The following is a 54,707-nucleotide window of genomic DNA, read 5'->3' on the forward strand; positions in this document are numbered from 1 at the left end:
GCGATGGACTCAAGAGCGCCGCGTTTAGTCAGTAAACACGCGGCATCGTTAACGACCATCGCGAGCAAGCTCGCTCCCACAATGGAACATTCACTCGTTGATGGGCCGTGCAGACTCGGCGATATCGAGGTGATCTCAGTGTAGCTATTGCTTCGAATGCGCCATCACTGGAAGCTGTTCACCTAAAGGATTTGGAAGCCGACATGAAATTCGACCTCGCCTACTGCCTCAGCCTCAACGACAAGTTGTCGATCTACGACGTTCGGGATCTGAATTTCGACGAGACGATGGATTTCGACTCCGCCCGGGAACACTTCCAGTGCCCCAACGATGCCTGTCGTCTGGCGTTCGATGCGGCCAATGAGCTGGGCACGTTCAACGCCAAGAATGTGAATTACGTGCGTACGCCGCACTTCAAGAACTTGCCGAGTACGCGGCATGTCGAGGGTTGCCCTTATGTCAGCTTGAAGACGCCGGCGCCGGGTGTGGATGAGGCGGAAACGGATGACAGCCGCGAGGAAAACTTCCCGTCGGAATTGTTACTGACTCGGCGTGAGTATGTGCGTAAGCCGTCCAGCCCGAAGGTTGCGGCGGACGGGGTGCGGGGTGAGTCGCCAACGCCTTTGGTGGCAAGCAACGTCGAGCAGCCGGGCAGGGAATCGGCCCCGGACAAGACCAGCGTCTTCGCCCATCCGGTGGAGTGTTTCGTATCGAACTTCGACGACAAGGATTTGCTCAAGCGCGTGCCGCTGAAGATTGGTGAGCACACCGCGCCTTATGGCTCGTTTTTCAAGAAGATTGAATACCTGCAGGACAACAAGGGGCTGATTTACTGGGGCAAGGTCAAGGAGATCAAGGACTACACCCAGAGCTTTCGCATCGATTTCGAGAAGAAGGTCTGGTTCGAAAAGAGGCCTTACTCGGTCAATGTCTACCTGAGCAAAAAGCTCATCGACAGCTACCGCAAGCGCAAGGCGTTCCTGGAGGAGATCAAGCATGCCATCGAGAGCGGGCGGGAATTGTACTGCTTCTTTTATGGCGTGACGCCTGAGCTGAAGCAGGTCCCGAGCAAGAAAAACCCCGAGCAGACGTTCGGGGTGTTCAGTGCCAACATCGAGAATCTGGATCACTTTATTGTGCGGGAAGCGCCGGGGTTGGCGGACAAGTGATTCGAACCAGTGGGTTGTTTTAGTCTGCGTCCAACTGCCGTTGTATCGCCCATATTTCCCGTTTCACTTCCATACGTCGATCGAGCGCGGTCTGGATAGTGGATTCTCCGAGGCTGCAGTACTGGCGTAGCCAGTGAGCCAACATTTCCTCATCCGGGTAGTAATAGTCTTTATGGCCTTTGCTGTTTCTTGGGCAGTCATTCATGTCGCCGTCGAATCGCTCTGCCGAAAACTCATCCGGTGGTAAAGAGCCCCGTTCAGCCGCGACATCCTGAAAAATCCAGGCGATTTCATCGATGTGTTTTTGCGCACTGCGATGGCTGCGCCGGTACAGGACGAACTGACCACAGCTTTCTTGAAAGCGCTCCATCATCGGCTCGGCATCGACCCACTGAAGGATGTCGAACTGCCCTGCATGGCGTATCAGCCCGCTAATCCAGCGATCAGCAAAACGTTGAACAAACCCCTCGGCGTCGGCCTTTTTGGCATCGGCGAAAATCATGCAGTAACGGGTTGGAATGTGAATGGCGAACAGCACGTGTTTGCGTTGAACCGTGATGGCATGAACCAGCCACTGTTCGGCTGACTCATTCGACTCATCGTCTTCAATGATGGGCGATGGTGGATTCTCCACCGTGGTAATTTTCTTGCCCTTGTGCACACGACTGAAGAATTTACTGGCCGCTTCGGTGCAGTTGAAAATCAGCATCCCTGGTTCTCTGATAAAGGTTGGTCAGCCCTGCGGGACTCCCCCCTATTCTTGCGAAAAAAACCACCTTTACCAACCCTCAAATCGAGATGTGATTCCCTGGCGACTTCGACGGTGTTTCCCCTCGTACCGGGACAGCCACCGTTCGTCCGGCCAAAAAGACACATCAAAAATTGCAATTGATCTCGGCTCAAAACAACTGTACAAAAACACAGTATATTTTGACCAACACTCTCGAGCCCGGAGAACACCATGGCCTCTCAAGCGATGAAAATCACCCTGGAACGTATCGCCCTCTTCCAATTCACCCCGGCCCACTGCGCCCAGGCCCGAGCGATGCTGGGCTGGAGTGTGGAAGAGCTGTCGCGCGAATCCCGAGTCTCGGTGGAGGCCATTCAACGCTTCGAGGCACGCCAGGAGGTACTGGATGTCACGCGCCTGGCATTGGCCTATCGGTTCGAATCGGAAGGGCTGGTGTTCTTCCCCGGGTTTGCGCCGGGGCAGGGGATGAATGTGAAAGGGTCGACGCCGAATCCGGTTGGGCGGGCGGATTTTGCGATGGTGGAGTGAGCCAATTCATCGATTGACGATTATTCCTATATTGGTATATTTCGCATAAATCAAAAGGCGGTGCACGCATCGTTTTTTGTAGGAGCGAGCTTGCTCGCGATGGACGTTAACGATAACGCGCAAATCCTGGATAAACGCGGTGTCCTTGAGTCCATCGCGAGCAAGCTCGCTCCTACAGGAGGGCCCGTTTATGCGAAAAGAATTGAAATGATTGAAATCGAAGAAAGCAGTGGCAACGTCTACGAAGATCTCGGGACACCCCACGCCAATGAAATGCGAGTCAAATCCCAGTTGGCTGCAAAAATTGGCGAAATCATCAAGGCCCGCCATTTGACCCAGGTTCAGGCGTCCGAAATTTTAGGCCTGTCACAGCCCAAGCTATCTGAAATGTTGCGCGGAAAATTTCGTGGGATCAGTGAGGCCAAGATGATGGAATGCCTGTTACTTCTCGGACGGGATGTGCAAATCGTGGTCAAGTCGGCCCCGCGCTCACGCAAAGAGGGCCGAATTGAAGTGTTTTTTAGCTGAGGCCTACAACTCAACCAATCACTCTACGCGTTCTGCACCACCACCCGCTCACTCTCCCCTTCCACCGCCAGCCACCACGCACCACCACGCTGAGGATGCATCAAGTTGAACGCTTCACCCATCTGCGGTGTGGTGATCGATACGTTGCGTTCCCAGGCCAGGGCCAGGATGCGGTCGAAGGGTTCGTACCAGGCGTGCATCGACAGGTCGAAGGTGCCGTTGTGGATCGGCAGTAGCCAGCGGCCCTTGAGGTCGAGGTGGGCTTGCAGGGTTTGTTCGGGTTGCATGTGCACGTGCGGCCAGTCGACGTTGTAGGCACCGGTTTCCATCAGGGTCAGGTCGAATGGGCCGTACTGTTCGCCGATGCGTTTGAAGCCGTCGAAGTAGCCGCTGTCGCCGCTGAAGAAAATGCGCGTGTCACCGTCGATCATCACCCACGAGGCCCAGAGGGTGCTGTTGCTGTCGAACAGGCCACGGCCGGAGAAATGTTGCGATGGTGTGGCGATGAACTGGATGCCCTCGACTTCCGTGCCTTGCCACCAGTCCAGTTGGCGGACTTTGCTGGGGTCGATGCCCCACTTGATCAGGGTGTCGCCTACGCCGAGCGGTGTAAGGAAGTATTTGGTCTTGTCCGCGAGCTTGCGCACGGCCTGATGGTCCAGGTGATCGTAGTGGTCGTGGGACAGGATCACCGCTTCGATCGGCGGCAATGCTTCCAGGCTGATCGGTGGTTGGTGGAACCGCTTGGGGCCGGCCCATTGCACGGGCGAAGCGCGCTCGGCGAAGACCGGGTCGGTGATCCAGAATTTGTCGCGCAACTTGAGCAGAACCGTGGAGTGGCCCAGGCGATAGACGCTGTGATTGGGCGCGGCGATCAGCGCGGCTTGCGTCAGGGTTTGCACCGGGACGGGGGCGCTCGGGCGGGTGTTTTGCGGTTTGTGAAACAGCGCGTTCCACAGGATGCCCATGGTTTTGCCAAAGCTTAAACGTTGAACCGGTGTGAAGTTCTGATACTGGCCTTGAGCCTGTCGGGACGCTTCAGGGGTGGAGGCGTTGTCCACCGGGGAGTTTGAATTGGCCATGACTGAATGACTCCAGAAAAACCGCGTTTGACGCGATTCTCCGTTTTGGGACGATAAATGGCCAAGGCACGCACGCATCAGCCGGACTTTCTATTTTTACCGGGCAGGATTAACAAAACATTACACTGCACAGTGTAGTTTCTAGGTTGCATCAAAGTCGGCGACAAGTAAACTGCTGAGTGTAATTTCCCATTTCTTCCTGCCGAAGCGTACTTATGACAGCTCCACAGCGCCTCACCGACCGAAAACGCCAAGCGATCATTCAAGCCGCGATCAACGAGTTCCGTGACAACGGTTTCGAGATCACCAGCATGGACAGGATTGCGGCCACTGCCGGTGTGTCGAAGCGCACGGTGTACAACCACTTTCCCAGCAAGGAAGAGTTGTTCGCCGAGACCCTCAATCAGTTATGGATCCGGGTGATGGCAGAACAGGAAACGGCCTACCGTCCCGACCTGCCGTTGCGCGACCAATTGCGTGTATTGCTGATGGCCAAGCTGCAAATGTTGGGCGATGACAACTTTCTCGATCTGGCCCGGGTGGCGATAGCGGCGACGATTCATTCCCCGGAGCGGGCGCAGGATATGGTGGCGCGAATGGGCGAACGCGAAGAAGGGCTGACGGTATGGATTCGGGCCGCACAGGCCGACGGTCGATTGAAAGCCATTGCCCCTGATTTTGCCGCACAGCAGGTGCAAGGGCTGCTCAAGTCGTTTGCCTTCTGGCCGCAGATTTCCATGGGCAAGCCTGGCTTGTCGCCCGAAGAACAACACCAGGTGGCCGAGTCCGCGCTGGACATGTTTCTGGCCTGCTATCAGTTGCAATAAATGACAAGGTCAACGGCGATGTCGAAGGATGGATGGCTCTGATTGGAATGGCACATGTGTTTCAGAATGAAACTGGCGCTGAGGCTATAGTGAGCTTCAGTCCCAGCGCCAGACAGAGAGCATCATGACCACCAGCCACGAAACCGCCGCCCCCGTCGATCACCTGCGTTTCCATCGCCATCACGCCCATCTGGCGCCGACCTTTGGCAATGACAAGTTTGCCCTGCGCGCGGAAGCCTTTGCGCGGTTCTTCGGCACCCCGACCTTTCTTGGCGCCCAAACGCTGATCGTGGTGGTCTGGGTATGCCTCAACCTGTCCGGTGTCACCCACTTCGATGCGTACCCGTTCATCCTGCTCAACCTGGCGTTCAGCCTGCAATCGGCCTATGCCGCGCCTTTGATTCTGTTGGCCCAGACGCGTCAGGCTGCGCGGGACAAGGCCCAATCCGATGCCGATGCGCAGCACCGCGAAGCGCTGGCGACCGCCAACAGTGAGCGGCAGGCAGAAGCCGCGAAAAACACCGCGCAACTGCTGGAGCTGCTTGAGCAGAACACCCGCCTCACGGAGATGACCAAGGCCCTTACCGAGCGCATCGAAAACCTTACGACGCAAATGCATGAGCAGTTCGTGCCCAAGGATAAGCCACAGGCCTGAACGGTTTCACGGCAGTTTCAGCGCCCGCCCCAGCTCATCGAACAAGGTGACCACCGAGCGCAAGGCCCGGCAGTCGGGACGGGTCAGCAGCCACAGCGCGGTGTCGTATCCGTGCAAGGGCTCGCCCAATGGACGCAATCCCTCGCCGATCAAGAAGTCCGGCAACGCTGCGACACCCAGCCCCGCCCTGACCAGCTCGGTCACCGACAGCATGCTGTTGCAACGGTAACCCGGCGTTACGCCCGGCAAGGCCTGGCGACGCCAGGTCACGGTCGGGTGATCCGGCAGGAAGTCATCCGGGGCGATCCAGGTCAATGAGGCCAGGTCTGTGGTGTTGACCGATTGCAGGTATCGCTCACTGGCGCAGACGCGGTAGGCAATATCCCCCAGTCGCCGTCCCACTAGATGCTCCGGTGGCGTGCGGGTCAGGCGCAGGGCGATATCGGCATCCCGGCGGCTGAGGTTGGCAAAATCATTGGACGTGCTGAGTTCGAGCGTAAGCGCCGGATAGTTCGGCATGAACTGCGCCAGCGCCGGCAACAGCAAACCTTGCAGGACCGAATCGGTACAGGTCAGGCGCACGATGCCGCTGATCACTTCACCCCCCTGCTCCACACCGATGCGCGCCGCCTCCAGCGCCTGTTCAGCGCGCTCGGCCTGCTCGGCCAGTGACTGCGCCAGGGTGGTGGGCAGGTAACCGGTGCGGCTTTTTTCGAACAATTGCTGACCCAGCGCAGCCTCCAGCCGGCGCACTGCTCGAAACACCGTCGAAACGTCCACCTTCAACAGCTGCGCGGCGCGAGACAGAGAGCCGCCGCGTACCAATGCGAGGATCAAGGCCAGGTCCGGGTAGTCCAGTCGATAGTGCGTCGCTGCATTGATCACTTGGGAAAACGCCAATATTGAGTGCGTGAACGCCAATCTATAGTGGGCCTCAGGAATCAACAAGTGCAGAGGCCCCCTCATGGAAAATCCTCCGATTCGCATCGCCCTGATCGGCGACTACGACCCGCAAGTCACCGCCCACCAGGCCATTCCCGTGGCCCTTGAAATGGCCGCTGAACACAGCGACCTGAACGTGCAATGGCAATGGCTGGCCACCGATGAAATCCACGCCGAGACACCGCTGCACCCGTTCGATGGCTTCTGGTGTGTGCCGGCCAGTCCGTATCGCAACATGGACGGTGCATTGCTGGCGATCCGTTTTGCCCGCGAACAACGGCGACCTTTCCTCGGCACCTGCGGCGGCTTTCAGCACGCGGCGCTGGAATATGCACGCAATGTGCTGGGCTGGTCGGATGCCGAACACGGCGAGACGGCGCCCGATGCAGCACGGGCGCTGCTGACGCCACTGTCGTGTGCGCTGGTCGAGGCCGTCGATTCCATTCATCTGGCTGAAGGCTCGTTGATCGCACAGGCGTACGAAAGCGCCGAGATTCATGAAGGCTATCGCTGTCGCTATGGGGTGAATCCGCAGTTCGAAGGGGAGTTGCTCAAGCGCGAGCTGCATGCCGTCGGCCACGATTCGCAACAGGGACTGCGCGCGGTCGAACTCAGCGGCCATCCGTTCTTTGTCGCGACCTTGTTTCAGCCCGAGCGGGCGGCACTCGCAGGTGTCTTGCCGCCGCTGGTTGGCGCCTTTGTCGAAGCCTGTGCGGGGCGCTCGTCATGATCGCCGATACGCCAGCGGCACCTTATTACGCGGTGATCTTCACCTCGCTGCGCACCGAGGGTGATCAGGGTTACGCCGAAGCGGCTGCAAGGATGCTGGAGCTCGCCCGTGAACAGCCGGGGTTTCTCGGCGTGGAATCGGCTCGGGGTGAGGATGGGCTGGGAATCACCGTGTCGTATTGGGCCAGTGAGGCGGCGATTCTGGCGTGGAAGCATCATCCTGAGCATACGGCGATTCGCGAGCGTGGGCGTTCGACCTGGTATGCGCGGTGTTATACGCGGGTGTGTCGGGTTGAGCGGGCCTACGGGTTTAATCAGTAAATGATGCGGTGTTGTTGAGGCCGTCTTCGCGAGCAAGCCCGCTCCCACAAGGATTGATGGCAACCTGTGGGAGCTGGCTTGCTCGCGAAGAGGCCAGAACAGTCACCACAAAAAACTCAACCCTGAACCCGACTGCGAACCGCCGATATCTCCGGCACTTCCCCCCGGTTCATGTACACCCGCAACGGCTCGGTGATGTTGATCCGGTCATCGATGTTCTGGTCCAGCAACAACTGGATCAATTCGCGCTTGAGTGTCATGGCCTGCCCGGGCCCCGCGCCCCAGACGAATTCGCTGGTCGGGATGATGCCGTCGTCCGCCACGTCCATGCCGAACGAGTCTTCGCTGAAGCGCACGAGGTAGTGGCCGGTCTTGCGGTTGAGGCCGACGAAGCCTTTGAGTTGGTCGGCCGCCTGGCAGATGAGCTGGGAAGTGATGCGCATGGTAAACCCCGCAATGGTGATCGTTGGTTTACACGCAGGGCCTGCGTTTCCCTCTGCCGGGGAAATTGCAGGGCGCCAGCGTACTGCAAACGGGCGCACAAAAACGCTGACGAAAATCAGCTTCAGGCAGATTTATGTCGGTCTCGCGATAGCGTCTGCAAAGATGAGTTGTTAAAAGGGACCGCTCACTCATTGCGAAAGGACCTCGACCATGCCCGCAACCTTCACTAAAAGCGCCCTGTTGTTGAGCCTGTTGCTAGGCCTCGGCCAGGCACAGGCCGCCAGCGAACCCGGTCCCACGGAACTGGCGACTCGCCTGGGCATTCCGCACCCGGCGGTGATCGCCCACCGTGGCGCGTCTTTCGATGCGCCGGAATCCACCGCCGCGGCCTACAAGACGGCCCGCGACCTGGGTGCCGATTACCTGGAACTGGATCTGCAGCGCAGCAAGGACGGCGTGCTGTTCGCCCTGCACGACAACAACCTGCAACGCACGACCGACGTCGCCAGCAAATTCCCCGAGCGCAAGGACAGCCCGGCCAATGCATTCACCATGGCCGAGTTGAAAACCCTGGATGCGGGCAGCTGGTTCAATGCCGCCTACCCGGATCGCGCGCGTCCTGCTTTCGCCGGCCTGAAGATTCTGACCCTGGATGAAATCATCGACATCGCCGAGGGCAGCGCCCAGCACAAGCCCGGGCTGTACATCGAGACCAAGGAGCCCAAGCAGTTTCCCGGCATCGAACACGACCTCAAGGAAAAACTCCAGGCCCGTGGCTGGCTGAACCCGAGCGAATCGAAACCGGCCAACAGCGCGCTGGCGGTAGGCCAGGGCAACGGCAAGGTGGTCCTGCAGACCTTCGAGAAGAGCAGTCTCGAACTGCTGCAAAAGGAAATGCCGAAGGTGCCGAAGATCCTGTTGCTGTGGGTCGGTGAAGGCAGTATCGAGCCCAAGTCCAAGGTGACCTTTGCCGAGTCCGGCGAAAAAGATAAAGCCGCTTACTACGCCAAACAACAACCGAAGGATAAAGCCGAATTCCAGCGCTGGGTCGACTACGCCAAGGCCCAGGGCGCCATCGGTACCGGCCCGTCCGCTGCACTGACCCAGGGTGGCGACCAGAGCTACTCGGATCTGGTGCAACCCTGGATGAACCAGTACACCCACGATCAGGGCCTGCTGGTGCACGTCTACACCATCGACGATGCAGTGGACTACCAGAAAGTCATGGACGCCGGCGTCGACGGGATCTTCACCAACCGCGCCAGTGAGTTGTTGAAGTTCTATAAACGTCCGGCAGCGGCGAGTGTCGCGCAGTTGCTACAGAACAACGGCTACTGATCCAGAGTCGCGTAAAACCCTGTGGGAGCGGGCTTGCTCGCGAAAGGGCCATCAGCTTCAACATCCACGTTGACTGACACTCCGCATTCGCGAGCAAGCCCGCTCCCACAGGTTATGTATTTGTGTTTGTATGTTCGGGCACAGTCCCACAGGAATTGATGCAGGACATGTAGAGGGTTTTAAGGGTGGCTTAAGTTACACAAGCTAACCTGATCTCACTTAAACAGATCACCCAAGGAAAGAAGCCCATGAAGACCCTGACTGCTTTGTTCACCGCTGCGACCCTGATGCTCACCGCGGGTTTGGCCCAGGCAAAAGATGTGCCTGTCGACCAGATCCCTCAATTGGTCAAGGAAGGCAAGATCAAGCCGCTGGAAGAGTTGAACCAGATCGTGTTGAAGCTGCACCCGGGCGCCACCATCACCGACAGCGACCTGGACAAACACTCCACTATCTACGAGTACGAAGTCGAACTGCGTGACGCCAGCAATGTTGAATGGGACGTGGATTTGAACGCCGCCACCGGCGAAGTCCTGAAGAACAAACAAGACGACTGATGCCCCCCAGCAAAAGCCGCACGATTTGAAAGTCGTGCGGCTTTTTTGCGTCTGGATGATTGATCAGGCGGACGTGCTGCCGCCCTCATCCTGCAAGGCCTGCAACAGTGATTGCGTGGCAGTTGCCGCCACTACTGGCGTCACAAAAAAGTCATCCGCGCTTGCGATGATGCCGCTCAAGTGAACCTGTAAAACACGCAACAGGCGCCTCCCCCTTGCGAGTCCTCATGAACCACAGCCTCGATCAAAGCCATCGCGACACGGATCTGTTCGGCCTGCTCTACGGTTTCAGTTTTCGCCCCGGTGAGGCCGGTCGGGAAATCAATTCCGCCGAGGCTTTGCAGTTCCTGCAACAACCGGAAAGCGACGAACAGTTTCTCTGGCTGCACCTGAACCTCGCCCATGCCGCGTGCGAGCGCTGGATGAAAAGCCACCTGGAATTGCCCGAGGAATTTTTCGAGGCGCTGCACGAAGGCTCGCGCTCGACGCGCATCGAGCATGTCGACTCCGCGCTGCTGGCGGTGGTCAACGACGTGGTGTTCAACCTCAGCAACCTGATCTCGTCGGATGTCTCGACCTTGTGGGTGTGCGCCCGCAGTCGGCTGATCATCAGCGCTCGCCTGCAGCCGCTGCACTCGGTGGACAAGTTGCGCTCGTCGGTGAAGGCCCGGGAATGCTTTCGCTCCCCGCTGGAGCTGCTGGTGCATCTGCTGCGTGACCAGGGTGAAGTGCTGACCCAGATCGTGCGCAAGACCAGCCAGAGCGTGGACCAGATCGAAGACGAGTTGCTCTCCTCGCGCCTGTCGACCAACCGCGCCGAGCTGGGCGCCAATCGCCGGGTGCTGGTGCGTTTGCAACGGCTGCTGGCGCTGGAGCCAGGCTCGTTGCTGCGCCTGCTCAACCGGCCGCCGCAATGGCTGCAAAAGGAAGACGTGAAGGAACTGCGCAAATCCACCGAGGAGTTTGCGCTGATCATCAACGACCTCACGGCGCTGGGTGAGCGGATCAAGCTGTTGCAGGAAGAGATCGCCGCCAACATCAACGAACAGACCAACCGCACGCTGTTCACCCTGACAGTGGTGACGGTGCTGGCGCTGCCGATCAACATCATTGCCGGTTTCTTCGGCATGAACGTCGGCGGCATTCCGCTGGCCGATGACCCGGAAGGTTTCTGGATCCTGGTGGCACTGGTCGCGACCTTTACCGTGATTGCCGGACGCTGGGCGTTTCGCAAGCAGCAGGATTATTAAGATCAAAAGATCGCAGCCAATGGCACCCCCTACATCTGTAGGAGCTGCCGAAGGCTGCGATCTTTTGACTTTGCTTTTTAAAAACAAGATCAAAAGATCGCAGCCTTCGGCAGCTCCTACAAGGCGCACAACCTCATCCCGACCAGTGTCTGAGCCGGGATGCAAACGCATTTCGTCGCAAATTCAGGGGTTTGCGCGGTTATTGATCCGGCACCCGCCAGATTGCACTTCAGTTTGCTAACGTGTGGCCGACTCTTAAGAGACTCGATGTATTCAGGAGTGGAATCGTGAATCTGTACATCAATCAGCTTCAACACAAAGCTGACTTCAAAGAAGCCATCTACGCCGGCGATATCTTCCTGAACACTCAGTTGCGCGCCGCCAAAGAGCTGTGTGGCTTTGCCCAGGAAAGCATCACGGCGGCCTTCGATGGCGAAACCAACCACCAGGCGCTGCACACGCTGATGCCGGTGGAAGAGTTCGTGGTACTGGTGACTCGTCTCAAGGGTCAGTTCACCAACAGCCTGCGGGCCAAGGAGCTGATCCGCAGTTTCACCGACGAAATCGGTGCCGCTCCCGAGGAGTTCATTTTCGACGTACCGCGCATTCGTGTCGTGCCCAACTACGACTACCTGCACGCCGGCGTCAGCTATGCCTACAAGCCCCATCGCGATACCTGGTACGGCGGAGTCGACTGCCAGATCAATACCTGGATGCCGGTCTACACGATCCAGCCTGACCAGACCATGATGATCAACCCGGCCTACTTCGACGCCCCGGTGCAAAACACCTCGGCGCAGTGGAGCCTGGCCGACTGGATCGGCGTGCAACGCCAACGCGCCCAGGACAACATCAAGGAAGAGGCACGCCAACACCCGGTGCCCACCGAAGCCATCAACACGGCCTCCGAACTGCGCGTCGCCGGCAACACGGGCGAGATGCTGGTGTTTTCAGGCTCGCACCTGCACGGCACCGTGCCCAATTACACACAACAGACCCGCTTCAGCGTGGACTTTCGCCTGATGCACCTCGACGACGTCAGGCACAAGCGCGGCGCAATCAACGTCGACAATGCCTGCCCGGATGTCGGTGCCGGTTTCAAAGACTTTTTCCACGTCCACGACTTTTCGAACTTCCAGGGAATCCAGCAATGACCAAGCGTCGCATCACGCCCGCCGAGGCCCAATACAACGAAACCCGCGCCAACGTCCTGAAACGGGTCGATGCCGAATACGTGGCCGACGCTCCGTTCGTCTTCGCCAACCGCATTGGCGTGACCGCCGCGCTGTCGCGTATGGAGCTGTTCAAGAAGGTCGCGGAAGTACCGGGCGCGATCATTGAATGCGGCGTGTACAAGGGCAACTCGTTGATGCTCTACATGCACCTGTCGATGATTCTCGAGCCCTATGCGATCAACCGTTCGATCATCGGCTTCGACACCTTCGAAGGTTTCCAGAGCATCGACAAGAAAGAAGACCCGGCCGACGTCAACGAGACCATGTTCTCCGACACCGACCAGTCGCTGATCCAGGACATGATCGACGCCAACGACCTGTTGCGCCCGGTCAACCGCATCCCGCGTTGCGAGCTGGTCAAGGGCGACATCGTCAAGACCGTGCCGGAGTGGGTCAAGACCCGTCCGGACCTGGTCGTGGCCATGCTGATCCTCGACACCGACCTGTACGAATCGACCAAAGTCGCGCTGGAAACCTTCCTGCCGTACATGCCCAAAGGCGCGATCGTGGTGCTCGACGAAGTCGCCTACCGCAACTTCCCGGGCGAAACCAAGGCCCTGCGTGAAGTGCTCGACCTGAACAAGATCGAACTCAAGCGCCTGCCGTTCGATTCGTGCGTGGGTTACTTCCACGTCTGATCCAAAGTGGCGCAATACCTGTGGGAGCGGGCTTGCTCGCGAAGACGGAGTGTCAGTCACCATCATTGCTGAATGACAAACCGCCTTCGCGAGCAAGCCCGCTCCCACAAAAAGCACGGTTTCAGACTTCTGAGCGGATCACCTCCCCCAGCCAATCCATGAACACCCTCACCCGCACCGGCAAATGCCGCTGCCGGGCATAGAGCAGCGACGCCTCCATGGACGGCGCATTGAACGGCGACAACACCTCGACCAGTTCACCGCTCTGCAGGTATTGCTGCATGCCCATTCTCGGCGCCTGAATCAGGCCGAAACCACCCAGGCAGGCGGCCTCATAGGCATCGGTGCTGTTGACCGTGACACTGCCGGCCATCGGCAGTCGCTGCACCTGCCCCTTGTCAACGTACACAAAGCCTTCCGAACGCGAACCCAAAACGCCGACGTAGTGCACCAGCCGATGCCGCGCCAGATCCTCCAGCCGCTCGGGCACGCCATAGCGCTGCAAATACGCAGGGCTGGCACAATTGACCATGGTGAAGTCACACAGGTGTCGCGCCACCACCGATTGGTCCGGCTGGGCGCCAATGCGCAGCACGCAATCGAACCCTTCGGCGAGCAGATCGACCCGACGGTCGGTGCTGCTGATTTCCAGCTCAAGCAGCGGGTGCTGCGCCATGAACGCCGGCAGGCGCGGCATGATCACGCGACGGGCGAGAATGTTCGGCAGGTCGATGCGAATGCGCCCCACCAGCGACGCCTCGTCCTGGCGAAACAAGCCCTCGATCTCGTCCATGTGCGACAACAGGTCCTTGCTGCGCTCATACAACACCAGGCCATCCTGGGTCGCCTGGACCTTGCGCGTGGTGCGTTGCAACAACCGGGTGCCGAGCAATGCCTCCAGCGCCTGCACATGCTCGGACACCGTGGATCTGGGCAGCCCAAGACTTTCTCCGGCGAGGGTAAAACTCGACATCTCGCTGACACGGACAAAGGTGCGCAACAGTTCCAGTTTGTTCATCAGCCTGCTCTTGTATTGTTCGGTTTATCCGACCAGTGATTCCGATTTCACTCTGTTTATCACCCCTGCACGGATAAATAAACTTCCTCACATCAACCGCCCACTGCACCTGAGGAAGTCCCATGAACCGTAAAATCGCACTGATCACCGGCGCCAGCCGCGGCCTCGGCAAAAACGCAGCCCTGCATCTGGTTGCCCAAGGCATCGACATCATCGGCACCTACAACAGCCGCGCCGATGAGGCCCAGGCACTGGTGGCCGAGATCGAAAGCCTGGGCGGTCGCGCCGTCATGCTGCAACTGGACGTTGCCCGCAGTGAAAGCTTCAGTGCCTTCGCCAGCGAAGTCGCGAAGGTCCTGCACAGCCACTTCGAGCGCGAAAGTTTCGATTTTCTGATCAACAACGCCGGGATCGGCCTGCACGCCAACTTCGTCGACACCACCGTCGAGCAGTTCGACCTGTTGGTGAACATCCAACTCAAGGGGCCGTTTTTCCTCACGCAAAGCTTGTTGCCGTTGCTCAATGACGGCGGGCGCATCATCAACATTTCCAGTGGCCTGACCCGCTTCAGCTTGCCGGGCCACAGTGCCTATGCGGCGATGAAAGGCGCGATGGAAGTGTTGACCCGCTACCAGGCCAAGGAACTCGGTGCGCGCAAGATCGCGGTGAATATCCTCGCACCCGGCGCGATTGAAACCGATTTCGGCGGTGGCGCCGTGCGCGACAACCCCGGGTTGAACACCCTGGTGGCGAACAACACCGCCCTGGGTCGCGCCGGCTTGCCGGATGACATCGGCGCCGCGATTGCGCTGCTGCTGGCGCCGGGCAGCCAGTGGATCAATGGCCAGCGCATCGAGGCGTCGGGGGGGATGTTTTTGTAAAACGAGTAAAGACGGCTGTTGGAAAACCCTGTGGCGAGGGAGCTTGCTCCCGCTGGGCTGCGAAGCGGCCCCTAACATCGACGACTGCTGCGCAGCCGAGCGGGAGCAAGCTCCCTCGCCACAAAAACGCTACTTAGCAAGCCTCGCGAGTTATCAACACCCGCTCCCGAACCACGTCATACCCCCAGTGGTACACGTAGGTGTATGGCAGGAAGAACAGCAACACGCCGATATCCAGCAGGAACGCCTGCCACAGGCTGACATCCATCCACCAGGCAATCAGCGGCACGCCAAGCGCGACCAGACCGCCTTCGAACAACAGCGCATGCACCACGCGGACCCAGGCGTTGTGGGCGATGGCGAGGCGCTTGAGCACCCGGTCGAACATACCGTTGAAGACCACGTTCCAGGCCAGGGCCAGGGCGGCGATGAGGACGGTGACCATGCCCATTTCCAGCATCGGCTTCTTCATGATCCAGGCCAGCAGCGGGGTACAGATCAGAATGGCCAGCAGTTCGAAACCGATGGCTTGGAAAATACGTTCAGTAATGGATTTGTTGGCGCTCATGGCCGTACTCCGTTGAGTGACTGTGGTTGCCATGATCCGTCATCACACCGATACTTCATAACCAATAACCATCGATCAAGGCGATAGTTCATGGCTTCTCACGAAGTGTTGCTGGCGTTTGTCGAAGCCGCGACCCAAGGCTCGTTTTCCGCCGCGGCGCGCAAGCTGGGCCGCAGTCAGTCGACCATCAGCGCGGCAGTGGCCAGCCTGGAAATCGACCTCAACCTGACGCTGTTCGACCGCAGCAGCCGCAAGCCCGGGCTGACCCCGGCCGGACGCGTCATGCTGCAACGGGCCGAAGACATCCTGGCCGCCAGCAGTCGTCTGGAAATGACCGCCCGCCAACTGTCCCAAGGGGTGGAAGCGAAGCTGACGGTGGCGCTGTCCGATACCTATCAGTCGGACCGTTTCGAGGCGTCACTCAGTGCCTTCGAGCAGCGTTACCCGGACCTGGAACTCGAATGCCTGATCGCCGAATGCGATGACCTGGTGTCGCTGGTGCAAAGCGGCCGGGCGCAGATTGCCTTCGCCGAAATGCAGGACAGCTACCCGCCGGACCTGGTCAGTTCGACGGTGGACGAGCGCACGGAAATCGCCCTGTTCGTGTCCCCTACCCACCCGCTGACAAGGCTGGACTACGTCGATCAGGATGTACTGCAACAACACCGTGAACTGCGCCTGGCCACCATCATCAATCCCTATGAAAGTCGGGCGAAGGGCCGCGTCTGGTCGGCGCCGAGTTATCTGATGCTGCTGGAAATGGCCCAGGGCGGATTCGGCTGGGCGCCGTTACCCCGCTGGCTGGTGGAGCGCTTCGGGCCCGGGACCTTGCAGGAACTGGTGGTGCGCGGCTGGCCGAAAACGGTGTCGGTGGATGCGTTGTGGTCGCGGCTGAATCCGCCGGGGCCGGCGGGGAGCTGGTTGCTGGGCAAGATGCTGGAATGAAGGTCCTTCGGCCCTTATCGCGAGCAAGCTCGCTCCCACAGGTTATTGTGTCTGGTCACAAAATTTGTGTACACCTCTGCCCCTGTGGGAGCGAGCTTGCTCGCGATGAGGCCAGTACAGCCGCATCAATCCAGTGCCTTGAGCCGCGCCTCGATAAACCGCCGCTCCGGCTCTTGCCGGGTCAACGCCAGTGCCCGCTCCCACGCCGCCCGCGCCTCTGGCATACGACCCAGTTGCCGACAAAACTCCGCCCGCGCCGAATGCGCCAGGTGGTAATCCAGCAGTTCGCCCCGCGCCAGAATGGCATCGACCAGCGTCAGCCCCGCCTGCGGTCCATCGCGTTGGGAAATCGCCGCCGCACGATTCAACTCGATCACCGGCGACGGCACCGCCCGCAGCAGCACGTCATACAGGCCGACAATCTGCGGCCAATCGGTTTCCCCCGCCGTCGAGGCTTCGGCATGCACCGCCGCGATGGCCGCTTGCAGGCAATAGGGCCCGAATCGCCCCAAGCCCAGCGCGTGCTCGATCAGCGCACAGCCTTCAGCAATCAACCCGGCGTCCCACAGCGAACGGTCCTGCTCGTCCAGCACAATCAGCTCGCCGCTCGCCGAAGTCCTGGCCGGGCGCCGCGACTCGTGCAGCAGCATCAACGCCAGCAAGCCCATCACCTCCGGCTCCGGCAACAGCTCCACCAGTAACCGGCCGAGACGGATCGCCTCGCGGGTCAATTCCTCGCGGACCAGTTCGGCGCCGATGGACGCCGAGTAGCCCTCGTTGAACACCAGGTAGATCACCCGTAATACGCTGTCCAGGCGCTCGGGCAACTCCGCCAGCGTCGGCACTTGATAAGGGATTTTCGCGTCGCGGATCTTCGCCTTGGCGCGCACGATGCGCTGGGCGATGGTGGCCGGGGCCGAGAGAAAGGCCCGGGCGATTTCTTCCGTGGTCAGGTCGCAGACTTCCCGCAGCGTCAGCGGCACTTGCGCGTCCGCCGCCAGGGCCGGGTGGCAGCAAGTGAAGATCAGCCGCAGGCGATCGTCTTCCACGTCTTCATCACTCCAGTCTGCCTGTTCCAGCTCCTCCAGCTGCGCAATCAGCAAGGGCTGCGACGCGGCAAAACGGGCGCGCCGGCGCAAGGCATCGATGGCCTTGAAGCGCCCGGCGGACACCAGCCAGGCCCGCGGATTGTTCGGTACACCGTCACGCTGCCAGCGTTCGACCGCGATGAAAAACGCCTCGTGCAAGGCCTCTTCGGCGAGGTCGAAATCACCGAGCAAACGAATCAGGGTCGCCAGAATGCGCCGCGACTCTTCGCGATAGACCCGCTCGACCTGCGCCTGAACCGGCAGCCCAGGCATCTTAAGGATTCAACTGCCGAACGGGGCGCACTTCGACACTGCCGACCCGGGCCGCCGGAATGTTCCCGGCGACCTGGAGGGCTTCGTTGAGGTCCTTGGCATCGATCAGGTAAAAGCCGGCCAGTTGCTCCTTGGTTTCAGCGAATGGACCATCGGTGATCGACATCTTGCCGTTGCGCATGCGCACGGTGGTGGCGGTCTGCACCGACTCCAGCGCCTCGGCGGCGACCATCCGGCCACTGCCCTGGATCGACTCGGCATAGGCCATGCACTCTTCGTCCTTCGGGCTTTCCGGCAGTGAATGCAGCAGTTGCTCATCGCTGTAGACCAGGCATAGGTACTTCATCACGCTCTCCTTATCGAACGATCAACTATGGTCGCTGACTGGCATTCTGGCTCGGTTTCCCGACGATCAGGGCTTGAGGTCGAACAGCGTCGCGCCGCTGGTCATGTCGAACGGCGCCGACCAATGTTCGTGGACGATCTGCCACAGCCCCGCCTCCTGTCGATAGCACTGCGAGACACGCATCCAGCAGGCCTGGGTTTCGCCCTTGTCGTTGGTGCCACCGCAATGGGCCAGCCAGTGAGCGAACGCAATTTCCTGGGACGGCTCGATGGTGATTTCGTCGAATTCGAAAATGTGCGGACCGGGGCACATTTCCATGCAGGCCTGCCAATGCGCGCGGTACGCCGGCTTGCCTTTGAATTGCAGGGCCTTGACCGCGTCGAAGGAGACGATGTCATCGGCATACAGGGCCATGACTTTTTCAATGTCCTTGGCCATGACCGCCTGACGATAGTTCTCGATGAGGTTCTGGATCTGGGTTTGCGAGTTCATGGTGGTTCTCCGTGGTTTTTATTGGAAGACACCCTTAGTCGTCTGGCGATCCGGCGAATCGACAGAAGAAATAAAAATAATCCAAACGGCCAGAATCGCTAGAATCCGAGGTTCTATTCATGTTGGAAAAAGGACACTCCCGTGACAGCTCGACTTGTGCCTTACGAAAGCCTGAATGCGCAGCAGCGCCAGCAGATCGAGGCCATTGAAGTTCATCCGGAGCAAATTAAGTTCTCCGGTGATATCCACGGTGCATTGCACACCTTATTGTCCAGGCCCGGCCCGGGGGTCAAAGGATTTGCCCTGCTGGCCGAAGACATTCCCGTGGCCTTCCTGCTGCTCAAACGCCCCCCCGTATTGCCTGCGTGGGCCGATGAACACAGCGCCACCCTGCATGCCCTGCAAGTCGATCAACGCGCCCAGGGCAAAGGCTACGGCAAGGCCTGCCTGCAAGCGCTGCCCGAAGCGGCGCGCCTGGCCTGGCCGGAAATCCGCGGGCTGGAGCTGTCGGTGGATGCCGATAACGAAGCTGCCATCGCCCTGTACGCCAGGTTCGGCTTTGTCGACAGCGGCGAGGCGTACAAGGGCCGGATCGGTTATGAGCGGCGGATGGGGTTGGTGTTTTGAACACGGCCCCCACCAACACCACAAAAACACTGTGGGAGCGAGCTTGCTCGCGATAGCGGATGATCAGTCGACATCTTTGTTGAATGTTACACCGCCATCGCGAGCAAGCTCGCTCCCACAGAGGATCTATGTCGGGTCAGAGTTCCAGCACCATCTCATGCCACGCCATGCCGCCATGGTCCGACGCCGACGGCTTGACGTAGGCAAAGCCGAACCCGGCATACAACGGAATATGTCGCTCCTTGCACATCAGGTTGATGCTGACCTTGCCCATTGCACGCATACGCTCGATGAATTCGCCCATCAAAAGCTTGGCCAGGCCCTGCCCCTGATAATCCGGGTGCACCACCACCGACATGATCACCACGTGCGGCCCGGCCGGGTCGTGGCCGATCAGTTCCTTGAACGCCTCGTCTGACATTTCCACCTGAAACGCCGCACCGGAGTTGATGAAACCGGCGACGACGCCGTCCACTTCAGCAACGATAAACCCCTCGGGCCAGGTGGCGATGCGGGTGGCGATCTTCTCGCGGGTCGCGGCTTCATCACCTTCATAGGCAAGGGTTTCGATGGCAAAGCAGCGGTCCAGATCGGCGGGGGTGACGTTGCGGATGACGGTGTTCATGGCGGCTCGGGATCAGCATGGGAAAGGCTGGGGATGATAAATCAGCCGCCGTGGGACATCGAGAGACGAATCGGCTGATCCGCCTCTCGCGGCAGGTGTCATGCCTTGATTGGCAGCCAGAGTTCCAGCTTGCCGGTGTTGAGCTTGGGGTTGAAGTCTTCGCTGTAACGCTCGAACTCCGGCGCCGCCAATAGCTCGTGGCCGGACTGCGGCAGCCACGTGCCATGGATGTACTGGAAGGTTTGCGGCAGGGTGTCCAGCGGCCCCTTGTGTTCGAACACCGCGTACAGCTGCGGCTGAACTTCCACCCAGCGGTAGGTTTCCGGCAAATCGTCGAGCTTGCTGATCTCGACCCCGGCGATGTAATCGAAGCCGCCCTTGCCGTCGAAATTGCAGCAGACGCCGTAGGTGACTTCGCCTTTCTGGCCCGGGATATGGCCCATATGCGGGATGAATTTCTCCCAGAGCTCGGGAATACCCTGGGTGGTTTGCTGGGTGAATGGTCCGCCCAGCCCTGCAATCAGCAGGAAGTGCCCGTGTTCGAAGCGCGGTTGCGTCAGTTCGACGCGTGCTAACTCATCCATGACTCGACTCCTGACGCATAAAAATGGGTTCGGCTGGGAGTATAGAAGCCAAACCCGATTCGCCCAGTTACAGGGCGTGCAACGGCTCGACCGCACCGGCGCCAACGAACTCGTTGTAACCCGATAGGATCACGTAGACCGCGAAATAGCAGAAGATCGCCGCCGATGCCATGTAGGAATAACGCAGCAACTTGTCGCCGAGCAACTTGCCGCCGTGGCTCGCGGCAAAGCACAGCCCGACACACCAGAGAATCCCCGCGCAGAGAAAACCGCCGAGAAACAGCGCGGAGCTGAGGGCGCCACCGCCACCTGAACGGGCGATCAGCGTGCCACCCACGGCGGCGAACCAGAGAATGGCGCTAGGCGACGACATGGCCAGGAAGATCCCGCGGAAAAATTCTTTGCGATGGGAGTTGTGCCCCACCTCGGCCGATTGCGCCAGCACCGCTTCGTGGTGAATCGCCGAATAAATCATCTTCGCCGCGAAATACACCAGCAGCGCCGAGCCACCGATCCACAACACCCAGCGCACGGTTTCGTACTGCAACAACACGGTCATGCCGGCCAGCGCCAGTACCGCGTAGATCAGATCGCCGACGCAGGTCCCGAGGCCCAGGGCAAAGCCCTGGAAATAGCCGCGCTGCATGGCCAGGGTGATCATCGCGATGTTGGCCACGCCGATATCCAGGCACAGCGAAAGGCTCAGCAAGAAGCCGCTGGTAAATTCCATCGAACCCTATCCTTCGGAAAAATTTGTTTACTTTGAGGCTGGACAGTCTGCCACAGCTGCCCTTACATTCCGCCACAGGTCACCGCAGTGACCAGCGTCGCTCGGACGGTTCCGGGCGCTTACGTTATCCGAGGCAACAATGGCCGAACAAGGTTCGCCGCGCCGCTTTGCGCGCATCGATCGACTCCCCCCTTACGTTTTCAACATCACCGCCGAGCTGAAGATGGCCGCCCGTCGTCGTGGCGAAGACATCATCGACTTGAGCATGGGCAACCCCGACGGCGCCACGCCGCCGCACATCGTCGAAAAACTCGTCACGGTGGCCCAGCGCGAAGACACCCACGGCTACTCCACCTCCAAGGGCATTCCGCGCCTGCGCCGGGCGATTTCCAACTGGTACAAGGACCGCTACGAGGTCGACATCGACCCGGAAAGCGAAGCCATCGTCACCATCGGCTCCAAGGAAGGCCTGGCGCACCTGATGCTGGCCACCCTGGATCAGGGCGACACCGTACTGGTGCCCAACCCGAGCTACCCGATTCACATCTACGGTGCCGTGATTGCCGGCGCCCAGGTGCGGTCGGTGCCGCTGGTACCGGGCGTGGATTTCTTCGCGGAGCTGGAGCGGGCGATTCGCGGCTCGATTCCGAAACCGAAGATGATGATCCTCGGTTTCCCGTCCAACCCGACCGCCCAGTGCGTGGAGCTGGACTTCTTCGAGCGCGTCATCGCCCTCGCCAAGCAGTACGACGTGCTGGTGGTGCACGACCTGGCCTACGCCGACATCGTCTACGACGGCTGGAAAGCCCCGTCGATCATGCAGGTGCCGGGGGCCAAGGACATTGCGGTGGAGTTCTTCACCCTGTCCAAGAGCTACAACATGGCCGGCTGGCGCATCGGTTTCATGGTCGGCAACCCGGAACTGGTCAACGCCCTGGCACGGATCAAGAGCTACCACGACTACGGCACCTTTACCCCGCTGCAAGTGGCGGCTATTGCCGCCCTGGAAGGCGATCAGCAATGCGTGCGCGACATCGCCGAGCAGTATCGGCAGCGCCGCAACGTACTGGTCAAGGGCCTGCATGAACTGGGCTGGATGGTGGAAAACCCGAAAGCGTCGATGTACGTCTGGGCCAAAATCCCTGAGGCTTACGCGCACCTGGGTTCGCTGGAGTTCGCCAAGAAACTGCTGGCCGAAGCCAAGGTCTGTGTCTCGCCGGGCGTCGGGTTTGGCGAGTACGGCGATGATCACGTGCGCTTTGCCCTGATCGAAAACCAGGACCGGATTCGCCAGGCCGTACGCGGGATTCGCGGAATGTTCCGCGCGGATGGGCTAGTCACCAAATCCAACACCTGACCCATATCTCCTGTGGGAGCGAGCTTGCTCGCGATGGCGTCGTATCAGTCAATAATAATGGCGACTGATACACCGCTATCGCGAGCAAGCTCGCTCCCACAGGGTCTTGTATAGTCCTTGAAGTCGAGCACCCATAAAAAAACCGCATCGCTGCGGTTTTTTTGAGTCTGTCGAATCGCTTAGACGAACAGCGACAACAACAGGATAAAGCCCAGGCCCACCACCGACAGGATGGTTTCCATCGCGGTCCAGGTCTTGAAGGTTTCAGCCACGGTCATGTTGAAGTACTGCTTCACCAGCCAGAAACCGGCGTCGTTGACGTGCGACAGGATCAGGGAACCAGCACCGGTGGCCAGCACCAGCAGTTCACGGTTCACGCCCGGAATCATCCCCACCACCGGCACCACGATGCCCGCGCCAGTGATGGTCGCCACAGTCGCCGAACCGGTGGCGATACGAATCACCGCCGCCACCAGCCAGGCCAGCAGGATCGGCGAGATCTGTGCGTTCACCGCCATGTGGCCGATCACGTCACCCACACCGCTGGTCACCAGCATCTGCTTGAAGCCACCACCGGCACCGATGATCAGGATGATCGCGGCGGTCGGCGCGAGGCTGGCATCGAGCCATTTCATCATCTGGCTGGAACCGATGCCCTGCTTGTAGCCGAAGGTATACAGCGACAGCAGCAATGCCAGCAGCAACGCCGAGATCGGGTGGCCGATCAGGTCCATGAAGGCGCGGAAGATGTTGCCATCAGGCAGCACCACGTCGGCAAAGGTCTTGAGCAGCATCAGGAACACCGGCAGCAGCACGGTCACCAGTGTGATGCCGAAGCTTGGCAGATCGGCAGAATCCGATTCGCGGGCCAGTTGATCCACCAGCTCCTGGTTCGGATGACCAGGGATGTGCTTGGCAATGAACGTACCGAAGATCGGGCCGGCGATGATGGCGGTTGGCAGCGCAACGATCAGGCCGTAAAGAATGGTCTTGCCGATGTCGGCACCAAACACACCGATGGCCAGCAGCGGACCCGGGTGCGGCGGCACCAGGCCGTGTACCGCGGACAGACCCGCCAGCAGCGGGATACCGATCTTGATGATCGACACGCCCGTGCGGCGAGCGACGATGAACACCAGCGGGATCAGCAGCACGAAGCCGATTTCGAAGAACAGCGGAATACCGACCAGGAACGCCGCGAACATCATCGCCCACTGCACCTTGTCCTTGCCGAAGGCGCGGATCAACGTCTGCGCAATCTGATCCGCACCACCCGATTCGGCCATCATTTTGCCGAGCATCGTGCCCAGCGCGAGGATGATGCCGACAAAACCAAGCACGCCACCGAAGCCATCCTGGAACGCCTTGATGATGGTGCCGATCGGCATGCCGGAGGTCAGCCCGAGGAAGGCTGCGGCGATGATCAGGGCGAGGAAGGGGTGCAATTTGAACTTGGTGATCAGGACGATAAGCCCGATCACCGTGACCACTGCATCGAGCAGCAGGAACGTCTCGTGGGACATGCCAAACATTAGGGGTGTCTCCTGGTTGTTGTTGTTATTAAAGCGGGTTAATCAGAAGCCGCGAGGACAGCGCTGTCTTTGCAAGCACAGTCATACCGCCTGCTTCAGGCCGTTCGCCTGCCACCAGACATGAGCCTGCGCAGCCAGTTGCTCGACGCTATGGGTCGAAGCATCCAGCGCCAGGGTCAACGGCTCGCCGACAGGCGATTCGAGGGTGGCGAACTGGCTGTCGATCAGGGTCGAAGGCATGAAGTGGCCCGGCCGATGGGACACGCGGTCGGCGGCCACCTCGGGGGTCAACTCAAGGAACACGAAGCCCAGGCCCGGCAAGGCGCTGCGCAGACGTTCGCGATAGAGGTGTTTGAGCGCCGAACAGGTCAGCACCGGGCGCTCGCCCTTGGCGTCGACACGGCGCAGTTCATCGCACAGGCTGTCGAGCCAGCCGGCGCGGTCTTCATCGTTCAGGGGGATCCCCGCGCTCATCTTTTCGATGTTGGCGGCAGGGTGGAAAGAGTCGCCTTCAATGGCCGTAGCGCCGCTCAGTTGGCACAGGGCCTCGCTGACGCACGTCTTGCCGCAACCGGCAACGCCCATGATGACCAGGGCGGTGATGGGATGGTTCATGTAACACCTCAGCGCGCAGACAGCGCTACCTTTGCCAGTTATGACACTAGATCAAAAGCAGAAGTTGCCGACGCCTTTCTTGTCATTTTGTGGGTTGCAGCAGGTTAGGTCCCAACACCAAAAAGCGAGGATCAGGCGAACCCTCGCTCACGCATTTGCAGCTGCATCGAGACAGCGCTACCTTAGTGCCTTGAATTTTGTTTGGCAAGCCGTCGATGAACACAACCAAGAACGATAAAAATACCCGCACCACTGGCCGCCCTACCCTGAACGAAGTTGCCCGACTGGCCGGCGTCAGCCCGATCACCGCCTCCCGCGCCCTGCGTGGCGTCAGCACCGTGGCCACCGAACTGGTGGAAAAAGTGCAGAAAGCGGCGCTGGAACTCAACTATGTCGTCAACCCTGCCGCCCGCGCCCTGGCCTCGGCCCAGAGCCATTCAGTCGTGGTGTTGGTGCCGTCGCTGTCCAACCTGCTGTTCATCGACACCCTGGAAGCCATTCATCAGGTTTTGCGCCCCAAGGGCTTCGAAGTGCTGATCGGCAACTTCCACTACTCACGTGATGAAGAAGAAAACCTGCTGCGCAACTACATGGCCTATCAGCCACGCGGCTTGCTGCTGACCGGGTTCGACCGCACCGAAAGTTCGCGGCGGATGATCGAAGCCAGCAACATTCCCTGCGTGTACATGATGGAGCTGGACAGTGCGGCCGGGCTCAATTGCGTGGGTTTCTCGCAACTGGCGGCCGGCGAAACGGCGGCCGAACACTTGCTGTCCCGCGGTCGCAAGCGCCTGGCCTACATTGGCGCGCAACTGGACCAGCGCACCTTGCTGCGCGGCGAGGGGTTCCGCAAAGCCCTGCAAAAGGCCGGTTTGTACGACCCGGCGCTGGAAGTGCTGACGCCCCGCCCGTCTTCGGTCGGCCTGGGGGGCGAATTGTTCTTGCAGATGATCGCCAGCCGCCCGGATGTCGATGCGATCTTCTTCGGCAACGACGACCTGGCCCAGGGCGCGCTGCTCGAAGCGATGCGACACGGGATCAAGATCCCCGAGCAAGTGGCGATCCTCGGCTTCAACGACCTGCCCATGTCCGAGCACATGGTCCCGCGCCTGAGCAGCATCAACACCCCACGCGAAGCCATCGGCCGCCGCGCGGCGGAGCAGATGCTGACGCTGATGGCCGGCAACACCGTGGCCAGGCCTGTGCAGGACATGGGGTTTGAGTTGAAGGTGCGGGAGAGCACTTAAGCCCCTGCATCAATGTGGTCAGGCAAGGGACATTGTGGCGAGGGGGCTCGCCCCCGTTCGGCTGCGGAGCAGTCGTAATCCAGTTCACTTGGTTTAACTGTATGACCGCAGTGTCTGTTTTTGGGGTCGCTTCGCAACCCAACGGGGGCAAGCCCCCTCGCCACAGAAAAGCCCCCTCACCTTCGCTCAGTGTTCAATCCTGCGGATCAAGGTTATCCAGCACCCGATTCACTGCCAGTTCCGCCAGCATGATGATCTGTGCGATCGCCAGTGCCGTGTTGCGCTGGCTGCCTTCCAGATACGTTGCAAAGTCATTGGTCATCACACTCGCCGAGGCCAGTGACTCGCAGGCGTGCGCCAACAGCGTTTCGTTATTGATGCCGGGGGAGATGGAGAACATCGGGCTGGGATTGCGTGGGGGGTTGGGCGTGGGTTTGAACATGGCAATGCTCCTAGAGTGATGGAGCTGCCACGTCTCGCTGCGATACGAAGGGTGGCAGCTGTACGCGGGTCGCAGACCGGGACTCTAGAACCCGGTAGACCCGAAGGTCTCCCACGCACAGCCGCCATAAAGTGAAGTGATCACGAATGGTGGACGCTATGCGTCTAGAGATACCCGGGCTGCGAAACCCGATCGCTGAATTTGCAGCGACACGGAACGATAGAGTCCGGATACCAGGCGCACAAGTCGGCGGATTCTGGCTTAGTTGTAGGCAAGGGTGCAAGAAAGCGTAACCTGCACAATTCATCTGAAGCCGCTCTCCTACAGCGCCTTCCTACATGCCACCACCTACAATTGCCTGTACGTCATTCTCGCTGGAGCAGAACATGGAACATGCACTGAAGATTCTCGGCAAGGCGTCGTCCATTAACGTCAGAAAAGTCCTGTGGACCTGCGAGGAACTGGGCATCACCTACGAACGCGAGGACTGGGGCAGCGGCTTTGCTTCCACCCACAGCCCGGAGTTCCTCCGGTTCAATCCCAACGCGCAGGTGCCGGTGATCATCGATGAGGCCGGGGTGTTATGGGAGTCCAATACCATCTGCCGCTACCTGGTGGGCAAACATCATCACCATCATACCGAGCTGCTGCCTACCGAACCGGCCGCCCGCGCTCGGGTGGAGCAGTGGATGGATTGGCAAGCCACCGAACTCAATCCGTCCTGGAGATACCCGTTCATGGCGCTGGTGCGCAAGGACCCGGAGTTCCAGGACCCGCATAGCCTTGAAGTCGGCATTCGCGGCTGGAACCAGAAAATGGCCATCCTCGAGCATCAACTCGCGACCACCAAGGCCTATGTCGCCGGACCGCGATTTACCCTGGCCGACATCGTCATCGGCCTGTCCGTCAATCGCTGGCTGATGACCCCGATCGAGCGTCCGGACTACCCCGCCGTCGATGAGTATTTCAAACGCCTGGCGCAACACCCCGGTTTCCTGAAGCATTGCTGCAACGGCTTGCCTTGAATGGCCGCAGGTTGCCGCCTGGCGGCAACCGCTGACCGAAACCCTGCTAGCACTATCACGCCAACCATTTGATTTTGTTGCCTTTAATCCACGAGGCACGCTATTTGCTGAGACCACGCACCGCCATTAGCCACAAGGTCTCTTCATCATGTTGGTCAGTGCAAAACAATCGTTGGTGACCCCACTTCCCAAGCGTCCCGGTGACGAGCCCTCCGCCGATGCCGCCGCCGGTCTTCAGGGCGGCATGCAGGCGGTCAACGCCCAGTCCATGCAAAACAATCTGCAGGCGCAAACCACAGCCACCCGACAGGTGCAGGACTCCGCCACCCGGATCGCCACGCAGCACGTCAGCGAGGCGAGCAAGATCAGCGACAACGTCGACGAAGCGTTCGCCAAGACCCGCGTGAACCTGCAAGCGACAGACGCCACCCGGCTCAGCGAAGGCTCGGCCACCGCCGAATTCAAGGACTACATGAGCAAAACGCCAGAAGAGCGTCTGCGCGACAGTATCCTGAAAGAGATGGGCATTACCGAGGAAGACCTGAAAGCCATGCCGCCGGAGAAACAACAGGCGGTGGCGCAAGAAATTGCCGATCGCATGAAGGACAAAATGCAATTGGCGCAAGCAGAGAAAGACAACGGTAGCAGTCCGGTGGTCGACAAGCTCCTCGCCTCGCTCTAACCACTGCGCGATAAAAAAGGTCCCAAGCCCGGGACACTGTGGGAGCGAGCTTGCTCGCGATGGCGGACTGTCAGGCACCCCTTGTGGGACGGTCCAATCGCTATCGCGAGCAAGCTCGCTCCCACAAGGTTTGTAGTGCGACTAGTTCAGTTGCAACGTCGAGTTGAACTGACTGATCGCATCCACCACATGCCGTGAGCCCTGCTGGATTTCCAGGATCACCTCCCCCGCCTCGTTCGCCAGTTCCACACCCAGGCCGGTTCGGCTCAGACTCGATTGCATGCTCGACACCGCGCTCAGCGACAAGTCGTGGTTCTTGCGCACCACCTCGACGATCTCCAGCGTCGCCTGACTGGTACGCGCCGCGAGGCTGCGCACTTCATCGGCCACTACCGCAAACCCGCGCCCGTGCTCACCGGCCCGCGCCGCTTCAATCGCCGCGTTGAGTGCCAGCAAGTTGGTCTGATCGGCAATGCCGCGGATGGTCTGCACGATGGTGCCGATGATGTCGGACTGTTTGCTCACGGCATCGATACTCACTGCCGCTTCGTTCAGGTCGCGGGAAATGTCCTGGATGATCTGCACCGTCTGCTGCACCACTTCGGAACCCTTGCGCGCGCAGACGTCGTTTTGCACCGAGGTGCTGTGGGCCGATTCCGCGGCAGTTTGCAGGGTGGTCATCTGGTGAGTGATGTCGCTGGCAAACTTGACCACTTTGTACAAACGCCCCTTGGCGTCGAACAACGGGTTGTAGGACGCTTCGAGGAATACCGTCTGACCTTGCTTGTTCCTGCGCTCGAAACGATGGGAGTGATATTCGCCGCGGTTGAGCGAAGCCCAGAAATTGCGGTATCCCTGGGACTCGGCTTCGGCACGGTGGCAGAACAGGCTGTGATGCTGCCCCACCACTTCGTTGAGCGAGTACTGCATGGTTTTCAGGAAGTTGTCGTTGGCGCTGATGACCTTGCCTTCGGGCGTGAATTCGATCACGGCCATGGAGCGGCCGATCGCGGCGAGTCGGCTTTCGTTTTCGTGTTCCTTGTTGACCCGGGCAGTGATGTCGGTAGCGACCTTGATCACGCTCCTGACCTGCCGGTCGGGGCCCAGCACCGGCATGTAGCTGGCTTCGAGCCAGATTTCACGGCCGCTTTTGTGCAAGCGCAAAAAGGTCCCGCTCAGCGGCTCGCCCCGCGCCAGGTCGCGCCACAGTTTGGTGTAGTCGTCGCTGCGGTAGTACTGCTCTTCACAAAAGATCCGGTGATGCTTGCCGCGCACTTCTTCGGCGCTGTAACCCATGGCACTGCAAAAGTTTTCGTTGGCATCGATGACGATGCCGTCCGGGGTGAATTCAATCATCGCCATCGAACGACTCACCGCCGCGAGCTTGGCGTTGGCCTCGGTCAGCGCACAGCTGAAGCGTTCGATTTCCAGCAGGTCAGCCTTGTGATGTAGGTTGAACATTGTTGTTTCACCTTCCGCGCGATTTTTTGATTGATGAAAGTTGCAGGTCTTTCACATCCACCACTACGTTCCGTGGAGCAGGCACACGCATCCCTCCAAAAAGAAGGACTAGTCAGGTGATAAACGATGATCAATCGGAGGGTCCTTACAGCGACACGCTCATCAAGACATCCTTTTCTTGATAGCCCGCATGCGGGCCAGCCCTAACAGATTCGAATCAAATTCCATTTAGCGGACAGCTCCCTGTGTTCAAGTGTCGGTGCCTTTGATTGCGCACTCTGGCGGCCAGTCGACCGCCTCATCACGGTCGACATAACCAGTTACAGCTGATCATAGACAGCAACCTTGGGCTTGCAAGGCCACTAGTCGGCCAGCATTGAGGACAAAAACGATTCAGCGACCGACGGTGAAAGCGGCGTTGGCTGCCGAATTGGCGTAAGACTTCAAATCGCATCGCGAGCAAGCTCGCTCCCACAGGGGATCTCTGCTGACCACGGGTTGTGTGGGCACAACAGATCCAATGTGGGAGCGAGCTTGCTCGCGATGGCTACTTTCCAGGCACTACAAAACTACAAGCTCGCACTCACCTTGCTAGCCACCTCCCCCGGCACCCAGCCCTTCCACACCTGCGGTTGCTCACGCAAAAACGCTTCGGCGACTTCGCGGGGTTTCTGCCGTTTTTCACTCATCTGGCCCAGGGTCTGGTTCAACAGATCAATCGGCAGGTCGACCTTTTCGAAGAACGTCACCAGGTCCGGGTATTGCGCCTTGAACGGTGCCGACACGCCGATGGCCAGGCTCGCCGGCATCGAGCGCGTGCCTTTGGGGTTCGGGTTGTTGGCGTCGGCCAGGGTTTTCCAGGCTTCGGCGTCGAACGGCGGTTCGTCGAGCTTCACCAGTTTGAATCGCCCCAACAGCGGTGTCGGCGACCAGTAGTAGAACAGCACCGGTTTGCCACGGCGGATCGACGATGCCACTTCTGCGTCCAGCGCCGCGCCGGAACCGGTGCGGAAGTTGACGTAGCTGGCGGTCAGGTCATAAGCCTTGAGTTTCTGGCTGTTGACGATTTCCGAGGTCCAGCCGGTGGGGCTGTTGAGGAAGCGTCCGCGACTCGGGTCTTCAGGGTCGCGGAATACATCCTTGTACTTCGCCAGGTCGGCTACGGACTTGAGCTCCGGGGCCAAGGGCTTGATGCCGCGCTCGGGATCGCCCTTGATCACGTACTCCGGCACCCACCAACCCTCGGTGGCGCCTTTGACCGTATCGCCGAGGCCGAAGACCTTGCCCTCGGCGGCGGCCTTGACCCAGGCAGGGCTGCGTCCGGCCCACTCTTCACCGATGACCTGGATATCGTTTTTGGCCAGCGCCGCTTCCAGGCTGACGGTGCTGCCCGGCAGCGTGTCGGTCGGGTAGCCGTAACCTTTCTCAACGATCAGGCGCAGGATTTCGGTGATGAGGCTGCCGCTTTCCCACGTGATGTCGCCGAAATGGATAGGCGCCGCTTTTTCCGTGGCCGATGCCGGGTGGGACAACAGGCTCAGGGCCAGCAGCGAACTGCCGAGCAGGGTTTTGATCGATCTCATGCGGACCTCTTGTTCTTGAGTGGGCGGTTCAGGGATTGGTTGGCGCTGTGCCGGTCGCACAGGGCCTGGGAACGGGTCATGTAGTCGCTGACCGAACGCAGCGAGATACCCAACGCTGCGGCAATTTGCGGGTAGGTCAGGCCGTCGATCCGCGACAGCAGGAAGGTCGAGCGCACTTTGCCGGGCAGCCGCTGAAGGCTGCGCTCCACACGGGTCAGGGTCTGGGACAGTTGAGCCAGGTCCTCCGGTGATTCGGCGTGGATCGGCTCGGCCTGTTGCAGTTGCTGAAGGTACTGGCGCTCCAGGTCACCTCGACGCCAACGCTGAAAGAGCAGACGCCGGGCGACGGTGGTGAGCAAGGCGCGGGGTTCACGAATTGCCGTCAGGCTTGGCGCCTGGAGCAGTTGCAGGAAGGTTTCGCAGGCAATGTCTTCGACAGCGGCGGCATCGTTCAGGGACTGACGCAGGCGTGTGCAGAGCCAGTGGTAATGAGCGCGGAACAGTCCGTCCACGTGTTTGCGGTGAAGAATATCGGCGCCGGACATAGGGGCTCCTGGGTTAGGGGTCGCTGAATGTCCGGTGGTCCGGTGAGGCGAATCCTAGCAAGGAGCCTTATTCATTAATAATACTTAAAACTTATTTTTATATTCTCTTATGGAATTAAACCACAGGCACACCGAAACCCTGTGGGAGCGTGGCTTGCCCGCGAAAAATGGACCTGTCGACCCGACATTTGCGCCCTATCGCAAATCCCCATACCCCAGCCCTTCAGCTTCACGCTGATAATCGAGCACAACCTGATAGTCACTTTCGCTAGCCGGCAGCACCTGCGGCAACCCGAGGATGTCGGCAACGTCCGGCAATTCGTGCAACGCCTGATTCATCGCCTGCAACAGCCCTTCAGCCTGCTGATCGCTGACGCTGGCTGCCGTAATGTAGGGCAACGTCGGGCTCAATGCACTGCGGGCAATCACGCGCAAACCGGTCACTTCTTCCTCGGCGTATCGGGCCAGATTGGCAAATGTCACGCTGTCGATGGCCGCCAGATCAGCAAGGCCTTCGCGTAACCAGCGCAGGCTTTCACGATGACTGCCGCTGATGCCGACCTCGGCAAAAAAACGCCCGTCACGCTGCAACGGCGCCAACCGGTGGCGCAGCAAGTTCATGCCGCTGTTGGAGTCATGGCCATTGATCACGCCTCGACTGCCGCGAAAATCCGCCAGGGTCTGGCGCGGATCATCGACGCGCCCCAGGATCAGACTGCAGTGATCGCCGCCGCTGCTGTCCGGCAGCTCGTAACGCGGCCGCCCCAGCACCCGGACCTTGCCGCGCAAGGCCGTCATCAGCGGATAGCCGCAGGTTTGGGTGAGCAGCAAATGCGGCGACAACCACATCTCCATCAGTGACAGGCCTTGGGCATCGCCGCGGGTTTCGCCCAGGTGCTCGAGGATTCGCGCCAGCCAGCGTTCGTTGGCCTGGTGGATGGGGTCGGGGGCGGTGTACATCAGCAGTTCGGTGATGTGTTGGGTCATCGAGATAGTCCCATGCAACGAAAATCCCCTGTGGGAGCGAGCCTGCTCGCGATGGCGTCGTGTCAGTCAATATCCATGCAATCTGTCACACCGCTTTCGCGAGCAGGCTCGCTCCCACAGGAGGTCAGTGGCGATTGAAAAATCAGTGAAACGGATGCCTCGGGCTGTCGATGGCCTTTACGCCGTATTCACGCCATAGCTGCCCATACCCCTGCACCAGGAATCCACCGCTACGCGCCAGCCATTGCTCGCGGCGGGCCCAATAGGCGCGGGGCAAGTCGTACCAGGACAACCCCGGCAACTCGTGATGCACCAGGTGGAAATTGAGGTTCAGGAACAGCCAGCGCCACGGCCACGCCGCTTCATTGAGCACGGTACGTTGCTCCGGCGCCGCATGAGGTCGATGTTCATAGTAGGAGCGAATCATCGCGATCGACAGCGCCGGCACGCTGACCAGCAACAGGTAATGCCACACCGGCAACAGGCTGTAGCGCGCGATGAACAGCAGCATCAACAGGGTCAAGGCGCCATGGCTGAGCCACATCAACCAGGCCTGGCGCTCGCCGCTTTTCAGGCGTTGCAGTTCTTCCCGGGCCAGCGTCAGCAAGGCGATTGGCGCACCGAGCAGAAAGCGCCCGAGTACGGTTTTGTTCAACCAGTGCAGGCCTTGTTCGAACAATGAACTGCCCTGCCACTGCTCGGCATTCAGGTAACGGCTTTCCGGATCGCGACCGGGGATGGTCAGGTCCTCGTCGCGGTGATGCAGCAAATGGCTGTCGCGATACAAGGTGTAGGGATACCAGACGGCAAACGGTGCGTAGCCGAGGATTTTGTTCAACAGTGGCCAGCGGGTCGGATGACCGTGCAGCAGTTCGTGCTGCACCGACAGCCACAACACCACCACGGGAATCAGCAACAACGTGCTCAACCACAGGCCCAATGAATCACTGGCCAGAACAAGGGCGAACCACGCGCTGTACACGCCAGTCAACAGCAACCAGGTCGGCCACTCGGTGCGGGCGGTGAGGCGTTGGCGCAGGGTTTCGATTTCTTCTCGGTGGGCTGCATCGAAATAATGAGGCATGGCATTGCTCGGATCGGGGACCAATCCTCTTCTGTGCAACGACGCCCGGATTTCCTGCAGATTATTTTCAATGTGATCGCTCCCGCATTGCGCGGGAGCGATCGGTCAGCGCAGGCTCAATGCCCGAACACATTGACCTTCTTGGCTTTCTTGTCGGCGCGCTTTTCGATAGCGGTTTTCGCCGGCTTTTTCTTGTCTGCTTTCTTTGAATCCATACCTTTGGACATGATGCGTACTCCACTCGGGGGGATGTGAGATCAGGTATACACCTATCCCGGCGCGCGTGTTCTTTTATAATCGCCGCTTTGCCCACCGACAGTCCGAGACCATGCCCGACACCCACTACACCCTGCTCGACGAGCCGTTATGGCCATTGATGAACAAGTTCTATCGCGCTCACCAATCGTCGATGAAAGCCGTGCGCGACGCGCAGCTCTGGGTGGCCCGGCGTGACCAGATAGTTGCCGCACTGTGTTTACGTCCGGTGTCCGGTGGGCATTGGCTGACCGGATTGTTTGTCGATCCGCAGTGCCGGGAACAAGGGATAGCCGCCGGGTTGATTGCGGCAGCGGTGAAGGATTGCGAGCTGCCGGTGTGGTTGTTCTGTCATCCGGACTTGCGCGGGTTTTATGAGCGACGAGGGTTTACGTTCGATCCGCCGATGCCTTATGCGATGGTTGAACGGTTGAGCCGGTATGCGCGCAGCAAGCCGATGATTGCGATGGGGTTGGCGCCTTCTCAAGCCTGATGAAGATCGAACGTGGGAGCGGGCTTGCTCGCGAAGGCGGTGTGTCAGTCACCATCAGTTTTGACTGTTAAACCGCCTTCGCGAGCAAGCCCGCTCCCACAGGGTTTTGCGGCGATTTAATCGTCGGCGTTGGGATCCAGATCCGGGAACATCACTTCGGTGAAGCCGAACTTGCTGAAGTCGGTGATGCGCGACGGGTACAGGCGGCCGATCAGGTGGTCGCATTCATGCTGCACCACCCGTGCGTGAAACCCCGAAGCAACGCGCACGATGGGCTCGCCCTTGGGGTCGACGCCTTCGTAGCGAATCTGCTGGTAACGCTGCACCGCGCCGCGCAGGCCGGGCACGGACAAACAACCTTCGAAGCCCTCCTCCATGATCGGGCTCAGCGGTGTGATCAAGGGGTTGATCAGGATCGTCTGCGGCACGGCTTCGGCATCCGGATAACGCTCGCTGTGCTCGAAACCGAAGATCACCAGTTGCAGGTCGACGCCGATCTGCGGAGCCGCCAGGCCAACGCCCCCCACACTTTCCATGGTCTGGAACATGTCATCGATCAGTTGCCACAGCTCGGGGCTGTCGAACATCTCGGCCGGCACTGGCGGGGCAATGCGCAGCAGGCGCTCGTCGCCCATTTTCAGAATTTCACGAATCATGATCGGGTTTCATCAATGGTCGGTTTGATTGAGTGATCGCGGCCCAAGCCCGAGACGTGGTGTTTTTCCTCATGGACGGGACCATGCTCGCCAGCCACTTTTTCCCCAGGGTCCTTGCCCTCTCGCGACATGTGTTCGATCACCGCGTTCATCTCCGCGCCCAGCAGCAACACCGCGGCGGAAATGTAGAAGTACAGCAACAGCACGATGATCGCACCGATACTGCCATACATGGCGTTGTAGTTGGCGAACTCCTTGACGTACAAACCGAAGCCCAGGGAGGCGATGATCCACACCACCACCGCCAGCACCGAGCCCGGTGTGATGAAGCGGAATTCCTGTTTAACGTCGGGCATGACGAAGTAGATCAACGCCACCGCGACCATCAGCAGAATCACGATCACCGGCCAGCGGGCGATGGTCCAGAGCGTGACGATAAAGTACTCGAGGCCGACTTGCGCAGCGATCCAGCCCATCACCTGCGGCCCGAGCACCATCAGCGCAGCGGCGATCAGCAGCATGCCGGCAATGCCGACGGTGTAGATGATCGACAACGGAAAGCGTTTCCACAGCGGGCGCCCTTCAACCACGTCGTAGGCTGCGTTCATCGCGCTCATCATCAGCCGCACACCGGCAGATGCGGTATACAGCGCAATCACGATACCCACCGAGAGCAAACCACCCTTGGACTGCTGAAGCTGGTCGATCACCGGGTTGACCTGCTCCAGCGCCTGGGGCGGCAGCACCAGCTCCGATTGCAGGCGCAGCCAGGAGAAGAAGTCCGGCAGATGCAGGAAGCCGATCAGGGCGATCAGGAACAGGATGAACGGAAACAGCGAAAACAGCATTTGATAGGCCAGCGCCGAGGCATAGGTCGACATCTCGTCGGCGACGAACTCGGTGACCGTGCGCATCATCACACGGTGCAGGGGCAGGCCTCTCATGTCCGGAAAAATCATTCGCGTCTCCATTCGCCGCATACGGATTTGGGTTGGAGTCGTGGCGACTCAGGGGCCGTTTTCTATCATCAAGGTAGCCCAGTTGGCGACTTTGAAACAATTTCAGGATGCAAGTTCAGGCTGACACAAAAACGGCCATCCGAGATGGCCGCTTCGTGTTTTCATTAAACGGCCGGATCAGGCGTCGTCGATACCTTTTTTAAGCGCATCCTTGGCCTTGCCCACTGCTTGCTGGGCCTCGCCTTTCTTTTCCTGCATCACGCCCTCGGCACGCAACTTGTCGTTGCCGGTGGCCTTGCCGACGCCCTGCTTGACGTTGCCGGCGGCTTCATTGGCCATGCCTTTGACTTTATCGCTTGTGCTGCCCATGGTGATTCTCCTGTGAACAGTTCAGTGGGAAGAAAAGTCGTTACACAAGGTTGACCGGGGGCTTTTGCAGGGAGTTTCATTTATTTTCACCACGACATTTCATCGTTCAGTGCAGGTTGCGCTTTATGTTTGCGGGCCAACCCCCGAGAATGCGCAACACGTTCAGGCCATGGCGCTGAAGATCCAATCCCGTAGGAATGTTATGAAACTCGATAAAAAGCAGGCCATTGCCCGCAGAAACCAGGAACTCGGCGGTGCTGTGCTTGGCGTCAACAACTGCCACTTCGCCGAATTGAACCGTAATCGCAACATCTGGTGGTTCGACCTCCCGGTGACGCGCCTGGCAATCGGTCAGTACGAGTGGATCCACCTGCTGATGCACACGCCGGCCACCGACGAACTGCTGCACCTGAAAGTGCCGACCGTGTTCCTGCGCGAGAAGCTCGAGGGGCTGGTGGTACGCAATGAAGGCAAGCGCAAGGCCGCATTGAGCCTGGAACTGAGCGCCGACAAGGACTCCTTCCTGCAAGACATGCGCCCGGCGGGCACCAACGTCAACTTCGCGCCGTTTCGCCAATAAAAGCAAAAGCTTCGCGAGCAAGCCCGCTCCCACATTTAACCGGGTTCCTCCAGGAGGAATGCGATCAAATGTGGGAGCGGGCTTGCTCGCGAAAGCGGTCTGACAGACACCACTGAGCTTTCAGACAAACAAAAAAAGCCCCGCATCTGCGGGGCTTTTTGTTGATTACGCGGTGGCTTTCTTCGCGTTGATCTTCTTCAGCTCTTCATCGCGCAATTCACGACGCAGGATCTTGCCGACGTTGGTGGTCGGCAGTGCATCGCGGAACTCCACGGAGCGCGGGACCTTGTAGCCGGTGACGTTGGCGCGCATGTGCTCCATCACCTGTTCCTTGGTCAGGGTCACGCCTGGCTTGGCGACGATGAAAATCTTGATCGCTTCGCCCGACTTCTCGTCCGGCACACCGATGGCCGCGCATTGCAGCACGCCCGGCAGGGTCGCCAGCACGTCTTCGAGCTCGTTCGGGTACACGTTGAAACCGGACACCAGGATCATGTCTTTCTTGCGATCGACAATGCGCATGTAGCCATCAGGCTGGATCAGCGCGATGTCACCGGTTTTCAACCAGCCTTCGCTGTCGAGGATCTCATCGGTGGCTTCCTGGCGCTGCCAGTAACCCTTCATGACCTGCGGACCCTTCACGCACAGTTCACCGATTTCGCCCATCGGTTGTTCGACACCGGCATCGTTGACGATTTTGCACAGGGTCGACGGCACCGGAATGCCGATGGTGCCGATCTGGATGTTCTGGATCGGGTTGACCGTGGCCACCGGGCTGGTTTCGGTCATGCCGTAGCCCTCGCAGATGGCGCAACCGGTGACCGCCTTCCAGCGTTCGGCCGCGGCCAGTTGCAGGGCCATGCCACCCGACAAGGTGACTTTCAGCGCGGAGAAGTCCAGCTTGCGGAAGCCTTCGTTGTTGCACAGGGCCACGAACAGGGTGTTCAAACCGACGAAGCCGCTGAACTTCCACTTCGACAGTTCCTTGACCATCGCCGGCAGGTCACGCGGGTTACTGATCAGGATGTTGTGGTTGCCAATCAGCATCATCGCCATGCAGTGAAAAGTGAAGGCATAGATGTGGTACAGCGGCAGCGGTGTGATCAGGATCTCGCAACCTTCATTGAGGTTGGACCCCATCAGCGCCTTGCACTGCAGCATGTTCGCCACCAGGTTGCGGTGGGTCAGCATCGCGCCCTTGGCCACACCGGTGGTGCCGCCGGTGTATTGCAGCACCGCGACATCGCTGCTGGCCGGATTGGCTTCCGCCACTGGCTGGCCCTGGCCTTTGCTCAGCACGTCGTTGAACTTGACGGCTTTTGGCAAGTGATAGGCCGGCACCATCTTCTTCACGTACTTGATGACACTGTTGACCAGCAGGCGCTTGAGCGGCGGCAGCAGGTCGGCGACTTCGGTGACGATCACGTGCTTGACGCCGGTTTTCGGCACCACGGTTTCCGCCAGGTGCGCCATGTTGGCCAGGCAGACCAGGGCCTTGGCACCGGAGTCGTTGAATTGGTGTTCCATCTCCCGCGCGGTGTACAGCGGGTTGGTGTTGACCACGATCAGCCCGGCGCGGATGGCGCCGAAGACGGCAACCGGGTACTGCAACACGTTGGGCAGTTGCACGGCGATTCGATCGCCAGGCTGCAAATCGGTATGCTGTTGCAGATAAGCGGCAAACGCACCGGACAATTCGTACAGTTCACCGTAGGTGAGTGTCTTGCCCAGGTTGCTGAATGCCGGCTTGTTGGCGAAGCGTTGGCAGGATTGCTTCAACACTGCCTGAATATTCGGATACTCGTCTGGATTGATGTCGGCAGCAATTCCAGCTGGGTACTTATCCTTCCAAAAGTCTTCGATCATGGAAGCCCACTCCTCAGCAACGCGAATTCAGCACCGCATTTGATGCGATTATTATTGGTGTTTGGTCATTGGTGAATCTGGCTGATAGAAGGCCGAGAAGTCACAAAGCGCGCCGAGAGTAGCAGCTTTGCCAAGGGTCGACTAGAGCCAAAAGCGGCCTCTACGGTCACATTTGTGACTCAAGACTTGCAAGCAGTCATTTTAGAGCAAAAAACCTATAAAGCCCTGAAAGCCACGGAATTCGGGGCTCTAGCGTACGCCGAAAAGCATCGCGGGCAAGCCCGCTCCCACAAGGTTCGCGCCGTACACAAAGTGTGTGCACAACAATGAACCTGTGGGAGCGTGGCTTGCCCGCGATCCGCGCGAAGCGCGGCCATTCACCGATCAGGCGATATCACGCAACTCCCGCCGCAGGATCTTGCCCACCGGCGTCATCGGCAACGACTCACGCAGCACGATGTGCTTCGGTACTTTGTACGCCGTGAAGTTCTCCTTGCAGTAAGCCTTCAGCTCTTCAAGGCTGACGCCCGCTTCACGGGCCACCACGAACAGCTTCACCGCCTCCCCCGACCGTTCGTCAGGCACACCGATGACCGCACAGTTGGCGACGTTCGGGTGAGCCATCACCACGTCTTCGATTTCGTTCGGGTACACGTTGAAACCCGAGACAATGATCATGTCCTTCTTGCGGTCAACGATGCGCACGAAACCGTCCGGGTCGATCACCGCAATGTCACCGGACTTGAACCAGCCCTCGGCATCCAGCACTTCGGCCGTGGCTTCAGGTTTTTGCCAGTAGCCCTTCATGATCTGCGGGCCCTTGATGCACAACTCGCCGCGTTCACCCAAAGGTTGTTCGACGCCGTCATCGCTGATGACTTTCAGCGTGGTGCCCGGCACCGGCAGGCCGACCGTGCCGATCCGGGACTGCTCGCCATACGGGTTGGTACAGGCCACCGGTGAGGTTTCGGTCAGGCCGTAACCTTCGGTGATGCGACAACCGGTCAGTTGTTCCCAGCGCTCGGCGGTGGCCTTGACCAGCGCAGTGCCGCCGGAGTTGGTGAGCTTGAGGCTGGAGAAGTCCAGGGTCTTGAAATCCGGGTGATCCATCAGCGCAACGAACAGTGTGTTGAGCCCCAGCAGCGCCGAGAACCGCCAGTTCTTCAGTTCCTTGATGAAGCCGGCGATGTCCCGTGGGTTGGTGATCAGCACGTTGTGGTTGCCCGTCACCATCATGCACATGCAGTTCGCTGTGAAGGCATAGATGTGGTACAGCGGCAGCGGCGCGATCATCACCTCCTGGCCTTCACGCAGCAGCGGCTGACCGTCGCTGGCCGACTGGCTGAGGCAGGCCCGTGCCTGCTGCATGTTCGCCACCAGGTTGCCGTGGGTCAGCATCGCGCCCTTGGCCAGGCCCGTGGTGCCGCCGGTGTATTGCAGCACGGCGATGTCGTCGAGGCCGACCTTCAGCGGCTTGATGCCCAGGCCACGGCCCATGCGCAATGCGCTCTTGAAAGAAACGGCCTGGGGCAAGGAATAGTCCGGGACCATCTTCTTGACCTTGCTCACCACGGTGTTGACCAGCCAACCCTTGGCGGTGGGCATCAGGTCGCCCATCTTCGCTTCGATCAGGTACTGGATGTCGGTGTCGGGGAGCACCTCCTGGACTTTCTGGCCGAACACGTTCAGGTACACCAGCGCCCGGGCACCGGAATCCTTGAACTGGTGACGCATTTCCCGCGCGGTGTACAACGGGTTGGTGTTGACCACGATCAACCCGGCGCGCAAGGCGCCGAACACGGCAATGGGGTAATGCAGGACGTTGGGCATCTGCACGGCGATGCGGTCACCCGGCACCAGGTCGGTGTGGGCTTGCAGGTAGCCGGCGAAAGCAGCGCTCTGGCGTTCCAGTTCGGCGTAGGTCAGGGTCACGCCCATGTTGCTGAACGCAGGGCGGTCAGCAAACTTCTTGCAGGAACGCTCGAACACCTCGATCACCGACTTGTAGGCACCCAGATCGATATCCAGGGGGACGCCGGCCGGGCGTTTGTCATTCCAGAAATCAGGTTGCATTGTTCTTGTCCTCTTTACCTGAATCTATCCGGGGACCGCCTTTCTGTCATTTCTCCCTGATCCCTCAAAGGCAGAAAGCGAAAAGCGGAGCTTCACGGACACTAGCAGCTATGGCGATTCAGGCAAATATGCCCAACGCCGTCATTGACCGTGTGAATCTTCCTGCCTTGCTGTGGGCTGATCAGACGCATGCAACGGGATGCGCTATACAATGCAACGACTCAGTGCAAAGGAACCGCCATGATCCATGACACTTTCTGGCTGACCACGAGCGACCACAGCCGCCTCTTCGTCAACCAGTGGCTACCCGACGGCAGCCTCAAGGCAATGATTCTGCTGGCCCATGGCATGGCCGAACACAGCGGCCGTTATGGAGCCCTTGCGGAAAAACTCTGTGATCAGGGCTACGGTGTGTGTGCGCCGGACCTGCGTGGACATGGCAAAACTGCCGAAAACGGGACCCTGGGGCATTTCGCCGATGACGACGGCTGGTGCAAGGTCGTCAGCGACCTGGCGTGCCTCAACCAGCACATCGGCCAGCAGCACCCAGGCATACCGATCGTGCTGCTCGGTCACAGCATGGGCAGTTACATCGCCCAGGCCTATCTGCTGCACCACAGTGCCAGTCTGCACGGGGCCATCCTCAGCGGTTCGAACTTCCAGCCCGTGGCGCTTTATCGCGCGGCACGGCAAATCGCCCGTTTCGAACGCCTGCGCCAGGGCGGCAAAGGACGCAGCGCATTGATCGAATGGCTGTCGTTCGGTTCGTTCAACAACAAATTCAAACCGGCACGCACGCCGTTCGACTGGCTCAGCCGTGATCCGGCGCAGGTCGACCTGTACGTCAACGACCCGCTCTGCGGTTTCCGCTGCACCAATCAACTGTGGATCGATTTGCTCGGTGGCTTGCAGCAAATCAGCAAAGCGTCCAATCTCGCCCAGATCGACCCGGGCCTGCCGCTGCTGGTGATTGGCGGTGAATGTGATCCGGTGAGCGAAGGCAAACGTCTCAAGGATCTGGCCGACGCGTTGCGGGCGGCCGGCAGCCAGCACCTGCAACTGACCGTTTACCCGCAGGCCCGGCATGAACTGTTCAACGAGAGCAACCGCGATGAAATCGTCGCCGATGTGCTGAACTGGATCGCCCAGGTCTTGAGCACCCCTCGACCGCACCGGTCCGAATAGTTTTTTTGTGGATTTTTTAATTCGTCACAGGAATTGAGACAGATGACCCAGGTTACCAACACCCCTTACGAAGCCCTCGAAGTGGGCCAGACCGCCAGCTTCAGCAAGACGGTCGAAGAGCGTGACATCCAGTTGTTCGCCGCGATGTCCGGCGATCACAACCCGGTGCACCTGGATGCCGAATACGCCGCCAGCACCATGTTCAAGGAGCGCATCGCCCACGGCATGTTCAGCGGTGCGTTGATCAGCGCGGCGGTCGCCTGCGAATTGCCTGGACCGGGGACCATCTACATCGGCCAGACCATGAGCTTTCAGAAACCGGTGAAGATCGGCGACACCCTGACCGTGCGCCTGGAAATTCTGGAAAAGCTGCCGAAGTTTCGCGTACGCATCGCCACTCGCGTGTTCAATCAGCGGGATGAACTGGTGGTGGATGGCGAAGCGGAAATCCTCGCGCCGCGCAAGCAACAGAGCGTGACGCTGACGGAGCTGCCGGCGATCAGCATCGGCTGATTGACCAGTTAAAAAACAATGTGGGAGCGAGCTTGCTCGCGATAGCGCCAGATCAGTCAACATCAATGTTGAATGTCAGGCCCTCATCGCGAGCAAGCTCGCTCCCACAGTGGTTTCGGCCAGGCTTACGAACGCGCACGCGCTTGGTTACGCAGGGCCTTGACCTGATCGTGATTGCGTTGCACGCCATGGTACTGGCGCTCAACCAGGTCACGAATGCCCACCAGGTTGTGCTTGTTGATTTTCTCCATGGCGTCCCTATAAGCCTTCAAAGCATGGTCTTCACCGCGCTCGGCTTCATTGAGCACGGCCTCCTCGTCCTTGCCGGTGAACATCGACTTCACGTCGACCCAGCGACGGTGCAGGTCACCGCTGACACTGGTGGAGGTTTCCGGATCGCCACCCATCGAACGCACCGCAGACTGCAACTCCGCAGCGGCCGTCGCACAATCGGTCGAACGATTGATAAACAGGGTTTTGAGTTCAGGGTGTTTGATGTCTTCAGCGCAAGTCTTGAACCCGGCCTGACCGTCCTTGCTGGTTTCAATCAGGTCATTGAGTACAGAAATCGCTTCTTTATTCATGTCAGTCATTTTTCAATTCCTTCGGTGGATGAAAGATGCAATGAGTACTGCACCCTGCATGCCAGCTCGGAATCGTTTAACTATTCGTTATTTTTCAAACAGTTATCCATTAGCCAAAAATCTGTATCCGTTTTATTTGCATGATCTGTCATTTGGCCTGCATGCAGAATGCCTGTATTTTCCAGACTGACTGAATCAAGACGACCGATCGATGAATCCTGAAAAGCTCGAACTGCTGATCACCCGTGAAATGCCCTTCGGCAAATACAAGGGTCGAATCATTGCCGACCTGCCCGGCCCTTACCTGAACTGGTTTGCCCGGGAGGGTTTCCCTCACGGCGAATTGGGCGGCTTGCTGGCCCTGATGCAGGAAATCGATCACAACGGTTTGTCGGACTTGCTCGAACCGCTGCGCGCCAAACACGGCAAACCGGCCCCGCGTCACTGAATCACCTACCGAGCACCCTCATGCCTGACAACACCCGCCGCGCCCGTGATGAAGCCTTCTGGCAAACCTTTGCCGACCGCTACGATGTCGAACCCGGCCCGCTCAACCTGGAGAACGGTTACTTCGGACGCATGTCGCGCACGGTCGTCGAGGAGTACCAACGCAACATCGAGCTGATCAATCGCAGCAATTCGGTGTACGTACGCCAACGCTTCGAACAGGGCGACAGCCTGAAGATCCGCGCGCAGCTGGCCAGGTTGATTGGCGCCCCCGCCAACAGCATCGCCCTGACCCGCAACGCGTCGGAAGGCTTGCAGTCGCTGATCCGCAACTACAACCGGCTGCAGCCCGGCGATCAGGTATTGGTTTGCGATCTGGAATACGACACGGTCAAAGGCGCCATGCACTGGCTGGCGCGTAATCGCGGCGTTGAAGTGATCGAAATCGAGCACGCACACCCGGCCACCTTCGACAGCCTGCTGAACACCTACCGCGAAACCTTCGCCCGGCACCCACGGCTGAAGCTGATGGCCCTGACCCACGTCACCCATCGCACGGGCCTGGTGATGCCGGTGCAGGCGATTGCGGCCGCGGCGAAGGAACAGGGGATTGACGTCATCCTCGACGGTGCCCATGCCCTCGGCCAACTCGAATTTGACCTGACCGAACTGGGCATCGCCTTCGCCGGCTACAACCTGCACAAGTGGATCGGTGCACCGCTGACGCTCGGCTTTATCTACATCGCCCCCGAACGCCTGGCCGACATCGACCCGGACATGGGCGAGATGCACTTCCCGCCCACTGACACCCGCGCCCGAACCTCGTACAGCACCCCCAACATCCCGGCGCTGCTGACCTTGCCGCTGGTGCTCGAAGAACATTGGGCGATGGGAGGCGCCGCGGCCAAGGGCGCGCGGCTCAATTACCTGCGCAACCTGTGGGTCAGTGCGGCGCGGCGGTTGCCGGGCGTTGAAGTCCTGACTCCGGATGACCCGCGCCTGTATTGCGGCATCACCTCGATGCGCTTTACCCAACAGGCCGATCAACAGGTGATGGTCGAAAGGCTGCTCAACGACTACAACCTGTTCACCGTGGTGCGCAGTGGCGCGGCTTGCGGGCCGTGCATCCGCGTGACACCGGGATTGACCAGCACTGCCGACCATATGCAGCAGTTGATCATCGCGCTGAAAGAACTGCGCTGAACACTCACCATTGTGGGAGCGAGCTTGCTCGCGATGGTCGTGAACGATAGCGGGTGAAACCTGATGCCCAGTGTCGCCCTCGGGTTTTTCGCGAGCAGGCTCGCTCCTACAAGGGTTAGCGCCGAACCTGTGGGAGCGATGGCGTCGTGTCATTCAACACCCATGCAAACTGTCACACCGTCATCGCGAGCAAGCTCGCTCCCACAGGGGGTATGAGCCGATCCAGGCCATTTTTTTCGGGCAAAAAAAAAACGGTGCACCGACCAAGCGCACCGTAAAGCCGTAGAACACACAACGAAGTGTAGGGTGAAGCGATCAGTCCAGCAGCGCCAGGGCCTCGGCGGTGCATTCCTGAATGCGGGACCAGTCGCCGTTCTTGATCCACTCCGGATCAAGCATCCAGCTACCGCCCACGCACATGACGTTTTTCAGCGCCATGTAGCTCTTGATGTTGGCCGGGCCCACGCCGCCGGTCGGGCAGAATTTCACTTCGCCGAACGGGCCGCCCAACGCCTTGATGGCCGCAACGCCACCGCTGACTTCGGCCGGGAACAGCTTGAAGCGGCGGTAACCCAGACCGTAGCCTTCCATGATGCCCGAGGCATTGCTGATGCCTGGCAACAGTGGAATCGGGCTGGCGACGCTGGCTTCCAGCAAGTCGCGGGTGATGCCTGGCGTGACGATGAACTGCGAACCCGCCGCTTCCGCCGCCGCCAGCATGTGGCGATCCAGCACGGTGCCGGCACCGGTCACCAGCTCCGGACGCTGCTCGCGCAGAATCTGGATGGCCTTGAGGCCGAATTGCGAACGCAGGGTCACTTCCAGGGCTGTCAGGCCACCGGCCGCGAGCGCGTCGGCCAGCGGCAGGACGTCCTGCTCGCGGGCGATGGTGATCACCGGCAGGATCCGCGCTTTCGCGCAGAGGCTGTCAATCAGGGCAACTTTGTCCGCCATGGAAACGGTCGGGGATGGGTTTGTCATAGCGGCTGTTCCTTGGCTCATGGGCACCAGAAAATCTCTAACGTGGGTTGCAGAAATGCGCGCACCGGCATGGCGGCGACATCGTCACCGGCCAGTGCGGTACTCAGGGTGGTCAGCTTGGACTGACCGGAAATCGATAGAACCTTGTGCTTGGCCGAGGCCAGCAGCGCGCGGCTCATGGTCAGGCGCTGATGCGGTACGGTCGGCGCCAGCATCGGCCAGCAACGACGGACGCCATCGGCCTGCAATGCCTCGGCAAGGTTCGGGCTGTTGGGGAACAGCGACGCGGTGTGGCCGTCATCGCCCATGCCGAGGATCAGCACGTCGATCACCGGCAGTTCGGACAGCAAACGATCGGCCTGTTCCGCCGCCTGTTCAAGGTTGGCGCTGGCGCTGTACAGGCTCAGGAACTGCGCCTTGGCCGCAGGACCTTGCAACAGATAACGCTTGATCAGGCCCGCGTTGCTGTCGGCGTGCTCCACCGGCACCCAGCGCTCGTCAGCCAGGCTGACCACCACGTTCGACCAGTCCAGCGACTGCTTGGCCAGGTGCTGGAAAAACGCCACCGGACTGCGGCCACCGGAGACCACCAGGGTCGCAGTGCCCTGGGCGTCGATCGCGTCGCTCAGTTTTTTCGCCACGTTCAGTGCCAGGCTTTCAGCCAGCAGCACCGGGCTCTTGAACCCATGGGCGCTGACGCCCTGCGGCAGTTTCAAATCAGATATCGCCATACCACGACCTCCCGTCCCGCGTGATCAGAGCAATGGAGCTCATCGGCCCCCAGGACCCGGCCGCGTACGGCTTGGGCGCATCACCGGATTTTTTCCACCCGGCGATCAACTGGTCACACCACTTCCACGCGGCTTCGATTTCATCTTTACGGACAAACAGGTTCTGATTGCCGCGCATCACTTCCAGCAACAACCGCTCGTAGGCATCGGGAATCCGTGCGCTGCTCCAGGTGTCGGAAAAATTCAGCTGCAACGGACCGCTGCGCAGCTGCATGCCTTTGTCCAGGCCTTGGTCTTTGGTCATCACACGCAAGGAAATGCCTTCGTCCGGCTGCAGGCGGATAATCAGCTTGTTGCTGATTTGCAGGCGCTGCTCGGGAGCGAAGATGTAGTGCGACGGTTCCTTGAAGTGGATGACGATCTGCGACAGCTTCTGCGGCATGCGCTTGCCGGTACGCAGGTAAAACGGCACGCCGGCCCAGCGCCAGTTGCGGATGTCGGCACGCAGGGCGACAAAGGTTTCGGTATCGCTCTGGGTGTTGGAATTGGGTTCTTCCAGGTACCCCGGCACCGCTTTGCCTTCGCTGTAGCCGGCGATGTACTGGCCGCGCACCACCTGGGTGGTCAGGCCTTCCGGGCTGATCGGCGCCAGGGCCTTGAGTACCTTGACCTTCTCGTCACGGATGCTGTCGGCGGACAGGTCGGCCGGCGGGTCCATGGCGATCAGGCAGAGCAGTTGCAGCAGGTGGTTCTGGATCATGTCGCGCAGCTGGCCGGCCTTGTCGAAGTAACCCCAGCGGCCTTCGATGCCGACCTTCTCGGCCACGGTGATTTCCACGTGGGAGATGTAATTCTGGTTCCACTGGGTTTCGAACAGGCTGTTGGCGAAACGCAGGGCGATCAGGTTCTGGACGGTCTCTTTGCCCAGGTAGTGGTCGATGCGGTAGGTGCGGTTCTCCGGGAAGAACTGCGCCACGGCGTCGTTGACCTTGCGCGAGGATTCCAGGTCCGAACCGATGGGCTTTTCCAGCACCACACGGGTGTTTTGCGCCAGGCCGACCTTGGCCAGGTTCTCGCAGATCGCGCCGTAGACGGCGGCCGGCGTGGCGAAGTAGGCAATGACCCGTTGCGTGGTACCGGCCACCTCGGCCAGGGCCACATAATCTTCGGACTTGAGGAAATCGACGTGCAGGTAGCTCAGGCGCGCCAGAAAACGCTCGACCACGGCTTCGTCCAGCTCTTTGGCACCGACATAGCGGCGCAGCTCGGAGGCGATGAACGCCAGGTGTTCCTGCTCGCTGCCCGGCTCACGGGCCAGCGCGATGATCCGCGTGTCCTCGTGCAACAGGCCGGCGCCGTCGAGTTGATAAAGGGCAGGAAACAGCTTGCGCAAGGCCAGATCGCCAAGGGCGCCGAACAAGGCAAAGGTGCACGGTTCAACCGTAATCGAAAGCATGATGTTTGTTCTTTTATCAAGTTAAGCTACAAATACCTTTTTTCAAGGCATCACTCAAGGGAAAATGTAGTAATAACCACAACATTTTCGCAAAATACAGATTCCGAGTGGTGGTCGGTCGGAGCCATCAGTAGGATAGGCCACCGTCATGGGCCTCACCAAAGGCCCTTTTTGCATTAGCCGCGCGCTTATCCGCGCCGGTGAATCAAGGATACTTATATGGACCGCGTGCGAAATTTACTGGAGCAGATCCAGAATCGCCTTGAAGAGCTGAACAAGGCCGAACGCAAAGTCGCCGAGGTGATCCTGCTCAACCCGCAGCAGGCCACCCGCTTCAGCATCGCCGCCCTCGCCCAGGCCGCCTCGGTCAGCGAGCCGACGGTCAACCGTTTCTGCCGTTCGTTTGGCGTCAGCGGCTACCCCGAGCTCAAGCTGCAACTGGCCCAGAGCCTGGCCAGTGGCGCCGCGTACGTCAGCCGCGCGGTGGAGGCCGATGACAATCCTGAGGCCTATACCCAGAAGATCTTCGGCAGCGCCATCGCCTCGCTGGACAGCGCCTGCCAGGCACTGGACCCGAACCTGATCAGCCGCGCCGTCGACCTGCTGATCCAGGCCCGGCAGATCCACTTCTTCGGCCTCGGCGCCTCGGCCCCGGTGGCCCTGGACGCGCAGCACAAGTTCTTCCGCTTCAACCTCGCCGTCACCGCCCACGCGGATGTGTTGATGCAGCGCATGATTGCCTCGGTGGCCCATACCGGCGAGCTGTTCGTGATCATTTCCTACACCGGGCGCACCCGCGAACTGGTGGAAGTGGCGCGTATCGCCCGGGAAAACGGCGCCTCGGTGCTGGGTCTGACCGCCGAGAACTCGCCGCTGGCCAAGGCCAGCACCCTGAGCCTGAACATTCCGCTGCCGGAAGACACCGACATCTACATGCCGATGACGTCGCGGATCATCCAGCTGACCGTGCTGGACGTGCTCGCCACTGGTATGACGTTGCGCCGGGGCGTGGATTTCCAGCCGCACTTGCGCAAGATCAAAGAGAGCTTGAATGCCAGCCGGTATCCCGTTGGGGATGAGTTTAATTAATCCAGCATCTCCATCGCCCTGAATGGCCTCATCGCGAGCAAGCTCGCTCCCACAGGGGAATGCATTCCAAATGTGGGAGCGAGCTTGCTCGCGATGGCGGTATACGGAGCACCACAGATGCTGAACTAAACCCCCACCCGCGCCTGCAAACTCAAATGCGCCCGCTCCCCAGGCTTCAGGCACAGGCTGTCGGTGCCGCCGCTTGCTGCCTCTACACAAACGAATTCGGATATCTCATTCCAGGTCACGCCGAGCAACGGCCGTGAACCGGGATGCCACACCACCGTGTCTGCCGTATCCCCGGTATCAATGCACAACGCCCGCTGCCAGGCGTGGTCGTTGAGCTGCAATTCGCCATCATGCTGGAACACCCGCTGGCAACCGCCGTCCACGCGCAACTCGCCTTCCTGCTGACAAACCTGTCGGCTCAGCTGGTCATAACCCTGCGCACCGTCCAGCCCAGACAGCGCTATCTCACTGACATCGCCAATACGCCAGTAAGCATGCAAAGCCTGGCTCATCTGGCACGGCATGTCGTCCTGATGCTCGGTGCTCAGGCGCAAGTCCATGCGTTCACCCAGATGGGCGTGCAGATCCACTTGCCAGTCACACAACTTCAGCTGCCAGTGCAACCGCACGCCTTCGTCGTCACTGCTGCTGTCGAGCAGCTTCCAGTCGAGCAGCCGCGCCCAGCCATGGGACGGCCAGGCGTTTTCGCTCGGATGCCGGCCATACCAGGGCCAACACACCGGCACACCACCGCGAATGGCCCCGACCTGCGGCCACTTTGCCGCGCACCACAGCCAAGGCTTTTGCCCCTTGGGTTGGAAGTGCAGCAACTGCGCGCCCTGCCGACTGAACACCGCCTGACACAGCGGATGATCGATCACCAGCACGTCGCGCATCTGATAGCGCTCCCACGCAAACACCGGACGTTCGCGCAAGGATTTGAAGAAGCGTTGTAGCGGATGCTCAAGCATGTGCCACGGTCCTGAAAAACATGGGTGTACTCATCTCTCCAAACGGCCTGTGCTTATTGTTGTGGCGAGGGAGCTTGCTCCCGTTGGGGTGCGAAGCGCCCCCAAAAAAGGGACTGCTGTGCAGTCCAGCGGGAGCAAGCTCCCTCGCCACAAGGCATCCCCTCAAGCCCACCTTGTTGCTGCAAAAAAAAGCGGACAGCCATGGCTGTCCGCAAATATGCGCACATGGAGAGAAGCTTATCGCAGACGCGTTAGAACACCGACTGAATTTTCAGGCCGGCCACCAGCGCGTTGTCGACTTCATCCACGCCACCCGGGTGAGTGACGTATTGCAGGTTGGGACGTACGGTCAGCCAGTTGGTCACGTGGAAGCCGTAGTTGATCTCGTAGTTGTATTCGGTTTCACGAATGGGCGAGAACAGCGGATTGTCGTATTCCGAAACACCGTTGGCCACGTTGGTCAGCTCAGCGTTTTTCTTCACGTCATCGTTGACATGGATACGGGCGAAACCGATGCCCACGTCATCCTTGGGACGTGCGTCGAACGGGCCCTTGTACACGAACATCAGCGACTGGTAGTTGTCGATGAAGTTGGTGTCCTTGTCGTGGAAGGTGGCGTTGGCCGCGATGTTCAGGCCACGGGAAGCATCGCCGTTGTGGCTGGTGAGTTGCTGCTGCGCAACGAACCAGTAGCCGTGCTTGCTATCGTGGACGCGATAAGGGTTGCCGGTGGTCGCTGCGTCCTGGCCGTTGTCGTCCTTGAGAACGTCGTCGGCATTGGCGGTGCTTTTGTAGTAACCGACACGGTATTCGCCCGGCAGGTTGTTGACCTTCGGCGACCAGACCAGCTCGACCGGCAACACGGTGCCTTCAGTACCACTGCCGCTGAGCTTGAAGCCGTTACCGTGTTCCAGTTGCGTCGGGTTCTGGTTGTACGCGCCGATCTGAGCGTAGAGCTCGTCATTGATGTGGTACTTCACGCGGATCGCCGCCTGGCTGACCGGCCAGTTGTACCAGATGTTGGTGGCCCAGTTACCGACCTGGGATCCGCAGAACGCCAGGTTCTGGAATTCGCACGGGAAGGTGTTGAAGTCTTCACCTTCACCGAAGTAACCGGCCTTGACGTCCAGTTTGTTGTCGAAGAACTGATGCTGAATCCACAACTGGGTCAGACGCACCATGTGGCCACGACCGTAGACTTCCTGGGAGGAGCTCAAGGTGCCGGCACGCGGGTCGCCGATACGGTCGTTGGAAATGTTCTCGCCGTTACGGTTGGTGAGCTGGATCTTGGCCTGGGTGTTGTCCCAGCCGAACAGTTTTTCCAGGTCCAGCGCCGCGCCCAGGCCGAACTGGTCGGCGTAGCGCGCGGTCTTGTCATCGTTGAAGCCGCCATGCAGGTTGCCGCCGACTTCACCGACGTAGTCCATCTTGATGTCGATGCCTTGCTCGATCAGCTTGGTACGCTCGCCACCCCAATCGCCCGTCATCCACTTGGAGTCCGAGCTGAACGCTTCATCGGCCATCGCATTGCCGGCCAGAACCAGTGCTGCCGCTGCTGAAACCTGGCAGAGCAACCGGGCCTTGTTCTTCATCTTCATCCCTACATCCTCGTTTTATTGTTATTAACTTTTCTTTTTTTAACGCGGTTACATCCGGTGCAATGCGCGACAGGCCGTGCATTGCGAATCCCCCCTGTGGGAGCGAGCTTGCTCGCGATGGCGGTGTATCAGGTGACAACGATGTTGAATGTCAGTCCGCTATCGCGAGCAAGCTCGCTCCCACATTGATCTCTATCTACCTTTGAACTGTGCGACGTTGTCAGCATGCGTCTCGGCTTTTGGCACGCCGGCAACGCCCAAACGCTCCCCTGTCTTGGCATCGAACAGCAGCACTTTCGCCGGATCGAATTGCAGGGTCAGGGTCTCCCCCACCGCAGGCGCCACGTCCGGTGCCAGGCGGCAGCAGACCTTGGTCTCGTTGAGGTTGACGAAGACCAGGGTGTCCGGCCCGGTCGGTTCGGTGACCTGGACTTCGGCACGAATGGTTGGCAAACCGTTCGCTTCACCGTTGGCCAGGATGATCTGTTCAGGGCGCATGCCGAGGATCACTTCGCGGTCTTCGAGACCGGCGTCCTGCATGCCCAGCGGCAGTTCGCAACGGGCCTGGCCGCTGTCGAGCAGCGCCAGCAGGCGACCGTCCTTGCGCTGCAGGCGCAGCGGGATGAAGTTCATCGGCGGCGAACCAATGAAGCTCGCCACGAAGAGGTTGGCCGGGTTGTTGTAGATGTCCTTCGGCGTACCGAACTGCTGGATGATCCCGTCCTTCATCACCGCCACCTTGTCGCCCAGGGTCATGGCTTCGATCTGGTCGTGGGTCACGTAGACCGTGGTGGTTTTCAGGCGCTGGTGCATCAGTTTCATTTCGGTGCGCATCTCGACCCGCAGCTTGGCGTCGAGGTTGGACAGCGGCTCGTCGAACAGATAAATCTTCGGCCGCCGCGCCAGCGCACGCCCCATCGCCACACGCTGCTGCTGGCCGCCGGAGAGCTGGCCGGGCTTGCGGCTGAGCAGGTGTTCGATCTGCAACAGCTTGGAAACCCGAGCGACTTCTTCGTCGATTTCCGCGGTCGGCATTTTGCGGATCTTCAGGCCGAAGGCGATGTTGTCGCGCACGCTCATGGTCGGGTACAGCGCGTAGGACTGGAACACCATGGCGATGTCACGATCCTTGGGGCTCATGCCGCTGATGTCGGCGTCATCCACCAGGATCGCGCCACCGCTGATGGTTTCCAGGCCGGCGATGCAGTTCATCAGCGTGGATTTACCGCAGCCCGATGGGCCGACCAGGATCAGGAACTCACCGTCATCGATTTTCAGTTCGATGTTTTTCAGGGTGTCCGGCAAGCCGGGGCCGTAGGTCTTGTTGACGTTGCGTAATTCGAGAGTTGCCATCTTTCTACCCCTTGACCGCGCCGGACGTCAGCCCACGCAGGAAATACTTGCCAGCGAATATGTAGACCAGCAGTGTCGGCAGCCCGGCGATCATCGCGGCGGCCATATCAACGTTGTATTCCTTGGCCCCGGTGCTGGTGTTGACCAGGTTGTTCAGGGCCACGGTAATTGGCTGGGCATCGCCGCTGGCGAAGACCACGCCGAACAGGAAGTCGTTCCAGATCTGGGTGAACTGCCAGATCAGGCAGACCATCACGATCGGGATCGACATCGGCAGCAGGATTTTCAGGAAGATCGTGAAGAAGCCCGCGCCATCGAGCCTTGCGGCCTTGACCAGCGCATCCGGAATGCTCACGTAGTAGTTGCGGAAGAACAGCGTGGTGAACGCCAGGCCGTAGACCACGTGCACCAGCACCAGGCCGGTGGTGGTGTTGGCCAGGCCGAATTTGCCGAGGGTGAACGAGGCCGGCAGCAGCACGGTCTGGAACGGCAGGAAGCAGCCGAACAGCAACAGGCCGAAGAACAACTGCGAGCCACGGAAGCGCCACATCGACAGCACATAGCCGTTCATCGCGCCGACGAAGGTCGAGATCAACACCGCCGGCACGGTGATTTTCACCGAGTTCCAGAAGTAGCCGCCGACCACGTCCCAGGCCTTGATCCAGCCGATGCCGTCGATCACGGTCGGCCAGCTCAGCAGGTTGCCAGTGCGGATGTCTTCCGGGGATTTGAAGCTGGTCAGCAGCATCACCACCAGCGGGATCAGGTACACCGCCGCTGCCAACAGCAGGGTGGCGTAGATCGCGATGCGGCTGAAACTGATGCCCGATTTTCCGAGTTGATTAGTCATGGCGTTTGCCTCGCAGCTCGGAGTACAGGTACGGCACGAGGATGGTCAGCACGGCACCGAGCATCAGCATGGCGCTGGCCGAACCGATGCCCATCTGGCCACGGCTGAAGGTGAAGGAATACATGAACATCGCCGGCAGGTCGGATGAATAACCCGGACCGCCCGCAGTCATCGCCGCGACCAGGTCGAAGCTCTTGATCGCGATGTGCGCCAGGATCATGAAGGCACTGAAGAACACCGGTCGCAGGCTCGGCAGGACGATCTTCAGGTAGATGGTCGGCAGGCTCGCACCATCGACTTGCGCGGCGCGGATGATCGATTGATCGACACCGCGCAGGCCGGCGAGGAACATCGCCATGACAAACCCCGAGGCTTGCCACACGGCGGCGATCACCAGGCAGTAGACGACGCGATCCTGATCCACCAGCCAGTCGAGACGGAAGCCTTCCCAGCCCCAGTCACGCAGCATCTTGTCCAGGCCCAGGCCAGGGTTGAGCAGCCATTTCCAGGCGGTACCGGTGACGATCATCGACAGCGCCATCGGGTACAGGTAGACGGTGCGGATAAAGCCTTCCTTGCGGATGCGCTGGTCCAACAGCACGGCGAGGAACACGCCCAGCACCAGGCTGATGCCGATGAACATGCCGCCGAACACCGCGAGGTTCTTGCTCGCGACCCACCAGCGATCGTTGTCCATCAGGCGCATGTATTGCTGCAGGCCGACCCACTTGTAGCTCGGCATGAAGCTGGAATTG

At 59.8% G+C, this 54,707-nt stretch carries 60 protein-coding genes and 1 pseudogene (1 of these 61 running past the window's edge); 26 read left to right on the top strand and 35 right to left on the bottom strand.

The features are described from left to right. Positions 1–203: 203 nt before the first annotated feature. A complete protein-coding gene (locus tag AC07YV_RS18025) occupies positions 204–1,169 on the top strand; it encodes a hypothetical protein (protein ID WP_102700552.1) in 966 nt (321 codons plus the stop codon). Between the two features lie 19 nt (positions 1,170–1,188). On the opposite strand, the gene AC07YV_RS18030 is transcribed toward AC07YV_RS18025, so the two are convergent. Then, positions 1,189–1,878: a DUF6933 domain-containing protein gene (locus AC07YV_RS18030; RefSeq protein ID WP_102700551.1), complete on the bottom strand. Its 690-nt coding sequence runs from the start codon at positions 1,876–1,878 to the stop codon at positions 1,189–1,191. 252 nt (positions 1,879–2,130) lie between these two features. Here AC07YV_RS18030 and AC07YV_RS18035 point away from each other — a divergent pair, with 252 nt between their 5' ends. Both AC07YV_RS18035 and AC07YV_RS18040 read left to right on the top strand, forming a co-directional pair. Continuing rightward, positions 2,131–2,448, top strand: a complete 318-nt coding sequence (locus AC07YV_RS18035; RefSeq protein WP_102700550.1) for a helix-turn-helix domain-containing protein — start codon at positions 2,131–2,133, stop codon at positions 2,446–2,448. Positions 2,449–2,655: 207 nt separating this feature from the next. Then, positions 2,656–2,976, top strand: a complete 321-nt coding sequence (locus tag AC07YV_RS18040) for a helix-turn-helix domain-containing protein (RefSeq protein ID WP_102700549.1) — start codon at positions 2,656–2,658, stop codon at positions 2,974–2,976. Between the two features lie 23 nt (positions 2,977–2,999). On the opposite strand, the gene AC07YV_RS18045 is transcribed toward AC07YV_RS18040, so the two are convergent. Next, entirely contained in the window at positions 3,000–4,058 is a 1,059-nt protein-coding gene (locus AC07YV_RS18045; protein WP_102700548.1) for an MBL fold metallo-hydrolase, read from the bottom strand. Between the two features lie 215 nt (positions 4,059–4,273). On the opposite strand from AC07YV_RS18045, the gene AC07YV_RS18050 reads away from it, so the two are divergent. Further along, positions 4,274–4,885 carry a TetR/AcrR family transcriptional regulator gene (locus AC07YV_RS18050; protein WP_102700547.1) on the top strand — a complete coding sequence of 204 codons (612 nt, stop codon included), beginning with the start codon at positions 4,274–4,276 and terminating at the stop codon, positions 4,883–4,885. Positions 4,886–5,009: 124 nt separating this feature from the next. Continuing rightward, positions 5,010–5,540 carry a DUF1003 domain-containing protein gene (locus tag AC07YV_RS18055; RefSeq protein WP_102700546.1) on the top strand — a complete coding sequence of 177 codons (531 nt, stop codon included), beginning with the start codon at positions 5,010–5,012 and terminating at the stop codon, positions 5,538–5,540. A gap of 6 nt (positions 5,541–5,546) precedes the next feature. On the opposite strand, the gene AC07YV_RS18060 is transcribed toward AC07YV_RS18055, so the two are convergent. Further along, positions 5,547–6,488 (bottom strand): LysR family transcriptional regulator, encoded by a 942-nt coding sequence (locus AC07YV_RS18060; RefSeq protein WP_102700556.1) that lies wholly within the window; start codon positions 6,486–6,488, stop codon positions 5,547–5,549. Between the two features lie 16 nt (positions 6,489–6,504). Between AC07YV_RS18060 and AC07YV_RS18065 the strand changes: the two genes are divergently transcribed. After that, positions 6,505–7,212, top strand: a complete 708-nt coding sequence (locus AC07YV_RS18065; RefSeq protein WP_102700545.1) for a CTP synthase C-terminal region-related (seleno)protein — start codon at positions 6,505–6,507, stop codon at positions 7,210–7,212. Continuing rightward, positions 7,209–7,532: an antibiotic biosynthesis monooxygenase family protein gene (locus AC07YV_RS18070; RefSeq protein WP_102700544.1), complete on the top strand. Its 324-nt coding sequence runs from the start codon at positions 7,209–7,211 to the stop codon at positions 7,530–7,532. The genes AC07YV_RS18065 and AC07YV_RS18070 overlap by 4 nt, the downstream gene beginning before the upstream one ends. Before the next feature lie 116 nt (positions 7,533–7,648). On the opposite strand, the gene AC07YV_RS18075 is transcribed toward AC07YV_RS18070, so the two are convergent. Then, complete coding sequence (locus tag AC07YV_RS18075; protein ID WP_102700543.1) at positions 7,649–7,975, bottom strand: DUF2025 family protein; 327 nt, start codon at positions 7,973–7,975, stop codon at positions 7,649–7,651. A 211-nt stretch (positions 7,976–8,186) separates the two neighbouring features. On the opposite strand from AC07YV_RS18075, the gene AC07YV_RS18080 reads away from it, so the two are divergent. From AC07YV_RS18080 to AC07YV_RS18100, 5 genes are all read left to right on the top strand, one after another. Then, complete coding sequence (locus AC07YV_RS18080; protein ID WP_102700542.1) at positions 8,187–9,314, top strand: glycerophosphodiester phosphodiesterase; 1,128 nt, start codon at positions 8,187–8,189, stop codon at positions 9,312–9,314. Positions 9,315–9,562: 248 nt separating this feature from the next. After that, on the top strand, positions 9,563–9,871 hold the full coding sequence (locus tag AC07YV_RS18085; RefSeq protein WP_102700541.1) for a PepSY domain-containing protein: 309 nt from the start codon (positions 9,563–9,565) through the stop codon (positions 9,869–9,871). A 227-nt stretch (positions 9,872–10,098) separates the two neighbouring features. Continuing rightward, the gene (locus AC07YV_RS18090) at positions 10,099–11,121 is read left to right on the top strand and encodes a transporter (RefSeq protein ID WP_102700540.1); all 1,023 of its coding nucleotides are present in this window, start codon (positions 10,099–10,101) and stop codon (positions 11,119–11,121) included. A gap of 287 nt (positions 11,122–11,408) precedes the next feature. Then, positions 11,409–12,275 (top strand): hypothetical protein, encoded by an 867-nt coding sequence (locus AC07YV_RS18095; protein ID WP_102700539.1) that lies wholly within the window; start codon positions 11,409–11,411, stop codon positions 12,273–12,275. Then, complete coding sequence (locus AC07YV_RS18100; RefSeq protein WP_007946102.1) at positions 12,272–12,994, top strand: TylF/MycF/NovP-related O-methyltransferase; 723 nt, start codon at positions 12,272–12,274, stop codon at positions 12,992–12,994. Before AC07YV_RS18095 ends, AC07YV_RS18100 begins: the two co-directional genes overlap by 4 nt. Before the next feature lie 121 nt (positions 12,995–13,115). Here AC07YV_RS18100 and AC07YV_RS18105 read toward each other — a convergent pair whose 3' ends face one another. Continuing rightward, positions 13,116–14,012, bottom strand: coding sequence for a LysR family transcriptional regulator (locus AC07YV_RS18105; RefSeq protein ID WP_102700538.1), 897 nt, complete (start codon positions 14,010–14,012; stop codon positions 13,116–13,118). 122 nt (positions 14,013–14,134) lie between these two features. Here AC07YV_RS18105 and AC07YV_RS18110 point away from each other — a divergent pair, with 122 nt between their 5' ends. Continuing rightward, positions 14,135–14,893, top strand: a complete 759-nt coding sequence (locus AC07YV_RS18110; protein WP_102700537.1) for an SDR family NAD(P)-dependent oxidoreductase — start codon at positions 14,135–14,137, stop codon at positions 14,891–14,893. A gap of 133 nt (positions 14,894–15,026) precedes the next feature. Here AC07YV_RS18110 and AC07YV_RS18115 read toward each other — a convergent pair whose 3' ends face one another. Continuing rightward, complete coding sequence (locus AC07YV_RS18115; RefSeq protein ID WP_102700536.1) at positions 15,027–15,461, bottom strand: multidrug/biocide efflux PACE transporter; 435 nt, start codon at positions 15,459–15,461, stop codon at positions 15,027–15,029. 90 nt (positions 15,462–15,551) lie between these two features. On the opposite strand from AC07YV_RS18115, the gene AC07YV_RS18120 reads away from it, so the two are divergent. Continuing rightward, complete coding sequence (locus AC07YV_RS18120) at positions 15,552–16,406, top strand: LysR family transcriptional regulator (protein WP_102700535.1); 855 nt, start codon at positions 15,552–15,554, stop codon at positions 16,404–16,406. 125 nt (positions 16,407–16,531) lie between these two features. On the opposite strand, the gene AC07YV_RS18125 is transcribed toward AC07YV_RS18120, so the two are convergent. The 3 genes from AC07YV_RS18125 to AC07YV_RS18135 form a co-directional block, all read right to left on the bottom strand. Next, on the bottom strand, positions 16,532–17,767 hold the full coding sequence (locus AC07YV_RS18125) for an RNA polymerase sigma factor (RefSeq protein ID WP_102700534.1): 1,236 nt from the start codon (positions 17,765–17,767) through the stop codon (positions 16,532–16,534). Between the two features lies 1 nt (position 17,768). Then, complete coding sequence (locus AC07YV_RS18130) at positions 17,769–18,113, bottom strand: YciI family protein (RefSeq protein WP_102700533.1); 345 nt, start codon at positions 18,111–18,113, stop codon at positions 17,769–17,771. 66 nt (positions 18,114–18,179) lie between these two features. Next, complete coding sequence (locus tag AC07YV_RS18135; protein ID WP_102700532.1) at positions 18,180–18,605, bottom strand: YybH family protein; 426 nt, start codon at positions 18,603–18,605, stop codon at positions 18,180–18,182. A gap of 141 nt (positions 18,606–18,746) precedes the next feature. Between AC07YV_RS18135 and AC07YV_RS18140 the strand changes: the two genes are divergently transcribed. Beyond that, positions 18,747–19,232: a GNAT family N-acetyltransferase gene (locus tag AC07YV_RS18140; RefSeq protein WP_102700531.1), complete on the top strand. Its 486-nt coding sequence runs from the start codon at positions 18,747–18,749 to the stop codon at positions 19,230–19,232. Positions 19,233–19,368: 136 nt separating this feature from the next. Here the strand turns inward: AC07YV_RS18140 and AC07YV_RS18145 are convergent, their stop codons facing one another. The 3 genes from AC07YV_RS18145 to AC07YV_RS18155 form a co-directional block, all read right to left on the bottom strand. Beyond that, positions 19,369–19,857 carry a GNAT family N-acetyltransferase gene (locus AC07YV_RS18145; protein WP_102700530.1) on the bottom strand — a complete coding sequence of 163 codons (489 nt, stop codon included), beginning with the start codon at positions 19,855–19,857 and terminating at the stop codon, positions 19,369–19,371. A gap of 98 nt (positions 19,858–19,955) precedes the next feature. Next, positions 19,956–20,441: a GyrI-like domain-containing protein gene (locus tag AC07YV_RS18150; RefSeq protein ID WP_102700529.1), complete on the bottom strand. Its 486-nt coding sequence runs from the start codon at positions 20,439–20,441 to the stop codon at positions 19,956–19,958. Positions 20,442–20,508: 67 nt separating this feature from the next. Next, entirely contained in the window at positions 20,509–21,171 is a 663-nt protein-coding gene (locus tag AC07YV_RS18155) for a LysE family translocator (RefSeq protein ID WP_102700528.1), read from the bottom strand. Positions 21,172–21,310: 139 nt separating this feature from the next. Between AC07YV_RS18155 and alaC the strand changes: the two genes are divergently transcribed. Next, positions 21,311–22,528: an alanine transaminase gene (alaC, locus tag AC07YV_RS18160; RefSeq protein ID WP_007974487.1), complete on the top strand. Its 1,218-nt coding sequence runs from the start codon at positions 21,311–21,313 to the stop codon at positions 22,526–22,528. A 179-nt stretch (positions 22,529–22,707) separates the two neighbouring features. On the opposite strand, the gene AC07YV_RS18165 is transcribed toward alaC, so the two are convergent. Further along, a complete protein-coding gene (locus AC07YV_RS18165; protein WP_015096544.1) occupies positions 22,708–24,060 on the bottom strand; it encodes a GntP family permease in 1,353 nt (450 codons plus the stop codon). Positions 24,061–24,141: 81 nt separating this feature from the next. Beyond that, positions 24,142–24,675 carry a gluconokinase gene (locus AC07YV_RS18170; protein ID WP_102700527.1) on the bottom strand — a complete coding sequence of 178 codons (534 nt, stop codon included), beginning with the start codon at positions 24,673–24,675 and terminating at the stop codon, positions 24,142–24,144. Between the two features lie 215 nt (positions 24,676–24,890). Here AC07YV_RS18170 and gntR point away from each other — a divergent pair, with 215 nt between their 5' ends. Beyond that, complete coding sequence (gene gntR, locus AC07YV_RS18175; RefSeq protein ID WP_095967915.1) at positions 24,891–25,922, top strand: HTH-type transcriptional regulator GntR; 1,032 nt, start codon at positions 24,891–24,893, stop codon at positions 25,920–25,922. Positions 25,923–26,115: 193 nt separating this feature from the next. Here gntR and AC07YV_RS18180 read toward each other — a convergent pair whose 3' ends face one another. Beyond that, a complete protein-coding gene (locus AC07YV_RS18180) occupies positions 26,116–26,364 on the bottom strand; it encodes a DUF6124 family protein (protein WP_102700526.1) in 249 nt (82 codons plus the stop codon). Positions 26,365–26,750: 386 nt separating this feature from the next. Between AC07YV_RS18180 and AC07YV_RS18185 the strand changes: the two genes are divergently transcribed. Continuing rightward, positions 26,751–27,389 carry a glutathione S-transferase family protein gene (locus tag AC07YV_RS18185; RefSeq protein WP_008052684.1) on the top strand — a complete coding sequence of 213 codons (639 nt, stop codon included), beginning with the start codon at positions 26,751–26,753 and terminating at the stop codon, positions 27,387–27,389. Positions 27,390–27,537: 148 nt separating this feature from the next. After that, positions 27,538–28,071: a hypothetical protein gene (locus tag AC07YV_RS18190; protein WP_102700525.1), complete on the top strand. Its 534-nt coding sequence runs from the start codon at positions 27,538–27,540 to the stop codon at positions 28,069–28,071. 141 nt (positions 28,072–28,212) lie between these two features. Here the strand turns inward: AC07YV_RS18190 and AC07YV_RS18195 are convergent, their stop codons facing one another. From AC07YV_RS18195 to AC07YV_RS18220, 6 genes and pseudogenes are all read right to left on the bottom strand, one after another. Beyond that, a complete protein-coding gene (locus tag AC07YV_RS18195) occupies positions 28,213–28,752 on the bottom strand; it encodes a methyl-accepting chemotaxis protein (RefSeq protein ID WP_371317820.1) in 540 nt (179 codons plus the stop codon). A 6-nt stretch (positions 28,753–28,758) separates the two neighbouring features. After that, a pseudogene (locus AC07YV_RS18200) lies at positions 28,759–29,532 on the bottom strand (PAS domain-containing protein); the annotation flags it as partial. Positions 29,533–30,101: 569 nt separating this feature from the next. Further along, a complete protein-coding gene (locus AC07YV_RS18205) occupies positions 30,102–31,115 on the bottom strand; it encodes an ABC transporter substrate-binding protein (protein ID WP_007974473.1) in 1,014 nt (337 codons plus the stop codon). Continuing rightward, a complete protein-coding gene (locus AC07YV_RS18210) occupies positions 31,112–31,660 on the bottom strand; it encodes a sigma-70 family RNA polymerase sigma factor (protein ID WP_102700523.1) in 549 nt (182 codons plus the stop codon). The genes AC07YV_RS18205 and AC07YV_RS18210 overlap by 4 nt, the downstream gene beginning before the upstream one ends. 195 nt (positions 31,661–31,855) lie before the next feature. After that, entirely contained in the window at positions 31,856–32,647 is a 792-nt protein-coding gene (locus tag AC07YV_RS18215) for a phosphate/phosphite/phosphonate ABC transporter substrate-binding protein (RefSeq protein ID WP_102700522.1), read from the bottom strand. 142 nt (positions 32,648–32,789) lie between these two features. Then, positions 32,790–33,731 carry a fatty acid desaturase gene (locus AC07YV_RS18220; protein ID WP_102700555.1) on the bottom strand — a complete coding sequence of 314 codons (942 nt, stop codon included), beginning with the start codon at positions 33,729–33,731 and terminating at the stop codon, positions 32,790–32,792. Between the two features lie 328 nt (positions 33,732–34,059). Here AC07YV_RS18220 and AC07YV_RS18225 point away from each other — a divergent pair, with 328 nt between their 5' ends. Then, positions 34,060–34,479: a GNAT family N-acetyltransferase gene (locus tag AC07YV_RS18225; protein WP_102700554.1), complete on the top strand. Its 420-nt coding sequence runs from the start codon at positions 34,060–34,062 to the stop codon at positions 34,477–34,479. A 116-nt stretch (positions 34,480–34,595) separates the two neighbouring features. Here the strand turns inward: AC07YV_RS18225 and def are convergent, their stop codons facing one another. The 3 genes from def to AC07YV_RS18240 all read right to left on the bottom strand — a co-directional run bounded on the left by def (position 34,596) and on the right by AC07YV_RS18240 (position 36,463). Next, positions 34,596–35,135: a peptide deformylase gene (def, locus tag AC07YV_RS18230; RefSeq protein ID WP_015096556.1), complete on the bottom strand. Its 540-nt coding sequence runs from the start codon at positions 35,133–35,135 to the stop codon at positions 34,596–34,598. Continuing rightward, on the bottom strand, positions 35,132–36,094 hold the full coding sequence (locus tag AC07YV_RS18235) for a YihY/virulence factor BrkB family protein (protein WP_102700521.1): 963 nt from the start codon (positions 36,092–36,094) through the stop codon (positions 35,132–35,134). The genes def and AC07YV_RS18235 overlap by 4 nt, the downstream gene beginning before the upstream one ends. A 177-nt stretch (positions 36,095–36,271) precedes the next feature. Continuing rightward, positions 36,272–36,463 (bottom strand): CsbD family protein, encoded by a 192-nt coding sequence (locus AC07YV_RS18240; RefSeq protein WP_007974460.1) that lies wholly within the window; start codon positions 36,461–36,463, stop codon positions 36,272–36,274. A 202-nt stretch (positions 36,464–36,665) separates the two neighbouring features. On the opposite strand from AC07YV_RS18240, the gene AC07YV_RS18245 reads away from it, so the two are divergent. Beyond that, positions 36,666–37,043, top strand: coding sequence for a hypothetical protein (locus tag AC07YV_RS18245; RefSeq protein ID WP_008054262.1), 378 nt, complete (start codon positions 36,666–36,668; stop codon positions 37,041–37,043). A gap of 165 nt (positions 37,044–37,208) precedes the next feature. Here the strand turns inward: AC07YV_RS18245 and fadD1 are convergent, their stop codons facing one another. Both fadD1 and fadD2 read right to left on the bottom strand, forming a co-directional pair. Further along, on the bottom strand, positions 37,209–38,909 hold the full coding sequence (gene fadD1 / locus AC07YV_RS18250; RefSeq protein ID WP_102700520.1) for a long-chain-fatty-acid--CoA ligase FadD1: 1,701 nt from the start codon (positions 38,907–38,909) through the stop codon (positions 37,209–37,211). Positions 38,910–39,293: 384 nt separating this feature from the next. Continuing rightward, positions 39,294–40,982, bottom strand: coding sequence for a long-chain-fatty-acid--CoA ligase FadD2 (fadD2, locus tag AC07YV_RS18255; RefSeq protein ID WP_102700519.1), 1,689 nt, complete (start codon positions 40,980–40,982; stop codon positions 39,294–39,296). Between the two features lie 240 nt (positions 40,983–41,222). Between fadD2 and AC07YV_RS18260 the strand changes: the two genes are divergently transcribed. Both AC07YV_RS18260 and AC07YV_RS18265 read left to right on the top strand, forming a co-directional pair. After that, positions 41,223–42,167: an alpha/beta hydrolase gene (locus tag AC07YV_RS18260; protein WP_102700518.1), complete on the top strand. Its 945-nt coding sequence runs from the start codon at positions 41,223–41,225 to the stop codon at positions 42,165–42,167. Between the two features lie 42 nt (positions 42,168–42,209). Continuing rightward, complete coding sequence (locus AC07YV_RS18265) at positions 42,210–42,680, top strand: MaoC family dehydratase (protein WP_095967928.1); 471 nt, start codon at positions 42,210–42,212, stop codon at positions 42,678–42,680. 125 nt (positions 42,681–42,805) lie between these two features. On the opposite strand, the gene AC07YV_RS18270 is transcribed toward AC07YV_RS18265, so the two are convergent. After that, a complete protein-coding gene (locus AC07YV_RS18270; RefSeq protein ID WP_102700517.1) occupies positions 42,806–43,273 on the bottom strand; it encodes a ferritin-like domain-containing protein in 468 nt (155 codons plus the stop codon). 202 nt (positions 43,274–43,475) lie between these two features. Here AC07YV_RS18270 and AC07YV_RS18275 point away from each other — a divergent pair, with 202 nt between their 5' ends. Next, complete coding sequence (locus AC07YV_RS18275) at positions 43,476–43,712, top strand: DUF3820 family protein (protein ID WP_003227425.1); 237 nt, start codon at positions 43,476–43,478, stop codon at positions 43,710–43,712. A 20-nt stretch (positions 43,713–43,732) separates the two neighbouring features. Beyond that, positions 43,733–44,914 carry an aminotransferase class V-fold PLP-dependent enzyme gene (locus tag AC07YV_RS18280; protein ID WP_102700516.1) on the top strand — a complete coding sequence of 394 codons (1,182 nt, stop codon included), beginning with the start codon at positions 43,733–43,735 and terminating at the stop codon, positions 44,912–44,914. Positions 44,915–45,229: 315 nt separating this feature from the next. On the opposite strand, the gene AC07YV_RS18285 is transcribed toward AC07YV_RS18280, so the two are convergent. The 3 genes from AC07YV_RS18285 to zwf are packed head-to-tail and all read right to left on the bottom strand — an operon-like array spanning position 45,230 to position 48,082. Then, positions 45,230–45,895, bottom strand: a complete 666-nt coding sequence (locus tag AC07YV_RS18285; protein ID WP_015096565.1) for a bifunctional 4-hydroxy-2-oxoglutarate aldolase/2-dehydro-3-deoxy-phosphogluconate aldolase — start codon at positions 45,893–45,895, stop codon at positions 45,230–45,232. A 17-nt stretch (positions 45,896–45,912) separates the two neighbouring features. Beyond that, positions 45,913–46,626: a 6-phosphogluconolactonase gene (pgl, locus tag AC07YV_RS18290; protein ID WP_102700515.1), complete on the bottom strand. Its 714-nt coding sequence runs from the start codon at positions 46,624–46,626 to the stop codon at positions 45,913–45,915. Continuing rightward, positions 46,613–48,082: a glucose-6-phosphate dehydrogenase gene (zwf, locus tag AC07YV_RS18295; protein WP_102700514.1), complete on the bottom strand. Its 1,470-nt coding sequence runs from the start codon at positions 48,080–48,082 to the stop codon at positions 46,613–46,615. The genes pgl and zwf overlap by 14 nt, the downstream gene beginning before the upstream one ends. A gap of 228 nt (positions 48,083–48,310) precedes the next feature. Here zwf and AC07YV_RS18300 point away from each other — a divergent pair, with 228 nt between their 5' ends. Beyond that, positions 48,311–49,171, top strand: a complete 861-nt coding sequence (locus AC07YV_RS18300) for a MurR/RpiR family transcriptional regulator (protein ID WP_170948639.1) — start codon at positions 48,311–48,313, stop codon at positions 49,169–49,171. Positions 49,172–49,296: 125 nt separating this feature from the next. Here AC07YV_RS18300 and AC07YV_RS18305 read toward each other — a convergent pair whose 3' ends face one another. The 5 genes from AC07YV_RS18305 to AC07YV_RS18325 all read right to left on the bottom strand — a co-directional run. Then, positions 49,297–50,151 (bottom strand): D-hexose-6-phosphate mutarotase, encoded by an 855-nt coding sequence (locus AC07YV_RS18305; RefSeq protein ID WP_102700513.1) that lies wholly within the window; start codon positions 50,149–50,151, stop codon positions 49,297–49,299. Positions 50,152–50,402: 251 nt separating this feature from the next. Further along, on the bottom strand, positions 50,403–51,749 hold the full coding sequence (locus AC07YV_RS18310) for a carbohydrate porin (protein WP_102700512.1): 1,347 nt from the start codon (positions 51,747–51,749) through the stop codon (positions 50,403–50,405). A 192-nt stretch (positions 51,750–51,941) separates the two neighbouring features. After that, positions 51,942–53,102 (bottom strand): ABC transporter ATP-binding protein, encoded by a 1,161-nt coding sequence (locus tag AC07YV_RS18315; protein WP_102700511.1) that lies wholly within the window; start codon positions 53,100–53,102, stop codon positions 51,942–51,944. A 4-nt stretch (positions 53,103–53,106) separates the two neighbouring features. Next, the gene (locus AC07YV_RS18320) at positions 53,107–53,952 is read right to left on the bottom strand and encodes a carbohydrate ABC transporter permease (RefSeq protein ID WP_102700510.1); all 846 of its coding nucleotides are present in this window, start codon (positions 53,950–53,952) and stop codon (positions 53,107–53,109) included. Then, positions 53,945–54,707, bottom strand: partial view of a carbohydrate ABC transporter permease gene (locus tag AC07YV_RS18325; protein ID WP_007974433.1) — the 3' portion only. 146 nt of this gene lie beyond the right edge of the window; 763 of the gene's 909 nt are visible here — the last part of the coding sequence; its start codon lies off the right edge, out of view; the stop codon is at positions 53,945–53,947. Before AC07YV_RS18325 ends, AC07YV_RS18320 begins: the two co-directional genes overlap by 8 nt.

The sequence above is a fragment of the Pseudomonas sp. GW456-E7 genome (assembly GCF_059424105.1).

Coding starts and splice junctions, on each gene's coding strand:
- AC07YV_RS18025 (WP_102700552.1), top strand. CDS start 204: ATGAAATTCGACCTCGCCTACTGCCTCAGCCTCAACGACAAGTTGTCG.
- AC07YV_RS18030 (WP_102700551.1), bottom strand. CDS start 1,878: ATGCTGATTTTCAACTGCACCGAAGCGGCCAGTAAATTCTTCAGTCGT.
- AC07YV_RS18035 (WP_102700550.1), top strand. CDS start 2,131: ATGGCCTCTCAAGCGATGAAAATCACCCTGGAACGTATCGCCCTCTTC.
- AC07YV_RS18040 (WP_102700549.1), top strand. CDS start 2,656: ATGATTGAAATCGAAGAAAGCAGTGGCAACGTCTACGAAGATCTCGGG.
- AC07YV_RS18045 (WP_102700548.1), bottom strand. CDS start 4,058: ATGGCCAATTCAAACTCCCCGGTGGACAACGCCTCCACCCCTGAAGCG.
- AC07YV_RS18050 (WP_102700547.1), top strand. CDS start 4,274: ATGACAGCTCCACAGCGCCTCACCGACCGAAAACGCCAAGCGATCATT.
- AC07YV_RS18055 (WP_102700546.1), top strand. CDS start 5,010: ATGACCACCAGCCACGAAACCGCCGCCCCCGTCGATCACCTGCGTTTC.
- AC07YV_RS18065 (WP_102700545.1), top strand. CDS start 6,505: ATGGAAAATCCTCCGATTCGCATCGCCCTGATCGGCGACTACGACCCG.
- AC07YV_RS18070 (WP_102700544.1), top strand. CDS start 7,209: ATGATCGCCGATACGCCAGCGGCACCTTATTACGCGGTGATCTTCACC.
- AC07YV_RS18075 (WP_102700543.1), bottom strand. CDS start 7,975: ATGCGCATCACTTCCCAGCTCATCTGCCAGGCGGCCGACCAACTCAAA.
- AC07YV_RS18080 (WP_102700542.1), top strand. CDS start 8,187: ATGCCCGCAACCTTCACTAAAAGCGCCCTGTTGTTGAGCCTGTTGCTA.
- AC07YV_RS18085 (WP_102700541.1), top strand. CDS start 9,563: ATGAAGACCCTGACTGCTTTGTTCACCGCTGCGACCCTGATGCTCACC.
- AC07YV_RS18090 (WP_102700540.1), top strand. CDS start 10,099: ATGAACCACAGCCTCGATCAAAGCCATCGCGACACGGATCTGTTCGGC.
- AC07YV_RS18100 (WP_007946102.1), top strand. CDS start 12,272: ATGACCAAGCGTCGCATCACGCCCGCCGAGGCCCAATACAACGAAACC.
- AC07YV_RS18105 (WP_102700538.1), bottom strand. CDS start 14,012: ATGAACAAACTGGAACTGTTGCGCACCTTTGTCCGTGTCAGCGAGATG.
- AC07YV_RS18110 (WP_102700537.1), top strand. CDS start 14,135: ATGAACCGTAAAATCGCACTGATCACCGGCGCCAGCCGCGGCCTCGGC.
- AC07YV_RS18115 (WP_102700536.1), bottom strand. CDS start 15,461: ATGAGCGCCAACAAATCCATTACTGAACGTATTTTCCAAGCCATCGGT.
- AC07YV_RS18120 (WP_102700535.1), top strand. CDS start 15,552: ATGGCTTCTCACGAAGTGTTGCTGGCGTTTGTCGAAGCCGCGACCCAA.
- AC07YV_RS18125 (WP_102700534.1), bottom strand. CDS start 17,767: ATGCCTGGGCTGCCGGTTCAGGCGCAGGTCGAGCGGGTCTATCGCGAA.
- AC07YV_RS18130 (WP_102700533.1), bottom strand. CDS start 18,113: ATGAAGTACCTATGCCTGGTCTACAGCGATGAGCAACTGCTGCATTCA.
- AC07YV_RS18135 (WP_102700532.1), bottom strand. CDS start 18,605: ATGAACTCGCAAACCCAGATCCAGAACCTCATCGAGAACTATCGTCAG.
- AC07YV_RS18145 (WP_102700530.1), bottom strand. CDS start 19,857: ATGAACACCGTCATCCGCAACGTCACCCCCGCCGATCTGGACCGCTGC.
- AC07YV_RS18150 (WP_102700529.1), bottom strand. CDS start 20,441: ATGGATGAGTTAGCACGCGTCGAACTGACGCAACCGCGCTTCGAACAC.
- AC07YV_RS18155 (WP_102700528.1), bottom strand. CDS start 21,171: ATGGAATTTACCAGCGGCTTCTTGCTGAGCCTTTCGCTGTGCCTGGAT.
- alaC (WP_007974487.1), top strand. CDS start 21,311: ATGGCCGAACAAGGTTCGCCGCGCCGCTTTGCGCGCATCGATCGACTC.
- AC07YV_RS18165 (WP_015096544.1), bottom strand. CDS start 24,060: ATGTTTGGCATGTCCCACGAGACGTTCCTGCTGCTCGATGCAGTGGTC.
- AC07YV_RS18170 (WP_102700527.1), bottom strand. CDS start 24,675: ATGAACCATCCCATCACCGCCCTGGTCATCATGGGCGTTGCCGGTTGC.
- gntR (WP_095967915.1), top strand. CDS start 24,891: ATGAACACAACCAAGAACGATAAAAATACCCGCACCACTGGCCGCCCT.
- AC07YV_RS18180 (WP_102700526.1), bottom strand. CDS start 26,364: ATGTTCAAACCCACGCCCAACCCCCCACGCAATCCCAGCCCGATGTTC.
- AC07YV_RS18185 (WP_008052684.1), top strand. CDS start 26,751: ATGGAACATGCACTGAAGATTCTCGGCAAGGCGTCGTCCATTAACGTC.
- AC07YV_RS18190 (WP_102700525.1), top strand. CDS start 27,538: ATGTTGGTCAGTGCAAAACAATCGTTGGTGACCCCACTTCCCAAGCGT.
- AC07YV_RS18195 (WP_371317820.1), bottom strand. CDS start 28,752: ATGACCACCCTGCAAACTGCCGCGGAATCGGCCCACAGCACCTCGGTG.
- AC07YV_RS18205 (WP_007974473.1), bottom strand. CDS start 31,115: ATGAGATCGATCAAAACCCTGCTCGGCAGTTCGCTGCTGGCCCTGAGC.
- AC07YV_RS18210 (WP_102700523.1), bottom strand. CDS start 31,660: ATGTCCGGCGCCGATATTCTTCACCGCAAACACGTGGACGGACTGTTC.
- AC07YV_RS18215 (WP_102700522.1), bottom strand. CDS start 32,647: ATGACCCAACACATCACCGAACTGCTGATGTACACCGCCCCCGACCCC.
- AC07YV_RS18220 (WP_102700555.1), bottom strand. CDS start 33,731: ATGCCTCATTATTTCGATGCAGCCCACCGAGAAGAAATCGAAACCCTG.
- AC07YV_RS18225 (WP_102700554.1), top strand. CDS start 34,060: ATGCCCGACACCCACTACACCCTGCTCGACGAGCCGTTATGGCCATTG.
- def (WP_015096556.1), bottom strand. CDS start 35,135: ATGATTCGTGAAATTCTGAAAATGGGCGACGAGCGCCTGCTGCGCATT.
- AC07YV_RS18235 (WP_102700521.1), bottom strand. CDS start 36,094: ATGATTTTTCCGGACATGAGAGGCCTGCCCCTGCACCGTGTGATGATG.
- AC07YV_RS18240 (WP_007974460.1), bottom strand. CDS start 36,463: ATGGGCAGCACAAGCGATAAAGTCAAAGGCATGGCCAATGAAGCCGCC.
- AC07YV_RS18245 (WP_008054262.1), top strand. CDS start 36,666: ATGAAACTCGATAAAAAGCAGGCCATTGCCCGCAGAAACCAGGAACTC.
- fadD1 (WP_102700520.1), bottom strand. CDS start 38,909: ATGATCGAAGACTTTTGGAAGGATAAGTACCCAGCTGGAATTGCTGCC.
- fadD2 (WP_102700519.1), bottom strand. CDS start 40,982: ATGCAACCTGATTTCTGGAATGACAAACGCCCGGCCGGCGTCCCCCTG.
- AC07YV_RS18260 (WP_102700518.1), top strand. CDS start 41,223: ATGATCCATGACACTTTCTGGCTGACCACGAGCGACCACAGCCGCCTC.
- AC07YV_RS18265 (WP_095967928.1), top strand. CDS start 42,210: ATGACCCAGGTTACCAACACCCCTTACGAAGCCCTCGAAGTGGGCCAG.
- AC07YV_RS18270 (WP_102700517.1), bottom strand. CDS start 43,273: ATGACTGACATGAATAAAGAAGCGATTTCTGTACTCAATGACCTGATT.
- AC07YV_RS18275 (WP_003227425.1), top strand. CDS start 43,476: ATGAATCCTGAAAAGCTCGAACTGCTGATCACCCGTGAAATGCCCTTC.
- AC07YV_RS18280 (WP_102700516.1), top strand. CDS start 43,733: ATGCCTGACAACACCCGCCGCGCCCGTGATGAAGCCTTCTGGCAAACC.
- AC07YV_RS18285 (WP_015096565.1), bottom strand. CDS start 45,895: ATGACAAACCCATCCCCGACCGTTTCCATGGCGGACAAAGTTGCCCTG.
- pgl (WP_102700515.1), bottom strand. CDS start 46,626: ATGGCGATATCTGATTTGAAACTGCCGCAGGGCGTCAGCGCCCATGGG.
- zwf (WP_102700514.1), bottom strand. CDS start 48,082: ATGCTTTCGATTACGGTTGAACCGTGCACCTTTGCCTTGTTCGGCGCC.
- AC07YV_RS18305 (WP_102700513.1), bottom strand. CDS start 50,151: ATGCTTGAGCATCCGCTACAACGCTTCTTCAAATCCTTGCGCGAACGT.
- AC07YV_RS18310 (WP_102700512.1), bottom strand. CDS start 51,749: ATGAAGATGAAGAACAAGGCCCGGTTGCTCTGCCAGGTTTCAGCAGCG.
- AC07YV_RS18315 (WP_102700511.1), bottom strand. CDS start 53,102: ATGGCAACTCTCGAATTACGCAACGTCAACAAGACCTACGGCCCCGGC.
- AC07YV_RS18320 (WP_102700510.1), bottom strand. CDS start 53,952: ATGACTAATCAACTCGGAAAATCGGGCATCAGTTTCAGCCGCATCGCG.